Annotated in this window: 51 protein-coding genes (2 of these 51 only partly in view); 36 read left to right on the forward strand and 15 right to left on the reverse strand. The window is 61.0% G+C overall.

The genetic code is table 11. From position 1 onward, the window contains the following. The 3 genes from ACZ9XP_RS04490 to ACZ9XP_RS04500 all read left to right on the forward strand — a co-directional run. Positions 1-468, forward strand: the 3' end of a protein-coding gene (locus ACZ9XP_RS04490) for an aldehyde dehydrogenase family protein (RefSeq protein ID WP_147684918.1). It extends 960 nt beyond the left edge of the window; only the last 468 of its 1,428 coding nucleotides appear in the window; its start codon lies off the left edge, out of view; the stop codon is at positions 466-468. A 173-nt stretch (positions 469-641) separates the two neighbouring features. Beyond that, on the forward strand, positions 642-1,349 hold the full coding sequence (locus ACZ9XP_RS04495; RefSeq protein ID WP_147684921.1) for a GntR family transcriptional regulator: 708 nt from the start codon (positions 642-644) through the stop codon (positions 1,347-1,349). A gap of 122 nt (positions 1,350-1,471) precedes the next feature. After that, positions 1,472-2,716, forward strand: coding sequence for a sensor domain-containing diguanylate cyclase (locus ACZ9XP_RS04500; RefSeq protein ID WP_147684924.1), 1,245 nt, complete (start codon positions 1,472-1,474; stop codon positions 2,714-2,716). A 237-nt stretch (positions 2,717-2,953) separates the two neighbouring features. Here ACZ9XP_RS04500 and ACZ9XP_RS04505 read toward each other — a convergent pair whose 3' ends face one another. The 3 genes from ACZ9XP_RS04505 to fliW form a co-directional block, all read right to left on the reverse strand. Beyond that, positions 2,954-3,382 carry a BLUF domain-containing protein gene (locus tag ACZ9XP_RS04505; protein ID WP_147684928.1) on the reverse strand — a complete coding sequence of 143 codons (429 nt, stop codon included), beginning with the start codon at positions 3,380-3,382 and terminating at the stop codon, positions 2,954-2,956. 8 nt (positions 3,383-3,390) lie between these two features. Continuing rightward, positions 3,391-4,107: a GTP cyclohydrolase I gene (folE, locus tag ACZ9XP_RS04510; protein ID WP_147684931.1), complete on the reverse strand. Its 717-nt coding sequence runs from the start codon at positions 4,105-4,107 to the stop codon at positions 3,391-3,393. A gap of 191 nt (positions 4,108-4,298) precedes the next feature. Beyond that, positions 4,299-4,739: a flagellar assembly protein FliW gene (fliW, locus tag ACZ9XP_RS04515; protein WP_147684934.1), complete on the reverse strand. Its 441-nt coding sequence runs from the start codon at positions 4,737-4,739 to the stop codon at positions 4,299-4,301. Between the two features lie 108 nt (positions 4,740-4,847). On the opposite strand from fliW, the gene ACZ9XP_RS04520 reads away from it, so the two are divergent. The 6 genes from ACZ9XP_RS04520 to argS all read left to right on the forward strand — a co-directional run bounded on the left by ACZ9XP_RS04520 (position 4,848) and on the right by argS (position 11,172). Further along, positions 4,848-5,699 carry a ferritin-like domain-containing protein gene (locus ACZ9XP_RS04520; RefSeq protein ID WP_147684938.1) on the forward strand — a complete coding sequence of 284 codons (852 nt, stop codon included), beginning with the start codon at positions 4,848-4,850 and terminating at the stop codon, positions 5,697-5,699. After that, positions 5,683-5,895, forward strand: coding sequence for a hypothetical protein (locus tag ACZ9XP_RS04525; RefSeq protein ID WP_147684942.1), 213 nt, complete (start codon positions 5,683-5,685; stop codon positions 5,893-5,895). The genes ACZ9XP_RS04520 and ACZ9XP_RS04525 overlap by 17 nt, the downstream gene beginning before the upstream one ends. Positions 5,896-6,051: 156 nt before the next feature. Continuing rightward, the gene (locus ACZ9XP_RS04530) at positions 6,052-6,471 is read left to right on the forward strand and encodes a hypothetical protein (RefSeq protein ID WP_147684945.1); all 420 of its coding nucleotides are present in this window, start codon (positions 6,052-6,054) and stop codon (positions 6,469-6,471) included. Between the two features lie 15 nt (positions 6,472-6,486). After that, positions 6,487-7,836: a prephenate-dependent tRNA uridine(34) hydroxylase TrhP gene (trhP, locus tag ACZ9XP_RS04535; protein ID WP_147684948.1), complete on the forward strand. Its 1,350-nt coding sequence runs from the start codon at positions 6,487-6,489 to the stop codon at positions 7,834-7,836. 461 nt (positions 7,837-8,297) lie between these two features. Further along, positions 8,298-9,338 (forward strand): MBL fold metallo-hydrolase, encoded by a 1,041-nt coding sequence (locus tag ACZ9XP_RS04540; protein WP_147684951.1) that lies wholly within the window; start codon positions 8,298-8,300, stop codon positions 9,336-9,338. Between the two features lie 115 nt (positions 9,339-9,453). Next, entirely contained in the window at positions 9,454-11,172 is a 1,719-nt protein-coding gene (gene argS, locus ACZ9XP_RS04545; protein ID WP_147684954.1) for an arginine--tRNA ligase, read from the forward strand. 44 nt (positions 11,173-11,216) lie between these two features. On the opposite strand, the gene ACZ9XP_RS04550 is transcribed toward argS, so the two are convergent. From ACZ9XP_RS04550 to ACZ9XP_RS04575, 6 genes are all read right to left on the reverse strand, one after another. Next, the gene (locus ACZ9XP_RS04550) at positions 11,217-12,059 is read right to left on the reverse strand and encodes a transporter substrate-binding domain-containing protein (protein WP_170253643.1); all 843 of its coding nucleotides are present in this window, start codon (positions 12,057-12,059) and stop codon (positions 11,217-11,219) included. Between the two features lie 57 nt (positions 12,060-12,116). Next, complete coding sequence (locus tag ACZ9XP_RS04555; RefSeq protein WP_147684960.1) at positions 12,117-12,884, reverse strand: transporter substrate-binding domain-containing protein; 768 nt, start codon at positions 12,882-12,884, stop codon at positions 12,117-12,119. Positions 12,885-13,190: 306 nt separating this feature from the next. Then, positions 13,191-14,984: an aminopeptidase P family protein gene (locus tag ACZ9XP_RS04560; protein WP_147684963.1), complete on the reverse strand. Its 1,794-nt coding sequence runs from the start codon at positions 14,982-14,984 to the stop codon at positions 13,191-13,193. Between the two features lie 206 nt (positions 14,985-15,190). Then, positions 15,191-16,372 carry an acetyl-CoA C-acetyltransferase gene (locus ACZ9XP_RS04565; RefSeq protein WP_147684965.1) on the reverse strand — a complete coding sequence of 394 codons (1,182 nt, stop codon included), beginning with the start codon at positions 16,370-16,372 and terminating at the stop codon, positions 15,191-15,193. A gap of 73 nt (positions 16,373-16,445) precedes the next feature. Beyond that, positions 16,446-18,221 (reverse strand): class I poly(R)-hydroxyalkanoic acid synthase, encoded by a 1,776-nt coding sequence (locus ACZ9XP_RS04570; protein WP_147684969.1) that lies wholly within the window; start codon positions 18,219-18,221, stop codon positions 16,446-16,448. A gap of 302 nt (positions 18,222-18,523) precedes the next feature. After that, on the reverse strand, positions 18,524-20,134 hold the full coding sequence (locus tag ACZ9XP_RS04575) for a HAMP domain-containing methyl-accepting chemotaxis protein (RefSeq protein WP_147684972.1): 1,611 nt from the start codon (positions 20,132-20,134) through the stop codon (positions 18,524-18,526). 115 nt (positions 20,135-20,249) lie between these two features. Here ACZ9XP_RS04575 and ACZ9XP_RS04580 point away from each other — a divergent pair, with 115 nt between their 5' ends. From ACZ9XP_RS04580 to ACZ9XP_RS04595, 4 genes are all read left to right on the forward strand, one after another. Then, on the forward strand, positions 20,250-20,894 hold the full coding sequence (locus tag ACZ9XP_RS04580) for a fumarylacetoacetate hydrolase family protein (protein WP_147684975.1): 645 nt from the start codon (positions 20,250-20,252) through the stop codon (positions 20,892-20,894). Continuing rightward, a complete protein-coding gene (locus ACZ9XP_RS04585; protein ID WP_017509238.1) occupies positions 20,891-21,298 on the forward strand; it encodes an RNA-binding S4 domain-containing protein in 408 nt (135 codons plus the stop codon). Before ACZ9XP_RS04580 ends, ACZ9XP_RS04585 begins: the two co-directional genes overlap by 4 nt. Positions 21,299-21,446: 148 nt before the next feature. Beyond that, the gene (locus ACZ9XP_RS04590) at positions 21,447-22,595 is read left to right on the forward strand and encodes an MFS transporter (RefSeq protein ID WP_465188072.1); all 1,149 of its coding nucleotides are present in this window, start codon (positions 21,447-21,449) and stop codon (positions 22,593-22,595) included. A 57-nt stretch (positions 22,596-22,652) separates the two neighbouring features. After that, entirely contained in the window at positions 22,653-23,027 is a 375-nt protein-coding gene (locus tag ACZ9XP_RS04595; RefSeq protein ID WP_465188073.1) for a YybH family protein, read from the forward strand. 7 nt (positions 23,028-23,034) lie between these two features. Here the strand turns inward: ACZ9XP_RS04595 and ACZ9XP_RS04600 are convergent, their stop codons facing one another. After that, the gene (locus ACZ9XP_RS04600) at positions 23,035-23,808 is read right to left on the reverse strand and encodes a helix-turn-helix transcriptional regulator (RefSeq protein ID WP_465188074.1); all 774 of its coding nucleotides are present in this window, start codon (positions 23,806-23,808) and stop codon (positions 23,035-23,037) included. Positions 23,809-23,995: 187 nt separating this feature from the next. Between ACZ9XP_RS04600 and leuC the strand changes: the two genes are divergently transcribed. From leuC to ACZ9XP_RS04685, 17 genes are all read left to right on the forward strand, one after another. Next, a complete protein-coding gene (gene leuC / locus ACZ9XP_RS04605; RefSeq protein WP_465188075.1) occupies positions 23,996-25,402 on the forward strand; it encodes a 3-isopropylmalate dehydratase large subunit in 1,407 nt (468 codons plus the stop codon). Positions 25,403-25,416: 14 nt separating this feature from the next. Then, positions 25,417-25,539, forward strand: coding sequence for an entericidin A/B family lipoprotein (locus ACZ9XP_RS04610; RefSeq protein ID WP_147684992.1), 123 nt, complete (start codon positions 25,417-25,419; stop codon positions 25,537-25,539). Further along, positions 25,536-26,174, forward strand: a complete 639-nt coding sequence (gene leuD / locus ACZ9XP_RS04615; RefSeq protein ID WP_147684994.1) for a 3-isopropylmalate dehydratase small subunit — start codon at positions 25,536-25,538, stop codon at positions 26,172-26,174. The genes ACZ9XP_RS04610 and leuD overlap by 4 nt, the downstream gene beginning before the upstream one ends. A gap of 60 nt (positions 26,175-26,234) precedes the next feature. Then, entirely contained in the window at positions 26,235-27,299 is a 1,065-nt protein-coding gene (gene leuB, locus ACZ9XP_RS04620; protein WP_147693623.1) for a 3-isopropylmalate dehydrogenase, read from the forward strand. A 151-nt stretch (positions 27,300-27,450) separates the two neighbouring features. Continuing rightward, positions 27,451-28,557 (forward strand): aspartate-semialdehyde dehydrogenase, encoded by a 1,107-nt coding sequence (asd, locus tag ACZ9XP_RS04625; protein ID WP_206211236.1) that lies wholly within the window; start codon positions 27,451-27,453, stop codon positions 28,555-28,557. Between the two features lie 249 nt (positions 28,558-28,806). Then, on the forward strand, positions 28,807-29,820 hold the full coding sequence (locus ACZ9XP_RS04630; protein ID WP_147685004.1) for an aspartate-semialdehyde dehydrogenase: 1,014 nt from the start codon (positions 28,807-28,809) through the stop codon (positions 29,818-29,820). 172 nt (positions 29,821-29,992) lie between these two features. After that, positions 29,993-32,212 carry a FimV/HubP family polar landmark protein gene (locus ACZ9XP_RS04635; protein WP_240803407.1) on the forward strand — a complete coding sequence of 740 codons (2,220 nt, stop codon included), beginning with the start codon at positions 29,993-29,995 and terminating at the stop codon, positions 32,210-32,212. 100 nt (positions 32,213-32,312) lie between these two features. Then, positions 32,313-34,307, forward strand: coding sequence for a type IV pilus assembly protein FimV (locus tag ACZ9XP_RS04640; protein WP_465188076.1), 1,995 nt, complete (start codon positions 32,313-32,315; stop codon positions 34,305-34,307). Further along, positions 34,304-34,936 (forward strand): hypothetical protein, encoded by a 633-nt coding sequence (locus ACZ9XP_RS04645; RefSeq protein WP_147685012.1) that lies wholly within the window; start codon positions 34,304-34,306, stop codon positions 34,934-34,936. Before ACZ9XP_RS04640 ends, ACZ9XP_RS04645 begins: the two co-directional genes overlap by 4 nt. Next, positions 34,933-35,721 carry a tRNA pseudouridine(38-40) synthase TruA gene (gene truA / locus ACZ9XP_RS04650; protein ID WP_147685015.1) on the forward strand — a complete coding sequence of 263 codons (789 nt, stop codon included), beginning with the start codon at positions 34,933-34,935 and terminating at the stop codon, positions 35,719-35,721. Before ACZ9XP_RS04645 ends, truA begins: the two co-directional genes overlap by 4 nt. A gap of 1 nt (position 35,722) precedes the next feature. Then, positions 35,723-36,376: a phosphoribosylanthranilate isomerase gene (locus tag ACZ9XP_RS04655; RefSeq protein WP_465188077.1), complete on the forward strand. Its 654-nt coding sequence runs from the start codon at positions 35,723-35,725 to the stop codon at positions 36,374-36,376. A 23-nt stretch (positions 36,377-36,399) separates the two neighbouring features. Then, on the forward strand, positions 36,400-37,599 hold the full coding sequence (gene trpB, locus ACZ9XP_RS04660) for a tryptophan synthase subunit beta (RefSeq protein WP_147685020.1): 1,200 nt from the start codon (positions 36,400-36,402) through the stop codon (positions 37,597-37,599). Further along, positions 37,596-37,925 (forward strand): antibiotic biosynthesis monooxygenase family protein, encoded by a 330-nt coding sequence (locus ACZ9XP_RS04665; RefSeq protein ID WP_147685022.1) that lies wholly within the window; start codon positions 37,596-37,598, stop codon positions 37,923-37,925. Before trpB ends, ACZ9XP_RS04665 begins: the two co-directional genes overlap by 4 nt. Next, on the forward strand, positions 37,922-38,716 hold the full coding sequence (gene trpA, locus ACZ9XP_RS04670; protein WP_147685024.1) for a tryptophan synthase subunit alpha: 795 nt from the start codon (positions 37,922-37,924) through the stop codon (positions 38,714-38,716). Before ACZ9XP_RS04665 ends, trpA begins: the two co-directional genes overlap by 4 nt. A gap of 77 nt (positions 38,717-38,793) precedes the next feature. Continuing rightward, positions 38,794-39,666, forward strand: coding sequence for an acetyl-CoA carboxylase, carboxyltransferase subunit beta (gene accD, locus ACZ9XP_RS04675; protein ID WP_147685027.1), 873 nt, complete (start codon positions 38,794-38,796; stop codon positions 39,664-39,666). A gap of 351 nt (positions 39,667-40,017) precedes the next feature. Continuing rightward, positions 40,018-40,644 carry a methylamine utilization protein gene (locus ACZ9XP_RS04680; protein ID WP_465188078.1) on the forward strand — a complete coding sequence of 209 codons (627 nt, stop codon included), beginning with the start codon at positions 40,018-40,020 and terminating at the stop codon, positions 40,642-40,644. 37 nt (positions 40,645-40,681) lie between these two features. Next, complete coding sequence (locus ACZ9XP_RS04685) at positions 40,682-42,970, forward strand: EAL domain-containing protein (RefSeq protein ID WP_147685033.1); 2,289 nt, start codon at positions 40,682-40,684, stop codon at positions 42,968-42,970. A gap of 125 nt (positions 42,971-43,095) precedes the next feature. On the opposite strand, the gene astE is transcribed toward ACZ9XP_RS04685, so the two are convergent. From astE to ACZ9XP_RS04700, 3 genes are all read right to left on the reverse strand, one after another. After that, a complete protein-coding gene (gene astE, locus ACZ9XP_RS04690) occupies positions 43,096-44,103 on the reverse strand; it encodes a succinylglutamate desuccinylase (RefSeq protein ID WP_465188079.1) in 1,008 nt (335 codons plus the stop codon). Between the two features lie 96 nt (positions 44,104-44,199). Further along, positions 44,200-44,988, reverse strand: coding sequence for an enoyl-CoA hydratase-related protein (locus ACZ9XP_RS04695; protein ID WP_147685039.1), 789 nt, complete (start codon positions 44,986-44,988; stop codon positions 44,200-44,202). 12 nt (positions 44,989-45,000) lie between these two features. Then, entirely contained in the window at positions 45,001-45,789 is a 789-nt protein-coding gene (locus ACZ9XP_RS04700; protein WP_465188080.1) for an alpha/beta fold hydrolase, read from the reverse strand. 145 nt (positions 45,790-45,934) lie between these two features. On the opposite strand from ACZ9XP_RS04700, the gene ACZ9XP_RS04705 reads away from it, so the two are divergent. The 6 genes from ACZ9XP_RS04705 (at position 45,935) to speA (ending at position 54,751) form a co-directional block, all read left to right on the forward strand. Beyond that, positions 45,935-47,722, forward strand: a complete 1,788-nt coding sequence (locus tag ACZ9XP_RS04705) for a GGDEF domain-containing protein (protein ID WP_206211238.1) — start codon at positions 45,935-45,937, stop codon at positions 47,720-47,722. A gap of 489 nt (positions 47,723-48,211) precedes the next feature. Further along, positions 48,212-49,345 (forward strand): polyamine ABC transporter ATP-binding protein, encoded by a 1,134-nt coding sequence (locus ACZ9XP_RS04710; protein ID WP_147685046.1) that lies wholly within the window; start codon positions 48,212-48,214, stop codon positions 49,343-49,345. 11 nt (positions 49,346-49,356) lie between these two features. Continuing rightward, the gene (locus ACZ9XP_RS04715; RefSeq protein ID WP_147685049.1) at positions 49,357-50,274 is read left to right on the forward strand and encodes an ABC transporter permease subunit; all 918 of its coding nucleotides are present in this window, start codon (positions 49,357-49,359) and stop codon (positions 50,272-50,274) included. After that, a complete protein-coding gene (locus ACZ9XP_RS04720) occupies positions 50,267-51,118 on the forward strand; it encodes an ABC transporter permease subunit (protein WP_147685052.1) in 852 nt (283 codons plus the stop codon). The genes ACZ9XP_RS04715 and ACZ9XP_RS04720 overlap by 8 nt, the downstream gene beginning before the upstream one ends. Positions 51,119-51,225: 107 nt before the next feature. Further along, the gene (locus ACZ9XP_RS04725; RefSeq protein ID WP_147685054.1) at positions 51,226-52,515 is read left to right on the forward strand and encodes an NAD(P)/FAD-dependent oxidoreductase; all 1,290 of its coding nucleotides are present in this window, start codon (positions 51,226-51,228) and stop codon (positions 52,513-52,515) included. Positions 52,516-52,870: 355 nt separating this feature from the next. After that, on the forward strand, positions 52,871-54,751 hold the full coding sequence (gene speA, locus ACZ9XP_RS04730) for an arginine decarboxylase (RefSeq protein ID WP_147685057.1): 1,881 nt from the start codon (positions 52,871-52,873) through the stop codon (positions 54,749-54,751). An 88-nt stretch (positions 54,752-54,839) separates the two neighbouring features. On the opposite strand, the gene ACZ9XP_RS04735 is transcribed toward speA, so the two are convergent. Continuing rightward, on the reverse strand, positions 54,840-56,315 hold the full coding sequence (locus ACZ9XP_RS04735; protein WP_147685060.1) for a methyl-accepting chemotaxis protein: 1,476 nt from the start codon (positions 56,313-56,315) through the stop codon (positions 54,840-54,842). Between the two features lie 209 nt (positions 56,316-56,524). Next, on the reverse strand, positions 56,525-56,535 hold the final stretch of the coding sequence (gene pta, locus ACZ9XP_RS04740; RefSeq protein ID WP_147685062.1) for a phosphate acetyltransferase. The gene runs 2,080 nt beyond the window's last position; the window shows 11 of its 2,091 coding nt (coding positions 2,081-2,091); its start codon lies beyond the right edge, outside the window; it ends in the stop codon at positions 56,525-56,527.

Here is a 56,535-nt window from a genome sequence, read left to right on the forward strand (position 1 = left end):
GCCAGCGAGGTACAGCTGGCGGCCAACCTGCGCTACGTGGCGCAGGGGCAGGCCGAGGGCGCCACGCTGCTGTGCGGTGGCGACGCCTTGCAGTTAGCCACACCCGGCTACTATCAGCAGCCGGCGCTGTTTGCTGACTGCACGGCGCAGATGGCCATCAGCCGCGAGGAAATCTTCGGTCCGGTAGCGGCCGTGCTGCGTGCCGACAGCTACGAGCACGCGCTGGCACTGGCCAACGACACGCCGTATGGCCTGGCTGCGGGTATCTGTACGCAGTCGCTGGCGCTGGCGACACATTTTCGCCGCCACGCCCAGGCGGGCATGGTGATGGTGAACCTGCCCACCGCCGGGGTGGACTATCACGTGCCGTTTGGTGGCTGCAAAGGCTCCAGCCAGGGGCCGCGCGAGCAGGGGCGCTACGCTGTGCAGTTTTACACCACGGTTAAAACCGCTTATCTCGGCCTGTAGGCACGCTGACACACTGTTGATTTGCTGTCGAACGTGCCTTGCCGGTAGCGCAGCCCCCCGCTGCGCTACCGGCAACAGGGTTTGCTCTGCCTTGTGCAGCTTGCCGCCCCCGTATGGGGGCGTTTTTTTTGCTGCTGTGTTAGGGTTGGGCCATCTTTTACAGGTGATGCTTTATGAGTACACAGCAGGAGACAGGCAGCCAAAGCCTGGTGCAAGTGGCCACCGAGGCGATCCGCCAGCGCATTCTGGCCGGTGAATGGGCCGATGGCGGCCAACTACGGCAAGAGGCGCTGTCGCGCCAGCTGGGCATGAGCCGGGTGCCGATCCGCGAGGCGTTACGCCAGCTGGAGGCGGAAGGCCTGGTCACCATCAATGAAAACCGTGGCGCGGTAGTGGCGCAGCTATCGTTGCCCGAGATTGTCGAGCTGCTGCGCGTACGTGTGCTGCTGGAGTGCGATGTGCTGCTGGAGGCCATCCCGCGCCAGACCAGCGCGGATATCGCCGAAGCCGAGGCATTGCTGGGGCAGTTTGAAGTGGCGCTGCGTAACAAGGACATTGGCGCATGGGGTGTATTGAATGCCCAGTTCCACCTGGCGCTGTACCGTGCGGCCGGGCGCAGCCAGACGCAGGCCATCATCGAGCAGCTGCACAACCGTACCGACCGCTACACGCGCATGCAGATTCTGCTGACCGGCTTTAGCGACCGTGCCCATCACGAGCACAGCCAGCTGCTGGCGCTGTGCAAGCAAAAGGACGCGATTAGCGCGGCAGCCTTTTTGCGCCAGCACATCCTCCACGCCGAAGAGGCGCTGGAAGCGTGGTACCGTGCGCATGAAGTGGCACCCAAGCCGCGCCGCGGGCGCAAACCGGCGGCTGGCTGAGCTGTTTTGTGGGACAATTTGTTATTGGTGCGTTGCATCATCCGGTGGTTTCTTTTATTGAAACCAAAACGCTACGTCGCTAGTATCAAGCTACGATATACAAATGGATGCCACCGGGAATCATGCCCGTTTACGAAGCCCTGAATGCACTCAGCACCCCGGTGTGGATTGTGTCGCCACTTACCGGAGAGGCGCTGTTTGCCAACCATGTCGCTCAAGCGCTGGCCGATGGCAGCAGTGTGAGTGCGCTGCGCCACGGCAGCCTGTCGGCCTGGCCGATGGCGAGCCTGGCCGACTATACGCCAGCGGTGCTGGCGCGCGAACAAATCGTAGAAATCTGGACCTTCCAGCGCCATGGCCTGGCGGTGCCCTTGCCCTGTCGGTTGACCTTGTTAAGCCTGGGGGAGCACGCCGGGGCTATTCTGGTAGAGGCGCTGGCCTCGGGCGATGCCATGCTGCATGGCTGGCCCCCGGCCGATATGGGCTTGTCCAGCCAGGCGCAGGACAGTGAAGTGCGCGGTTTCTACGAGCTGCTGTTTCGTACCAACTCGGCCCCCATGCTGCTGATAGACCCGCAGGCTGATGGCCGCATCCTGGATGCCAACGAAGCTGCCACGCGCTTTTACGGCTACCCGCGTGAGGTATTTGCCGGCAAGCATACCTGGGAAATCAATGCGGCCGGCCGCAGCATCCTGCCGGTGATGCACGCCGTAGCACAGCTGCCCGGCGGGCACCGGCCCCTGAATTTTGTGCACCGTCTGGCCGACGGCAGCCTGCGAAATGTACAGACGTACGCCGGACCGATTGTGCTGGACGGCCGCCGGCTGATGCTGTGCGTGATTCACGACATCACCGAGCAAGAACAGCTAAAGCGCGAGCTGGAGCAAGCCGCCCTGCGTGACCCGCTCACCGGCCTGTGGAACCGCCGCCACATGATGGTACAGCTGGAGCAGGTGCTGCTTGGCAGGCGCGCGGACGATACGGCTTTTTGCCTGATATTGCTGGATGTCGACCATTTCAAGCTGGTCAACGACAGCTATGGCCACCAGGCGGGCGACCGCTTACTGGTGGCATTGGCGCAGACACTGGCCTCGCGCTTGCGCGAGCGTGACACCTTGTGCCGCTGGGGTGGTGAAGAGTTTTTGCTGCTGTTGCCGCTGACGCAGCAGGACAGTGCCCTGCAGCTGGCCAATACGCTTCGCCAGACGGTAGCGGCCATGCAGCATGAGGATTTGCCGGGCATCACTATCAGTCAGGGGCTTGTGCAGCACCAGCCGGGCGAGAGCCTGCATAACCTGGTGAGCCGCGTTGACACTGCGCTGTATCAAGCCAAACGCGCCGGGCGCAATGTTGTGGTGATGGGCTAGGGCAGACTGCCTGTCAGGGCGGCGGTTGAAAGCAAACTGACAGCTTGCCTCGTTACACTGCCAGCTGCTTCTCGGATTTGTTGCCTCTTTAGATTGTTTGGCTTGTTTGCCGTGCCCGCCCCTTGATGGGCGGGCTTTTTCTTGCCTGCTCACGCGGCAGCATACTGCATGCCAGGTGGCAGGTGGCAAATCGCCCGGGCAGCATGGCTGGCCGGGCGGGGTGGTGGCACTGGTTGATCAGTGGCTGCGGCCAACAATGGCGGCGGTAGCGATCAGCTCTTCCAGCAAGGCCAGCGAGCTGCTGCCGGTCAGGCGGAACGGGTCCAGCTGCGGTTTTTCCGAGTAGCGCAGCAGCAGGCTGGGGTTCACCTTGGCCAGATTGACCTGGCCCATGGTCCAGCCGGCAAAGCGGCGCTGGCTGATTTCTTCCAGCATCAGGATTTCCACATCGTGGTGGCGCGGGTCTTTGGCAATGCTGTTGTACAGCGCACTGACTTCGGCGCGGCTGCCTTCCAGTACCTGCATGAAAATGTCGCCGCTGTAGCACAGGATGCCGGTAATGCCGCGGGCCGGGTTGTGGGCATGGGACTGGGTCAGGATGGTTTCCAGCAGCGCCGCAGTGTGTGGCTGGCTGCTGCGGCTGGCGTAGAGCAGGCGAACAAGCATGGTTTTCCTCAGGCTTTCTTGTTGGGCAGCAGGGACAGGAACTCGCGGCGCAGGTCCGGGTTGGTCAGGAAGACACCCCGCATCACGCTGTTGATCATCTTGGAATCCATGTCCTTGACGCCACGCCAGTGCATGCAGAAGTGGTCGGCTTCCATCACGATGGCCAGGCCGTCCGGGTTCATTTTGTCCATCAGCAGGTTGGCCAGCTGGATCACGGCTTCTTCCTGGATTTGCGGGCGGCTCATGATCCATTCGGCCAGGCGGGCGTACTTGGACAGCCCGATCAGGTTGCTGTGTTCGTTGGGCATCACGCCGATCCATACCCGGCCCATGATGGGGCAGAAATGGTGCGAGCAGGCGCTGCGCACGGTAATCGGGCCCACGATCATCAGCTCGTTCAGGCGCTCGGCATTGGGGAATTCGGTGACCGCCGGCTGGCTGGTATAGCGGCCCTTGAACACTTCATTCAGGTACATCTTGGCCACGCGGCGGGCGGTGTCCTGCGTGTTGTGGTCGCTTTCGGTGTCGATTACCAGGCTGTCCAGCACGTCTTTCATGCGGGACTGCACCTCGTCCAGCAGCTCGTCCATTTCACCGGGCTGGATGAACTCGGCAATATTGTCATTGGCGTGAAAGCGGCGTTTTGCGCCGCGGATACGCTCGCGAATACGCGCGGATACCGGTACGTAGGTCGGGGCGGTGTGCTGGGTGCTGTCTTGGCTCACGCGGTTATGCTCCTCATCGTGCGGGTAGCACGCTTGGGTTTCTATAGGGTAGGGCGCTTGGAAGATAGCTGTGCAGGCGGCGAAAGGCAACACCTTGCCAAGTAGGGGTTTGTGTACGGCAGGTGCCGCGACGGGGTGATGCCAGCCAGCAGCGCACGGTCAGGGTGCGCCAGCGTGGCGTTACGGCGTGCTCAGGTATTGCGGAACACGATATCGCACGACAGGTTGAGCTTTTGCATGCCGCGCAGTGTGGCCAGGTTGATGATCAGTGGGCTGCGTACATTGGCGCGCAGCTGGGCCAGCAGAGGGTTGGTTTCCTGGCTGTCCACTTCGCGGTAAACGATCAGCAGTACCATGGCGTCTTCCGGGCGCGCCAGCGCCAGGGTGGCGACTTCGTCGTCGCTCAGCAGCACTTCGTAGCGTATGCCCAGGCGGCCGGGGTCGGTCACGCTGAACAGCACGTCCGGGTTGTCCAGCGATTGCAGCCAGAAGACACGCGGGCTATTGCGTTCTGCGTCGTGAAACAGCTTGAAACGGGTGCAGTTTTCAAATGCCGCCAGGCCATGCGCAAAAGTGATGATGGTGTTTTCGTCGACGTCTACTTCGCCCAGCAGGCTGGAATTGAACAGCATGGCGTGCTCCTTGTGTGGTCAGGCTTTCATTATGCACAAGGCGTGCGGCCCGGCCACTGACTTTTGTCAGCTTTCTGTCGGCGGGGGTGGCAGGTACAATGCCGCCCCATGACCGATGCCCTTTCCCTGTACCCGGCAATAGAAGCCGCGCTGATGTGCGACTGTATCGTGGCCAAGCCCGCGCAGGCGCAAACCTTGTACCGGCAGTGGCTGGCTGGCGGCTATGTGCGTGCCGGTGGCCCGCTGTACCCGGTGCCCGCGCCTGGCCGGCCGGCGCGTCCGCCGCTGGTGGCGGCTACCGAAGTGCCGCGGCGTGGCCTGGGTAATGCAGAGGGGCGGGCAGCACTGCTGCACGCCATTGCGCATATCGAGTTCAACGCTATCAACCTGGCGCTGGACGCGGCCTGGCGCTTTCGTGACATGCCGGATGCCTTCGTGGAAGACTGGCTGCGCGTGGCGGCAGAAGAGGCGCAGCACTTTTTGCTGCTACAGCAAAGGTTGGCCGCATTGGGCTATGTCTACGGTGATTTCCCAGCCCACAACACCCTGTGGGACATGGCGGTGCAAACCGGCCACGATGTGCTGACGCGCATGGCGCTGGTGCCCAGGGTGATGGAGGCGCGGGGGCTGGACGCCGTGCCGCCGATACAGCGCCGTCTGGCCATTATTGGTGACCACGACAGTGCAGCGGTACTGGCCACCATCCTGCACGACGAGGTAGGCCACGTGCGCATCGGCAACTACTGGTTTACCACGCTGTGCGACGCCCGCGGGCTGGACCCGCTGGAAACTTTTCGCAGCCTGCTGGGCCAGTACCATGTGGCGCTACTGCGCGGCGAGATGAACCGTCCGGCCCGGCTGGCGGCCGGTTTTACCGAATTCGAACTAAGCATGCTGGAAGACTTTAGCGTTACCCGGCAGCGTACTGGTACACGGAGCAAGCATGAACAAGCTGTTTGACACCCTGCGGCACAACCGCCGCCTGGCCATGGTGGTAACCCTGGCTGGCACCCTGCTGTTTACCCTGGCGTCTGCCGCGCGCGCCGCGGCGGGTGGCAATGGCTGGGAGGCCGCACTGGCTGCACTATTGATGCTGCTTGGCGTTGTGGGCCAGTTCATGGGCATACTGGCGCTGATGAAAAAACCCCGTCGCTAAAAGGGTGTTGAAAAACAGGGCTTTATGTCGCCATTGTGACCGTTTGCTACCTTGACGCTGGATAGGGGCACGCGCATAATCGCGCCGCAACAAACCCTTAACCAGACAAGGCTCCTATCCGGAGCCTTTTGTATTGTCTTGTACCCGGAGACACCCATGGATTTTCAGGCATTTTTGCGCGAGCTGGAAAGCCACGCGCTGCCTGCCGCCGAGTTTAACCACCGCGCGCACCTGCAGGCGGCGTGGGCTTACCGCAGCCGCTACCCGGCACGCGAAGCCGCCGCCCGCTGCGCGCATACGCTGTCGCGCTACGCCATGGCCCACGGCGCGGCAGAAAAGTACCATCACACGCTGACCATGGCCCTGCTGGCCATCATGTACAGCCGCCTGGACGCCGCGCCCGCCCAGCAGGCCAGCTGGGACGACTTTGTGGCGGCCAACCCCGACTTGCTCGGTGGTACCCGGGCGCTGGTAGCGCAGCATTATTCCGAACAAAAACTGCAGGAACATGATGCCCGCCGCGGTTTTGTCGCGCCAGATCGCGCGCCGCTGCCCATGTCCTGCCTGTTGCACTGAGACGCGAGAAGATCAATGAAATCACCCGAACTGCTCCTGCCCGCCGGTACGCTGGACAAAATGCGCGCCGCCTACGACTTTGGTGCCGACGCCGTGTACGCCGGCCAGCCGCGCTACAGCCTGCGCGCGCGCAATAACGACTTCAAGCTGGAAGAGCTGCGCATCGGCATAGAAGAAGCCCACGCCCGCGGCAAAAAGCTGTTTGTGGCCAGCAACATCCTGCCGCACAACAGCAAGATCAAGACCTATATGGCCGACATGGAGCCGGTGATCGAAATGAAGCCGGACGCGCTGATCATGGCCGACCCCGGCCTGATCATGATGGTGCGCGAACGTTGGCCGCATGTGCCCATCCACCTGTCTGTGCAGGCCAACACCACCAACTACATGGGCGTGAAGTTCTGGCAGAAGATGGGTGTGGAGCGCATTATCCTGTCGCGCGAGCTGAGCCTGGACGAAATCGCCGAAATCCGCCAGGAATGCCCGGACATGGAGCTGGAAGTGTTCGTGCACGGTGCGCTGTGCATTGCCTACTCCGGCCGCTGCCTGTTGTCCGGCTACTTCAACCACCGCGACCCGAACCAGGGCACCTGTACCAACGCCTGCCGCTGGGACTACAAGGTGCACGACACCCAGGGTGACGACGCCGGTGACGTGAAGCCGCAAAAGATCGACTTCGACTTTGGCAAAGCGCTGGAAGAAGCCAATCAGAGCTTCTCGTCCTGCGGCAGCCAGCAGCGCCACCCGCTGGCCGACAAGACCTACCTGATCGAAGAAGCCAATCGCCCCGGCGAGCTGATGCCCATCATCGAAGACGAGCACGGCACCTACATCATGAACTCCAAAGACCTGCGCGCCGTCGAGCAGGTGGAGAAGCTGGTGAAAATCGGCGTGGACTCGCTGAAGATCGAAGGCCGCACCAAGAGCCTGTACTACGTGGCGCGTACCGCCCAGACCTACCGCCGTGCCATCGACGACGCCGTGGCCGGCCGCCCGTTTGACTACAGCCTGCTGGCCGAGCTGGAAGGCCTGGCCAACCGTGGTTACACCCCGGGCTTCCTGGAGCGTCACCAGACGCAAGAGCACCAGAACTACCTGTCCGGTCATTCCATCGCCAAACAAAGCCAGTACGTGGGCGACGTGATGGAAGTAGACGCCGACGGCTGGGCGCTGATCGACGTGAAAAACCGCTTTGCCGTAGGCGACCGCGTGGAAATCATCCACCCGAGCGGCAACCGCACCGTAGAGCTCACCGAAATGACCCGCAACGGCGAAGCCACCAGCGTGGCACCGGGTAACGGCGTGAAGGTGAAGATTCCGGGCATGGCCGGTATGGAAAAAGCGCTGCTGGCACGCCTGCTGTAAGTTGCCACCGCGCTAGTTGTATCGAAAGGCCGGCCTTTGGGGTAATGCCAGTGAGTTAACGCTGACTGGCGTTTTTTTTGGTTAGGGGGTTGTTGCGCTGAAGTACGCTAGTGTGTCCGCTATGCGGACGATGATTAGATGCCGGTTCCGCCCGGCAGGCGGGAAAGGGGGCGGATTGCCGCCCCCTTTTCATTCCCCCGCAACCCGGGGCCGCTCGAAACCCCGGCCAAAATGGCACGCCCTAGGCGCCGCCGAACTCGCCCCTCGCTAACGGCTCGGGGCTCAAACAAATCGGCGTCTTAAAACCCGGGGCGCACCATTTTGACCGGCTCGCGCCAACGGGATGGGGCGCTTTACTCACGCCCTCCTACTTGAAGGCCAAGCATATTCGCTTAACTGACTGGCATTAGCCTTTTGCAGCGGCCTTTTGTCATAATGCATTTTTTGCGCAGGAAGCAGGCATGAAGCACGGTATCGTCGCGGCGCTGGCCGCCCTGATGTTGGCCGCATGCGGTGGCGATGCGCCGCCGCCAGGCAGCCCGCCCCACCATACTGCCGATGGTTACCGCAACCTGTACCCCTTCCACCAGCCGGGGCTGGGCGACATCCTGCGCTGGCGCTGGGAAGAGTGGACCGGCCCCGAGGTGGTGCAGCGCCCGGCGCGTATCCCGCGCGTACAGCCGGACCTGGCTTGGCTGGCGGCCAACCGCAGCACGCCCAGCTACACCTGGCTGGGCCACGCCAGCGGCCTGCTGCAGCTGGGCGGCCAGAACGTGCTGATTGACCCGATTTTTTCCGAGCGAGTGTCACCCGTGCAGTGGCTGGGCCCGCGCCGCTACCTGCCTGTGCCGGCCACGCTGGCGCAGCTGCCGCGTATCGATGTAGTGCTGATCTCGCACAACCACTTCGACCACCTCGACCGCGACAGCATCGACGCCTTGCTGACGCAGCCCGGCGGCCAGCCGCAGTTTGTGGTGCCGCTGGGTATCGACGCCTGGTTGCGCGAGCGTGGTGCCACCCGCATCACCGCGCTGGATTGGTGGCAAAGCGCCGACGTGGGCGGCCTGCAGTACACCGCCACGCCGGCGCAGCACTGGAGCAAGCGCAGCCTGACCGATACCAACGAAACCCTGTGGGCCGGCTGGGCGGTAAAGGGGCAGGGCAAGACGGTGTGGTACTCGGGCGATACCGGCTATGTGCAGCCGCTGTTTGCCGATATCGGCCGCCGTCTGGGTACCATCGACCTGGCGCTGTTGCCGGTGGGCGCCTACCTGCCGCGCTGGTTCATGGCCTCGCAGCACGTGGACCCGCTGCAGGCGGTGCAGCTATTCCGCGATGTGAAGGCGCGCCAAGCGGTAGGCATCCACTGGGGCGTGTTTGCCCTGGCCAGCGAGGCGGTGGACGCGCCGCTGGACGACCTGCCCGCCGCACGCCGCCAGCTGGGGGTGAGCGAGCAGGCCTTCCGCCTGTTGCCGCTGGGCGGTACGCTGCGCCTGCCATAAAGTGCGCGAGGCTTGCGGCAAAGGTTGGCCGCAGGGCGCTTTGGTCGTAAAATTGCTGCATTGCATTCGAGCCGGGCGCTTTGTCGCCCGGCCTTTGATTTTATAAAGGCCCATCATGACCATTCAGCAACTGATCAGCGACCGTGTTGCCGCTGCCCTGGCCGCCGCTGGCGCGCCCGACGCCCCAGCCGTTGTGCAACCTGCCTCCAAACCGGAATTCGGTGACTACCAGGCCAACGGCGTGATGGGTGCCGCCAAGGCGCTGAAGACCAACCCGCGCGCGCTGGCCGAGCAGGTCATTGCCCTGCTGGACTTGCAAGGCATCGCCAGCAAGGTGGAAATCGCCGGTCCTGGCTTCATCAACATCCACCTCGACCCGGCCTTTATTGCTGGCCGTGTGGAAAAAGCGCTGGCCGACGATAGCCTGGGCATTGCCAAGGCTGCACCGCGCCGCGTGATGGTGGAGTACTCGTCGGTGAACCTGGCCAAAGAGATGCATATTGGCCACTTGCGCGGCGGCATTATCGGCGACGCCCTGGTGCGCGTGAACAGCTTTATCGGCCACGACGTGATCCGCCAGAACCACGTGGGCGACTGGGGTACCCAGTTCGGCATGCTGGTGGCCTACATGGTGGAAACCCAGAAGGCGGGCGATGCGGCGGTCGAGCTGAAAGACCTGGACACTTTCTACAAACAGTCCAAAAAACGCTTTGACGAAGACGAAGCCTTTGCCGACCTGGCCCGCGACTACGTGGTGAAGCTGCAGTCCGGCGACGCCGAAGTGCTGGCGCTGTGGCAGCAGTTCGTCAAGCTGTCGCTGACCCACTGCAATGCCATTTACCAGAAGCTGGGCCTGCTGCTGGACGACGGCGACGTGCGTGGCGAAAGCTTCTACAACGCCGACCTGCCGGTGCTGGTAAGCGAGCTGCGCGAAAAAGGCCTGCTCACCGAAGACCAGGGCGCGCAAGTGGTGTTTCTGGACGAGTTCAAAAACAAGGAAGGCGAGCCGGCGGCCTTCATCGTGCAAAAACAGGGCGGCGGTTACCTGTACGCTACTACCGACCTGGGTGCCATCCGCTTCCGTATCGGCACGTTGAAGCTGGACCGCGCGCTGTACGTGGTGGATTCGCGTCAGAGCTTGCACTTCCAGCAGCTGTTTACCACCGCGCGCAAGGCCGGCTGGCTGCCGGCAGGGGCTGATTTCGAGCATATCGGCCACGGCACCATCATGGGCCCGGATGGCAAACCGCTGAAAACCCGCTCCGGCGAGAACATCAAGCTGGTCGAGCTGCTGGACGAAGCCATCGAGCGTGCCTACCAGCTGGTGAGCAGCAAGAACGCCGAGCTGCCGGAAGCCGAGCGCCGCAGCATTGCCCAGGCAGTCGGCATTGGCGCACTGAAGTACGCCGACCTGAGCAAGAGCCGCAACACCGACTACATCTTCGACTGGGACGCGATGCTGAGCTTCGAAGGCAATACCGCGCCTTATCTGCAATACGCCTATACCCGTGTACAGAGCGTGCTGCGCAAGGCGGAAGACTTCAATCCTGCGGCCAACATCGTGATTGCCGAAGCGGCCGAGAAGCAGCTGGCGGTGGCGCTGACGCAGTTCGAGGATGTGGTGTTTGCCGTGGCCGAAGGCAGCCAGCCGCACCACTTGTGCAGCTACCTGTACAACGTGGCCACGCTGTTCTCGCGCTTCTACGAAGCCTGCCCGATCCTGAAGAGCGAGGGCGCGGTGCGCCAGAGCCGCCTGCAGTTGGCCGCAGCTACCGCCAAAACGCTGAAAGCCGGCCTGGGCCTGTTGGGTATTGCCGTGCTGGAAACCATGTAAGCCAGCCTGCTACCAAAGCAAAACCCGCCGTGAGGCGGGTTTTTTCATGGCTTGGCGGCCAGTGTGCCGCTGGCGTCGTTTGGCGGCGCGATGGGTGTGGCGGCTGTTGGCACTAGCGCCGGGTCGTGGCTGTGCAGCGTGACCTGCTCGACAGGGGGCTCCAGCGGTAGCCAGCGCAGGTGGATGGCCAGGTAGCTGCCATCCTGCAACATGCTTTCCAGTGCTTGCTGCCAGCGGCGGATGGTGTCTGGCGCCGTGCCACGGGAAAAGCTCAGGTACAAGGGCAGGCTGCTGAGGGTGGCCACCGGGGCAATCGCCTGCGACGGCGTATTGGCAAAGCGCAGCTGGGTGGCCACCGCCGTGTTGGCCTCTACCCACAGACGCACACGGTTGGCCAGCAGCAGCCGCAGGCCTTGCTCGCTGTCCCGTGTGCGGGTGGGGCGAAAGCCGGCCTCCAGTGCGGCTGCCTCGGCGATGCTGTCTTGCGCGGCCACACTGGGTTCGCGCGCCAGCTGGGCGGTGGGCAAGCTGGCCAGCGCTGCGGCATTGCGTGGCAGGCTGTAGGCGGTAACGCTGGCCACCATGATGGGCCCGAGCTGGGTGAAATCACGGCGGTTGTCGTCGGTATCGCCCAGGGTAAACATCATGTGGTCTGGCTGGCTGCGCAGCAGTGCATGGGCTTGGTCCCAGGGTTTGAGCTGTATCGGCGTGCTATCGCCGGTGCGTTGCTGCAGCTGCTGCACGATGTCTATCGCCATGCCGGCTGGCTGTTCTACGGCGTTCAGATAGACAAAGGGTGGCCACTCTTCGGCCAGGATAGTCAGCGGCGCAGCCTGGCCAAGCGGGGGCAGCAATAAGGTAAGCAGGGAGAGGGCGCGCAGAAGCATTTTGGGTATGACGCATGGCTGGTTGGCCGTCATCATAACACCGATTGTCAGACAATATCAGCGCTGTATGCCCAGCCGCTCAACCTGTAGCGGCACCGGGTCTTGCGGGAACCAGTGCTGGTGGATGGCGGCAAAGCTGCCATCTTGCTTGATGTCTGCCAGGGCTTTTTCCCAGCGCAGGATGGTATCGCGCGGCACATTGGCTGAAAAAGCCAGGTACAGGCTCAGGCGGTCCAGCGTGGCGACACGCTCTACGGTAGCCAGCGGCAGGCCCTGTTCGCGTAATACATTGCCCACTACCACATTGCCCTCTACCCACAGTTTCACGCGCCCGGCGGCCAGCATGCGCGCCGAGTGTGCCGGGTCGGTCGTCGGGAAAACATTAAACCCCCGGCTGTGGGCGGTGCTTTCAAAAATGCTGCCACGGTAGGCGGCGGTAGACAGTTTCTGCATGGCAGCAGGGCTGAGCTTGCGGATTTCTGCTGCGTACTGGCGCAGCGCAAAGACATCGGTACTGGAGACCAGAATGGGGCCTAGCAGCGTCATCAGCCGTTCGCGCTCGGCACTGCGGCCAACGGTAAACAGCATCACGTCTTTTTCGTTCAGCAAGCTGTTGTAGGCGCGAGCCCAAGGCTGCACCTGGATGGGGGTGGTGTCCTTTAAGCGCTCTTGCAGTAACTTGACCACTTCCACGGCCATGCCATCGGGCTGACCTTTGCTGTTGGCAAAGCTCACGGGTGGCCAGTCTTCGGTCAGCAAGGATAGCGCGGCCGCGGGCAGGCTGGTGGCCAGCAGTGTTGCCAGCAGTATCAGGCGATATTTCATGGATTATCCACGTGCCAGAATATTGACTTTAATATGGCACAGTTACAAGTTGGCCGCACGGTACATTGTTACCGTGCGGCCAACTTGTAAGACAGAAGACCAAACCCGTTTGCAAAGCAAACGGGTTTGGTCTTGTAAACAATCAGGCTGCGGTTGCCATGGTGTGGCTGGCGCGGCCCGGCTGTGCCGGGTCCGGTATCCATGTGGCCGGCACTGTGTTTGCAGCCTGCCAAGTTGGCCGCATGGTACATGGTAACCGTGCGGCCAACTTGTTTTTGCCGCGACACGGGCGGCTTGGGCAGCGCCTTACAGTGTGCGGGTGGCGTGCTGTAGCCAGGCCAGCGCGTCGCCGCTGACCAGCGGGCTGATGCGGGCATAGACCTCGGCGTGGTAGGCGTTGAGCCAGGCTAGCTCGGCCGGGGTCAACAGCGCGGGCAGGATGCAGCGCGTGTCGATGGGGCACAGTGTCAGGGTTTCAAAGCGCAGGAAGTCACCAAATTCGCTGCTGCCGGCGTCCACGTTCAGCAGCAGGTTTTCGATGCGTACACCCCAGCGGCCCGGGCGGTAGATGCCCGGCTCATTGGAGGTAATCATGCCGGCTTCCATGGCCATGTGCGGCTCGGGGATAGCACGCGAAATGCTTTGTGGGCCTTCGTGCACGTTCAGGAAGTAGCCCACGCCATGGCCTACGCCGTGGCCAAAGTCGATGTTGGCCTGCCAGATTGGCGCGCGCGCCAGCGCGTCCAGCATGGGCGATAGCGTGCCCTGCGGGAAGTGCGCCAGGCTGAGCTGGATCATGCCTTTCAGTACCAGGGTGAAGTCGTGCTTCTGCGCTTCGCTGGGTGTGCCTACCGCTACCACGCGGGTGATGTCGGTGGTGCCGCCGTGGTACTGGCCGCCGCTGTCGATCAGCAGCAGGCCATCGCCGCTAATCTCGCTGTGGCTGTCTTCGGTGGCGCGGTAGTGTGGCAGCGCACCGTTGGCGTTGAAGCCGGCGATGGTGGCAAAGCTGGGGCAGACAAAGCCGGGGCGGCGGGCGCGGGCGGCGGTGATCTGCTCGTCGATGGTGAGCTCGGTAATGCGGCTGCGGCCAACGTTGGCCTCGAACCAGGCAAAAAACTCGGCCAGTGCCGCGCCGTCTTGCGCCATGGCCTCACGCACGAACGCCGCTTCTTCCGCCGTTTTGCGCGATTTCAGCAGGGTGGACGGGTTGATGGCTTCGACGACCTGTACGCCGTCGGCTACCGCCTGGCGCAGGCCCAGGGTGATGCGGCGCGGGTCCAGCAGCAGGCGGCTGCCGGCGGGCAGGGCGGCCAGGGCGGGCTTGGCAGCGTGGTAGTCGGCGACGGTGATGCCGTCGGCAGTCAGCGTGGCAGCCAGATCGCTGTCGATCTTGCCGGCGCCGACAAACAGCGTGGCGCCATCGTGGCGCAGTAGTGCGTGCGACACAAATACCGGGTTGTAATTCACGTCGGCACCGCGCAGGTTGAACAGCCAGGCAATGTCGTCCAGCGTAGAGATAAAGTGTGCGTCGGCGCCGTGCTGCTGCATGGCGGCGCGTACTGCGGCCAACTTGGCGTGGCGCGGGGTGCTGGCAAATGGCGGCAGGTGTGCGTAAACCGCTGCGGCGGGCAGGGTGGGGCGATCGGCCCAGATGGCTGCCAGTGGGTCGAAGTCGGTGCGCAGGGTGGCACCGGCCTTGTTCAGCGCGGCTTGCAGTGCGCGTGCGGCGGCCAGGCCCAGTACGTCGCCATCTACCGCCAGTACGTTGCCGCTCACGAGGTTGGCCGCCAGCCAGTCCAGGTGCAGCGGGCTGGCGACGGTCTGGATTTTCATCAGCTGGATCTCGCTGCCGGCTAGCTCGGCCTCGGCTTGAACCCAGTAGCGGCTGTCGGCCCACAGGCCGGCAAAATCACGGGTCACGATCAGTGTGCCGACCGAACCATGAAAACCCGACAGCCAGCGGCGGCCCTGCCAGTAGCCGGGCAGGTACTCGGACAGGTGCGGGTCGGACGACGGGATCAGACAGGCGGTAATGCCGTGCTGCTGCATGCTCTGGCGCAGGGCTGCCAGGCGGGCGGAAACTGGGGTGGCGCTCATGATGGTTCTCGCTGGAATATTGTATTCATTTTGCGGCGATAAGCAGGGGCTGGCAAGACGGCCAATGAGACAGGACGCAATGTTCTGTAAACAGTATGCCGGTCGGCAGCGCATTCGTGCCAAGCGGCTTGGGGGCGGCGCAGTCACCGTCGCACAATAAAAAAGCCCCGCCGTAGCGGGGCCTTGCTTGCCGATGGGGGTTGGGCTTACGGGCGCTCTACGGCCAGCGCTACACCCATGCCACCGCCGATGCACAGGGTGGCCAGGCCTTTTTTGGCGTCACGACGCTGCATTTCGTGCAGCAGGGTCACCAGAACACGGCAACCGGATGCACCGATAGGGTGGCCCAGGGCGATGGCGCCGCCGTTTACGTTGACCTTGTCGGCACTCCAGCCCAGCTCGCGGGCAACACCCAGTGCTTGGGCGGCGAAGGCTTCGTTGGCTTCTACCAGGTCCAGGTCTTCCACTTTCCAGCCCGCTTTGTCCAGCGCCTTGCGGGTGGCAGATACCGGGCCGATGCCCATGATTTCCGGCTCGCAGCCGGTCAGGGCGTAGGACTTGATCACGGCCAGTGGTTTCAGGCCCAGCTTGTCGGCACGCTCGGCGGTCATCAGCATCACGGCGGCAGCGCCATCGTTGATGCCGGAGGCGTTACCGGCAGTGACGCTGCCGTCTTTCTTGAAGGCCGGGCGCAGTTTGGCCAGGCTGTCGGCCGTGGTGCCGGCCTTGATGTATTCGTCTTTGGCAAAGGCTACCGGGTCGCCTTTACGCTGTGGTACCAGTACCGGCACGATTTCGGCGTCGAACTTGCCAGCGGCCTGGGCGGCTTCGGCGCGGTTTTGCGAGGCCAGGGCCAGCGCGTCTTGCTCTTCACGGCTAATGCCGTATTTGGCGGCCACGTTTTCGGCGGTGATGCCCATGTGGTATTGGTTGTAGGCGTCGGTCAGACCGTCGGCCACCATGGTGTCCACCAGCTGGGTGTTGCCCATGCGGAAACCGTCACGCGAGCCCGGCAGGATGTGCGGGGACAGCGACATGCTTTCCTGGCCGCCGGCAATCACGATTTCGGCATCGCCATTGGCAATGGCCTGGGCGGCCAGGTGCACAGCGCGCAGGCCGGAGCCGCATACCACGTTCAGGGTGGAGGCCGGGGTGCTGTTTGGCAGGCCGGCCTTGATCAGTGCCTGGCGGGCCGGGTTCTGGCCAGCGCCAGCGGTCAGTACCTGACCCAGGATGACTTCACTGACGTCTTCCGGCTTCACGCCGGTTTTTTCCAGCAGGCCCTTGATCACGGTAGCGCCCAGTTCCGGGGCCGGGATTTTGGCCAGGGAGCCGCCAAAGCTGCCAACGGCGGTACGCAGTGCTGCAACAATAACGATGTCTTGCATGGTTTTCTCCAGGTTGTTCTGTTCTGTGCCAGATTCGGTTGAAGCCGCAATCTAGCACAGAAGTTTTTGCAGATTATTGCAGGGTAGCCAGCTGAGCCGGCATGGCCTTGGCTTGCACGTATTCGCCCGGCGCGTCGCACAGGGCTGGCAGCTCTTTGCTGCCAAAGGTTTTCGGGGCGGCGACTTTTTCGCCGGACTGCGGTGCCAGCCAGCCGTCCCAGTCTTTCCACCAGCTGCCCGGGCGGCTTTCTGCACCGTCCAGCCAGGCGTCTGCGCTGGCGGCCAGGGTGTCGTTGACCCAGTAGTTGCGCTTGTCTTTGGTCACCGGGTTGATGGAGCCGGCAATGTGGCCGGACGCGCCCAGTACGTAACGGCGGGAAGGCGCACCGGTGAGGTATTTCACGCCGTCATAGGCAGACTGCCACGGTACGATGTGGTCTTCGCGTGCGGCAAAGATGTACAGCGGGATGTCGATCTGCGATACGTCGATTTTCACGCCACACAGCTCGATGCTGCCTGGCTTGGTCAGCGCGTTGTTGATGTAGAACTCTTTCAGGAAGAAAGTGTGCATCGGCAGGGGCAGGTCTACCGCGTCGTTGTTCCAGTACAGCAGGTCGAACGGTGGCGGGGTTTTGCCCAGCAGGTAGTTGTTTACCACGTAGTTCCACACCAGGTCGTTGGCGCGCAGGCTGGCAAAGGTACGGCCCAGCTCCTTGCCGCTGACGATGCCGCCGCTACCGCTGGCCAGCTTGGCTTCGCGCGCCTGGATCAGCTTGTCGTCGATGAAGACCTTGATTTCGCCCGGCTCGGTGTGGTCCAGCAGCGAGGTCATGAAGGTGGCGCTGTCGATGTAGTTCAGCTTGCGGTGTTTCATCACGCACAGCGCGGTGTTGAGGATAACGCCGCCGATGCAGAAGCCCAGCGCGTTCATCGATGGCTGTTTGGTGATCTTGCGTACCGCTTCGGTGGCAGCGATCACGCCTTCCTCGATGTAGTTGTCCCACTTGTAGTGTTTCATGTCCGGGGTGGCCGAGCGCCAGCTCACCAGGAACACGCGATAACCCTGGGCCACGAAGTGGCGCACCATGGAGTTATCTTGTTGCAGGTCCATCAGGTAGTACTTGTTCACGCACGGTGGCACGATTAGCAGCGGCTTTTCGTATACCTGTTCGGTGGTGGGGGTGTACTGGATCAGCTCGATCAGCTTGTTGCGGAACACCACCTTGCCCGGGGTGCAGGCAATGTTCTTGCCGATCTCGAATTTGCTCTCGTCAGACATGGAGATATGACCCTTTTGCAGGTCTTCCACCATGTTTTTCATGCCTTCCACCAGGCTTTCGCCTTTGGTTTCCAGCGCGCGCTTGACCACTTCCGGGTTGGTCAGCATGAAGTTGGTCGGTGCCATGGCGTCGATGTACTGACGGGTGGCAAAGGCCAGGCGCTCTTTGTCTTCGCCTTCCAGCTGCGATTTGTCTACCAGCTCGGTCATCCATTTGCTGGTGAGCAGATAGCTTTGCTTCAGGAAGCTGTAAAACGGGTGCTCGTTCCACTCCGGGGCGGCAAAGCGGCGGTCGCTGGCGGCTGGCTGCGCGGCGGCCGCGCCACCGGCTGGCTGGCCCAGGAAAGACAGCCAGATATTCATCTGTTGCTGGTACAGATTGTTTTGCAGGGCAACAAACTGGTTGGCGTTGTCTACCATCTGCTGCCAGGCACCGGCCATGGGGTTGGCCGCATCTTGTGGCGACAGGCCGCTACCCAGCGAATTCACGAACTGCTGCATCCACTTCTGATTGGCTTCGGACAGATTGGCAAAAAAGCTGTCCAGTGATGTGGTGGTTTCCTGACTCATTGATATCTCCTTCAAATGGGGGAAGACAAACAGGCCGTGCTGCCTTGCGTGACAGGATGTTTTTCTTGTTGGGCGCAATCTGTTGAGTAAAGACTTTACCATTGGTTTATGACAAAACACAGCCAAGGCATGCTGCATTGCGATATAAACGCGGGTAATGGGTATGCAGGCAACAACAGGTGGCAGCCCGGGGTTGGGCTAGTGACGGGAGTATGGCAGATTTATTGCTATGGCATGTTGTTTTGCATCAATAACGTTAGCAGCCCGGGGCGACTGCTGTATCGCCCCGGCCGCTGCCATGTTTACACGCTAAAGTCTTTGACTTTGTTTTCCAGGTGATCGGCTTTGTCCTCCAGTTGGCTGGCGTAGCTATCCAGGCTGACTGCGCTGTTGGCATTGGTTTCCGATAGCTGGGCGATCTGCTCAACGCGGCGCGCCATCTCGTTGCTGGCGGTGCGTTGCTCGGCCAGTGCGTCGGCAATTTCGCTGGCAGACTGCGACACCTCGTGAATGGTGTGCTGGATGCGCCCGATGGCTTCCTGCATTTCTGCTGTCAGCGCCTCGCCTTTGCTGACACGGCTCACGCTTTGCTGCATGGCCAGGTTGGCTGCCTGGGCCGACTGGGTGATTTCGCGCACCATCTGGTCGATCTGCACGGTGGATTGCGCCGAGCGCTCGGCCAGCTTGCGTACCTCATCGGCCACCACCGCAAAACCACGCCCCATATCGCCGGCGCGGGCGGCTTCGATGGCGGCATTCAGCGCCAGCAGGTTGGTCTGGTCGGCCACGTCTCGAATCACATCCAGCACACTAACGATGGTTTGGCTTTGCTGGGTCAGCGCTGCCACCTGTTGTTCGCTATGCCGTATGGCAGTGCCGATAGCGGTGATCTCCTCCAGGGTGGCATCAATCACCCGCGAGCTGTCGCTGGAGGCCTTGCCGGCCTGGCTGGCACGCTGCTGGGCAACATCCGCGCTGTCGGCAATATGGGTGATGCTGACGGCAAATTGTTCTACCGTGCTGGCAATGGACGAGGTGGCTTCGCTTTGCTGGCGCGAGCTCGTGCTGATGGTGTCGGAGGTCTGGCCAATCTGGCGCGCCATCTGATTGATGTTATCGCTGCTGCTGCGTACGTCCTGGATAATGGTGCTCATATTGTCCAGCAGGCTGTTGAGCTGCCCGGCAATCACGGCCAGCTCGTCTTTGCCGCGTACCGGTATGCGCAGGCTCAGGTCATGCTTGTGGGTGATCGCCTGGCAGGTATCGGCCAGCTCGCGCACGCTGCTGTTCAGCCGGCTGGCCAGGCGCCAGGCCATGATGCTGCCCACAGCCAGGCTCAACAGCAAGGCTGTACTGGCAAATAGCAAGCTCTGGTGCAAGGTCTGTTCGCTGGTCTGGTAGTTTTTTTCCGCTTCGGCCAGCTGCAGGTCTATCAATTTGCTGATGTCGGTGCTGAGCGGGTCGATGGCCGGGTACAGCTGGCTATTGGCCAGTGTGTGCAGGGCTTCTCTCTGCCCGCTTTGCATCAGCTGGCTGGCTTGGCGGGCCACACCCAGTGCATTGCTTATCTTGCCTTTGGCGTGCTCTACCAGGGCGGCTTCTTCGGTGGTGAGGTGGGTGGCAGTATAGGCGGACCACTGTTTGTTGAATTCGGCCTCGGCCGTAGCAATGGCGGCGCTACCGTCTGCGGCTGACAGCGTGCCGGCATTGGTTTTATGGATGGTGTCCACCACGTTTACGGCAAACATGTCGGCAACAACCTTGAGCTGTTTTAGCGGGATGACGCGGTCTTGATAGGTGGTGGCAAAGGCGCTATTGCTTTTTTGCAGCAGGAAAACCATGCTGCCGCACAGCAAAATCATCAAGATAAGCAGGCTGCCTGCCAGCCAGAAAACGCGTGCCTTGATACTCATAGTGCCCCCTTTGCGTGCCGATTCAATATCATGCTCTTATCTGTTTTTAGTGTATTTTGCGTTTTGTTGTAGATTTCTGTGGTTAAAAACCGATTCATTTGATAGGTGTGGATTTATGAATGTTTGTCTGGCTGGGGTAGAGCAGCGTGCCAATACCCTGTTTTGTATTGGTCGCAACTACGCCGCCCACGCTGCCGAGCTGGGGAATGCCATGGAAGAAGAACCGGTGGTGTTCCTGAAACCGGCGGCCGCGTTGCTGCCCTGCGGCCAACCTTTGCAGTTGCCCGCTTTTTCGCAGGATGTGCATTACGAGTGCGAGCTGCTGGTGTTGATCGGCCGCGATGCCGACCATATTGCCGAAGCCGATGCCCTGCAGTACGTGGCCGGCTACGGTATCGGACTGGACCTGACCGCGCGTGATGTGCAAAGCCAGGTAAAAGCCAAAGGTCTGCCGTGGACCAAGGCCAAAGGTTTTCGGGGTGCCGCCTGCGTATCCGCTTTTGTGCCTGCCAGCGCGCTGGACCCGTTGGCCGCACGCTTCACGCTGCAGGTAAACGGCCAGCTGCGCCAGCAGGGCGACACCACCCTGATGCGCTTTTCGGTGCCATACATCGTGAGCTACCTGTCGCAGGTATACGGCCTGCGCGCGGGTGACGTCATCTTTACCGGCACGCCGGAAGGGGTAGGGCAGCTGCATGCGGGGGATGTGCTGCAGCTGGATCTGGGTGTGGTGCAAGCGCAGTGGCAGGTGGCGGCATGAGCAAAGCAAAGTTGGCCGCAGACGACGACAAAGTCCGGCTGGACAAATGGCTGTGGGCGGCGCGCTTTTTCAAAACGCGCCAGCTGGCGCACGAGGCGCTGGAGCTGGGCCGCGTGCTGGTGAACGGCGAGCGGGTCAAGGCCTCACGCGTGGCGCGCGAGGGCGAGCTACTGCAAATCCGCATCGACAAACTGGTGTACAACGTGACCGTGCTGGGCCTGGCCACGCAGCGCCGCCCAGCGGCCGAGGCGCGGTTGCTGTATAGCGAAAGCGAGGAGTCCATCGCCGCCCGCGAGCACCAGATCGGCTTGCAAAAAGCCGAGCACGCCAGCTTTCCGTATGGCGATGGGCGGCCCACCAAGAAAGCTCGCCGCGATATTGTGCGCTTCAAGGACAGCTGGTAAGCCTGCCACCCGCGGTGTGCACGGCTGCCGGTAGCACGAAACAGTCTGTTTTATGGCCAGGCGGGGCATGCGTGCTTCATGTGCCGGGGCTTTTGCGCTATATTGGCGCCCCGGTGCGCTGCACCCGCTTCCCCTTTCGTTCTGCATCATGTCTGCATCTGCCCCTCTGGCTGCCCTGGCGGCGTTCTATTTTTCCTACTTTGCCTTTCAGGGGCTGTTTGGCCCGTTCTGGTCGCTGTACCTCGAATCGCTGTCTTTTAATACGGTCCAGATCTCCATCCTGATGGCGCTGTCCACGCTGGCGCGCATTGTGGCGCCGATGTTCTGGGGTTGGCTGGCCGACCGTAGCGGGCAGCGCCGCGCCATCATGCTATGGACTTCGGTGGTATCCATGGCCAGCTTTGTCATGGTGGCCTGGCAGCACAGTTTCTGGGGCATGTTCATCTGGCTGGCGGTAAACCATTTCTTCTGGGCCGCTGCGCTGCCGCTGGGCGAGGCCTCTACCGCGCACCTCACGCGCAGCCAGCCTGGCCGTTACAGCCGCGTGCGGGTGTGGGGCTCTATCGGCTTTGTCTGCTTTGCCGCCAGCGGTGGCTACCTGCTGAACCTGGTCACCATGGCTAACTTGCCGTGGCTGATCGTTGGCCTGCTGGGGTTGATTGTGGTGGCCTGCTGGCGCGTGCCGGAGGTGGCTATCGAGCGCCATAAAGCCCGCCCGGAGCCGATCTGGGCCACGGTGCGCCAGCCGCACGTGGTGGCGCTGTTTGCCTGCTGCTTTTTGCTGTCGTTTGCCATGGGGCCGTACTACAACTTTTACTCCATCGGCCTGAAAGAAGCCGGCTATAGCGCCAGCACTACCGGCCTGCTATGGGCGGCAGGGGTGATGGCCGAGATTGTGGTGTTCTGGCAGATGCCACGCCTGATGGCACGCTTTACGCTGGAAAAGCTGATGCTGGCTTCGCTGCTGGTATCGGCACTGCGCTTTGCGCTGATGGCCACGCTATTGCCGGTGGCAGCGGTGGCTTTTGTAGCGCAGCTGGGCCACGCTTTTACCTTTGGCGTACACCACGCCGCTGCCGTGGGGCTGATTCACCGCAACTTTGCCGAGCAGCACCAGGCGCGGGGGCAGGGCCTGTACACCGTGGCGTCGTTCGGTATCGGCGGCAGCGTCGGCGGCCTGCTGGGCGGCGTGTTGTGGCAATACGGCGGTGTAGCGCTGACCTTTGGCGTGTCTACCTTGGCGCTGTTGCTGGGTGTGGTGGTGTGTGTGAAGTGGTTGCGGCCAACTGCTGCCTGATGAACCATGCGCAGCGCTTTTCCACCATTGGGTAAATCGAACTTTCAGGAGAGGCAGATGCAGCAGACACCCGAACAGGCCTTGCGTGCTTACGAAGCAGCCTTGGCCACGTATGACTGGGTGCGGATTGCACCTTTTATCCACCCGGATGCATGCTTCGTATTTTCCAGTGGCACGCATTGGGGGCGAGAGGCCATCGGTGAAGCCGTGCGCCGAGTTTTTACCATCATCCGTGACGAGCAGTACCGCATTAGCGAGTTGCAGTGGGTGATGCAGACCCAGGCGTTTGCTAGCTGCATCTACCGTTTTGATTGGTGTGGAGTCATAGACGGTCAGCCTGCGTCTGGTGCCGGGCGGGGTACTTGCGTACTGGTATGCGAGAATCAGCGCTGGCTGTTGCTGAACGAGCATCTGGGGCCGTTGCCGGAGTAACCCATTTTTACAACAGCATCACCAACTTCAATTCCGGCGCATGTGCCAGCCTTAGCGTGAGCTGCTGGTAGCTTAGCCGCCCTTGGTGGGCGTGGTTGAATACCCGCTCGCCGCCTTCTCTCCCCAGTACATCCTGTTGCCGCCACAGCTCGTCGAAGGTGGCGCTGGCTTCGCGCAGGCTGGCGATCAGCGCAGTGGCGGCCTCGTGCTGCAGCGCGCTGGTGTCGGCGCGGAACTCGGCCACCATGCGGCGCGCGCGCGTGGGCCAGTCGTCTACCAGTTGCATGGCCAGCGGGTGGCAGAACATGAACTGCAGCAGGTTCTTGCTGCCCGGTTCGTCCAGCCAGCCGGTAAACAGCGCGCCGGCTTCAGCGTTCCAGGCCGGTACCTGCCACAGCGCGTCCAGCACATAGGCTGGCCGGCTGATGTGGGCGGTGGCGGCGGCCAGCATCTGTTCGGCCTCAGGGTTGGCCGCAGCGCTGCTGTGCTGCGGGTTTTTCTGCCCGGCCAGGTTGAACAGGTAGTCGGTTTCGGCGCGCGACAGCTGCAGGGTGCTGGCTAGCGCCGCCAGCGTAGCGGCGGATACCGACTGCGTGCGGCCTTGTTCTATCCAGGTCAGCCAGGTGGGGCTGATGCCGCACAGTGCGGCCACCTCTTCGCGGCGCAGGCCTTTGGCGCGGCGGCGGCTGCCGGCGGGCAGGCCGGCGTGTTCCGGCTGCAGGCGCTCGCGGTGGCTGCGGATAAAGTCACCTAGCGGGCTGGGTTGGCTGGGCTTGCTCATGCTGGGGTCTGCACTGTGGCTGTTAGTGTTAGTACTAGTATAAAAGCTTATCTTGTACTAGGAAAACGCCTGCGTCATGATGGTGGCCAACGCAGGATTTGCGCCGGCGCAAAGCTGGGCCGTGCTACATGGCGCAGGCTGGCCGGCAGGCAAATCCCTTGTTTCCTCTTTACCTGAAGGCGCGACCATGACCGCACAAACCCTGTACGACAAGCTGTGGCACAGCCACGTGGTGCACGAAGAAGCCGACGGCACCGTTTTGCTTTATATCGACCGCCACCTGGTGCACGAAGTGACCAGCCCGCAGGCGTTTGAAGGCCTGAAGCTGGCCGGCCGCTCGCTGTGGCGCGTGGATTCGGTGGTGTCTACTGCCGACCACAACACCCCTACCAACGATTGGGACAAGGGCATTCAGGACCCGATCTCGCGCCAGCAGGTAGAAACGCTGGACGCCAACATCAAGGCCTTTGGCGCGCTGGCTTACTTTCCGTTCAAGGACAAAGGCCAGGGCATCGTGCACGTGATGGGGCCGGAGCAAGGTGCCACCCTGCCGGGCATGACCGTGGTCTGTGGTGACAGCCATACCTCCACCCACGGCGCTTTTGGCGCGCTGGCGCACGGTATCGGCACCTCGGAAGTGGAACACGTGATGGCCACCCAGACGCTGGTGGCCAAGAAATCCAAGAACATGCTGGTGCGCGTGGACGGCAAGCTGCCGGCCGGCATTACCGGCAAAGACGTAGCGCTGGCCATTATCGGCAAGATCGGCACCGCTGGCGGTACTGGTTACGCCATCGAATTTGGCGGTGAGGCCATTCGCGAGCTGTCGATGGAAGGCCGCATGAGTCTGTGCAATATGGCCATCGAAGGCGGTGCCCGCTCCGGCCTGGTGGCGGTAGACCAGAAAACCATCGACTATGTGAAAGGCCGCCCGTTTGCCCCGAAAGGCGAGCAGTGGGACGCCGCCGTGGCGTACTGGAATACGCTGCATTCCGACGAAGGCGCGCACTTCGACCAGGTGGTAGTGCTGGACGCGGCCGACATCCAGCCGCAAGTGACTTGGGGAACTTCGCCGGAAATGGTGACCGATATCAACGGCCGCGTGCCGGACCCGGCGCAAGAAACCGACCCGGTGAAAAAAGGCTCCATCGAACGTGCACTGGCCTACATGGGCCTGCAAGCCGGTACTCCGATGAGCGAGATTCCGGTGGATATCGTGTTTATCGGCTCCTGTACCAATAGCCGTATCGAAGACCTGCGCGACGCTGCTGCCGTGGCGCGTGGCCGCCAGAAAGCGGCCAACGTGAAGCAGGTGTTGGTGGTGCCGGGCTCTGGCCTGGTGAAGGCGCAGGCGGAACAAGAAGGCCTGGATAAGGTCTTTATCGAAGCAGGCTTTGAGTGGCGCGAGCCGGGCTGCTCGATGTGTCTGGCGATGAACGCGGACCGTCTGCAGCCGGGCGAGCGTTGTGCGTCTACCTCCAACCGCAACTTTGAAGGCCGTCAGGGCCAGGGTGGCCGTACCCACCTGGTGAGCCCGGCCATGGCGGCTGCGGCTGCGGTGGCCGGCCACTTTGTTGATATCCGCTCGCTGTAATAGAGGCAAACATCATGACTACCCGACTTTTTGTGCTGATCTGCGTCGCCCTGGCCACCACTGGCTGCAACACGGTTTCCGGCATCGGTAAAGATATCAAGAAGGCGGGTAGCGCCATTGAAAGGGCTGCACAATGAAAGCATTCACTACACTCAACGGCCTGGTCTGCCCGCTGGACCGCGCCAACGTTGATACCGACGCCATCATCCCCAAGCAATTCCTGAAATCGATCAAGCGTTCCGGCTTTGGCCCCAACCTGTTCGACGAATGGCGCTACCTGGACCACGGCGAGCCCGGCATGGACAACAGCCAGCGCCCGCTGAACCCGGATTTCGTGCTGAACTTCCCGCGTTACGCCGGTGCCCAGGTGCTGCTGGCGCGCGAAAACTTTGGCTGTGGCTCCAGCCGCGAGCATGCACCGTGGGCGCTGGAAGACCAGGGCTTCCGCGTGGTGATCGCGCCGAGCTTTGCCGATATTTTCTTCAACAACTGCTACAAGAACGGCCTGCTGCCCATCGTGCAGCCCGCCGAGGTGGTAGACCAGTTGTTCCGCGAATGTGAAGCGGCCGAGGGCTATGCACTGAACGTGGACCTGCCATCGCAGACCATCACCACGCCGTCGGGCCAGTCCTTTGCTTTCGACATCACCGAGCATCGCAAGCATTGCCTGCTGGGTGGTCTGGACGAAATCGGCCTGACCTTGCAACACGCTGACAAGATCAAAGCTTACGAGGCGCAACGCCGCGCTGCCCAGCCTTGGCTGTTTGCCTGATACACCCCAAGGTTGGCCGCATGCGGCCAACCTTCTGCCACATAGCACAGGATAGAGATCATGAAAATTGCAGTTCTGCCGGGTGACGGCATCGGTCCGGAAATCATCGCTCAAGCCAAACGCGTGCTGGACGTACTGCGCAGCGACGGCCTGCCTATCGAAATGGAAGAGGCGCCGCTGGGTGGCGCTGGCTACGACGCTTTCGGCCAACCTTATCCATCGTTTACGCAAAACCTGTGTCGCCAGGCCGATGCAGTACTGCTGGGTGCCGTTGGCGGCCCGCAATACGACAACCTGGATCGCCCGCTGCGCCCGGAGCGTGGCCTGCTGGCGATCCGTAAAGACCTGAACCTGTTTGCCAACCTGCGCCCGGCCATTCTGTATCCGGAGCTGGCGAATGCTTCCACGCTGAAGCCGGAAGTGGTGTCGGGTCTGGATATCATGATCGTGCGCGAGCTGACCGGTGATATCTATTTTGGCCAGCCACGCGGCATTGCCGTAAACGAGCTGGGCGAGCGCGAAGCCTACAACACCATGCGTTACAGCGAGAGCGAGATCCGCCGTATTGCCCACGTGGCGTTTGGCATTGCCATGAAGCGCAACAAGAAGCTGTGCTCGGTAGACAAGGCCAACGTGCTGGAAACCACCGAGTTCTGGAAAGAAATCATGATCGACGTGGCGCGTGAATACCCGCAGGTAGAGCTGAGCCATATGTACGTGGATAACGCCGCCATGCAGCTGGTGCGTAACCCCAAACAGTTCGACGTGATGGTGACCGGCAATATCTTTGGCGACATCCTGTCCGACGAAGCCTCCATGCTCACCGGCTCCATCGGCATGCTGCCGTCGGCGTCGCTGGACCAGAACAACAAAGGCCTGTACGAGCCTAGTCACGGTTCCGCCCCGGATATCGCCGGCAAAAACCTGGCTAACCCGCTGGCCACCATCCTGTCTGCCGCCATGATGTTGCGCTATACCTTCGGCCAGGAAGCTGCCGCCCAGCGCGTGGAAAACGCGGTGAAAGCTGTGCTGGCCAAAGGCTATCGCACTGCGGACATCTTTGAAGCAGGCTGCGAGAAAGTCAGCTGCAGCGGCATGGGCGATGCTGTAGTTGCTGCCATGTAAATGACTGTTTTAATGCTGTTCAAATAAAAAACATCTACCCCATTGTGCGTGCTGCTGTTGCCCTGCACAATGGGGTAGATCACTAGATAAGCCCCGGTTTTAACCGAGGGCAGCGGTTTCAAACACCCGACGACATTCAGGAGAAATTATCGTGCGAGTAGGTTTTGTAGGCTGGCGCGGCATGGTGGGTTCCGTGCTGATGCAGCGCATGCTGGAAGAGAATGATTTTGCCGTGATCAACGAGCCGGTGTTCTTTACCACCTCCAATGTAGGCGGTGCAGCACCAAACGTTGGCCGCGAGGTACCACCGCTGAAAGACGCGCGCAATATCGACGAGCTGAAGGCAATGGACGCCATCGTGACCTGTCAGGGTGGTGATTACACCGCCGAGGTATACGGCAAGCTGCGCGCGGCCGGCTGGACTGGCTACTGGATCGACGCGGCTTCCAGCCTGCGCATGGAAGACAATGCCGTGATCGTGCTGGACCCGGTAAACCGCAACGTGATCGATGCGGCGCTGGCCAAGGGCGTAAAAGACTACATCGGCGGCAACTGTACCAACTCCATCATGCTGATGGGTATGGGTGGCCTGTTCCGCGAAGGCTTGGTGGAGTGGGTGTCCTCCATGACTTACCAGGCAGCCTCCGGCGGCGGCGCCAACCACATGCGCGAGCTGCTCAAAGGCATGGGTGTGGTACACGCTGCCGTAGCAGACGAGCTGGCGACACCGTCGTCCGCCATTCTCGATATCGATCGCAAGGTGGCTGCGTCCATCCGCGAAGACGTACCGACCGAATTCTTCGGTGCGCCGCTGGCTGGCGGCCTGATCCCTTGGATCGACAAGCAGCTGGATAACGGCCAGTCCAAGGAAGAATGGAAAGGCCAGGCCGAGGTGAACAAGATTCTGGGCACCGACAGCACCATTCCGGTAGATGGCCTGTGCGTGCGCATTGGCGCCATGCGCTGCCACAGCCTGGCGCTGACCGTGAAGCTGAAGAAAGATCTGCCGCTGGAAGAAATCGAAGCCATCATCAAGTCGGGTAATGACTGGGTGAAATGGGTGCCGAACGACCGCGAAATCAGCGTAAAAGAGCTGACTCCGGCAGCCATCACCGGTGGCCTGCAAATTGGCGTGGGCCGCGTACGCAAGCTGAACATGGGTGGTGAATACCTGTCGGCTTTCGTCATTGGCGACCAGCTGCTGTGGGGCGCGGCCGAGCCGCTACGCCGCATGCTGCGCATCCTGATCGAGCGCTGAGCCTGCCAGCCGCCTGCTTTGCACGGCGGATAAACGGCCTGTCACCCTTGGGTGGCAGGCTTTTTTACTGTGCAGCCCGCTTCATTTGCAAGCTGGGTGCGCTAAAATGAGCACAATCCATTTTTCTGCAGGCCTGTTTTTTGTGGGCCACTCTCTTTTTCAAGAAAGTCTTGCTATCTGCCGTGCTGGCTAGTTGTGACTTTCTGGCAGTTTTCTGCCCTTGTCTGTATTGAAACTCAAGGTATTTACATGTCTGAAACGATTCGTCTTGCTGTTGTTGGTGCCACCAGCCTGGTTGGTGAAGCTGTGCTCGATCTGCTGGCCGAGCGCCACTTGCCGATTGGCCGTGTATTTGCACTGGATGTTGCCGATAAAGAAGGTGAAACCGTTTCGTTTGGTAACCTGGAGCTCGATGTTGCCCAGGTTGACGAGTTCGACTTTGCCAATGCGTCGCTGGCCATTTTTGTGGGTGGCGCCGAGCTTACCCGCCAGTACGTGCCGGAAGCGCGCCAGGCCGGCTGCGCGATTATCGATTTCAGCAGCGTTTACCGCTTGTCTGACGATGTGCCGCTGTATGTGCCTGGCGTCAACGACGCCGTGCTGGACGATCTGGGCGAAGGCCTGCTGGTGTCGGTGCCCAATTGCACGGTAACACCGCTGGCGCAGGCCTTGGCCGCATTGCGTGCATCGGGCCTGCAGCGCGTGACTGTGTCTACCTATCAGTCGGTATCCGGCTCTGGTCGTGCCGCGCTGGAAGAGCTGGCTAACCAGACCACCGCGCTGTTTGGTGCCCGCGACGTGGAGCTGGAGGTTTACCCCAAGCGTATTTCCTTCAACGTACTGCCGCTGATCGGTGGTGTGGACGAGCAGGGTGTCAGCGAGGAAGAGCGCTCGGTAGAGCAAGAGCTGCGTAAAGTGCTGGCCCTGCCAGGGCTGGACGTGGAGGCCACCTGCGTACGCGTGCCAGTGTTCTTTGGCCATGGCTGGGCGGTAACGGTGCAGACCGACGAGCCCATCACCGCCGACAAGGCCCGCGAGCTGTTCAAGGCCGCGCGCTTGCAGGTGATGGACGACCCCGCCGGCGAGATGCCTTATATCACCCCGCTGGAAGCCTCGGGTAACGAAGCCGTGTGGGTAAGCCGTGTACGCCAGACCGGCCGTAGCCTGTCGTTCTGGCTGGCCGCCGATAATGCGCGTACTGGTGCTGCTTTGCCATGTGTTGACGCCACAGCGGCACTCATGAAACGCGGGTATTTTGCCTGACTCGATAACTACTAGTAGTATTGCGGATAAACAAAGCTATGTAGTTTGATTGGATTTCCGGCCGCCTTGCCTTGTGGTACGGCCGCCATTACCTGGATGGCCGCACGCTGCGGGCCGGAATCAAGAATATTTCACCGAAAGGTAGCGCATTACGATGCTAGCCAATAAAAAGATGAGTTCGCTGTTGGTGGCCTTGCTGTTTTCTACGGCCGCCTGGGGCGGGCTGGGGGGGATAGCGGTACGCTCCAATCTGGGCGAAGTGCTGCGTGCCGATATCGACCTGACCGGCAGTGCCGAAGACGAAATCGTGCGTGTTGGCCTGGCCTCTCCCGATACCTTTCGTGATCTGCAAGTAGACTACAGCCCGGCGCTCACCAGCCTGCGCTTTGCCCTGGCGTATCGTTCCAACGGCAAGCCCTATATCCGGGTGCTGTCGGTTCAGCCTATCAGCGACCCCTACCTGCGCTTTGTGGTAGAGGCCAAAACCGCCAGTGGCCGCTCGATTCGCGAATACACCGTGCTGCTGGACCCGCTGGAATACCCGAACAAAGCGGATGCCATCGAGCGCTCTGCCAAAGCCATTGCTGCCGCCGAGCCGGCGCGCCTGAAACCCGCTACACCGTCTGCCGTGCGGATCCCGCTGCCAGCACCAGCTGCACCGGTGTCAGCGTTGCCACCGGATTTCATTGTGGTCAAGCGAGGTCAGACCCTGGCCCAGGTTGGCCGCATCGCGCGCGCAGAAGGCGCTACCCTGCGCCAGACCATGGCGGCATTGGTGCTGGCTAACCCGTCTGCTTTTGTAAACGGCGACCCTGCCACGCTGAAAACCGGTGCGCGGTTGCGCATACCATCGGCAGCCACAGCGCGGGCGCTGAAGTCGTCGCGCGTGGCTGAGGTGCTGGACGGCTTTGCCGCGGCACCGGCCAAAGCGGTGCAGAAGGCGGCCCAGCCGCTGATGCCTGCCCCGGCGGCACCGGCTAATACAGCACAGCCCGTGTTGAAGCTGGAACAACCCGAGCCCGCCTCGGCCCCAGCTGCTGCCCAGGATGCGCAGCTCAAGGCCGCGCAGCAGAAAATCCAGGAGCTGGAAGACAAACTGAAATCCCTGCAGATGGCTGCGTCTGCTGCATCTGCCATGGCTGCAATTCCGGCTGAGTCCGCTTCGGCACCGGTGCCGGCCCCTGCTGCATCGGCCCCCGCTCATCAGCCGGCAGCACCACAGCCTGCCAGCGCACCAGAAGAGGAAGGCCCTGGGCTGATGTCCCAGGTGATGGACTATCTGCCCCTGATCGCGGGGGGGAGTGCTGCAGTCTTGCTGGGCGTGGCGGCACTGCTATTCGTGCGCCGCCGCAAGCGCGGTACCAAGGCCGCCACTGAAGCGGCAGGTGCTTCCATTCTGGGGGCCGGCACGGTTGGCCGCGTAGCGGGTGTGGATGAAGCTGGTGGTAATACTTTCCTGGCAGACTTTACCCGCACCGGCATGAGTGGTGTGGATGCGGGCGAGGTCGACCCGATTGCCGAGGCCGAGGTGTACTTGGCTTATGGCCGCGACCAGCAGGCCGAAGATATCCTGAAAGATGCCTTGGCCAAAGACCCGACGCGCCACGAAGTCCGCCTGAAACTGATGGAAATTTATGCATCACGCCAAGATAAGGCAGCGCTGGAAGCCCAGGCGCGTGAGCTGCATGCTGCGGTAGATGGTAAAGGCGCACTGTGGTCGCGTGCGGCCGCCATGGGCCTGTCGGTGGATCCGACTAACCCGCTGTATGCGGGTGAAGCTAGCCCGGCCGCATCGGTAGCGGCAGCTGCGCCGGTAGCTGCGGCTGCCGCCATGAGTATCGATCTGGATTCCGAGCTGATGGGCGAGCCTGAACCGCTGCCGCAAGAAGCCTTTATCGAGCCGGAATCCATTGCAGTAGAAGATGACGACCCGCTGCGTAATGCGCTGTTTGGCGAGCCGGCAGTGGCCGAGCCTGCGCCCGCACCTGATCTGGACCTGGAAAGCCTGCTGGCTCAGCCTGCGCCCGAGCCGGAGCCGCCAGCAGAAGAGCCGCCAGAAGACAAGCACATGTTGGATTTCGACTTTAATCTGGACACCCCGGAGCCGCCACCCGCCGCCCCCACCGCCCAGCCGGAGTCTGTGGATGATGCATTTGATTTCGATATGTCCACGCTGGATAGCCTGGGCAGCCCGCCGGCTAGCGAGCCGGCAGCGCCATCGCTGGACGGTATGAGCCTGTCGGATGACCCGCTGTCCACCAAGCTGGATCTGGCCCGTGTTTATCTGGACATGGGTGACAAGGAAGGTGCACGCGAAGTGCTGGAAGAGTTGGCCGCAGAAGCGCAAGGCAGCCTGAAGTCGGAAGCGGAGGCTTTGCTGGCGTCGCTGTAAATGTTGATGCAGATCGTGTAAGAAGTTAATGTGCTTTGTGAGTACTGCAGCTTATGGGTACTATGCCTGAACATCAAAAAGAACTGAAAAAGGACATGGGGTGACATTGCGGCCATTAGTTGCGGGGCTGGCGATCGCATTTGCTGCTGCGTCGCCATGGGCACAGGCGGGTCTGGGGGGGATCCGCTTGCTTGCTGGCCCGGGTGAACCGTTTTATGCGGAGGTAGCGCTGGATCCGGAACAGGGGCTGGAAAACCCTTTTGTTGCCCTGGCATCCCGCGAGCGCTATTCCACCCTTGCGCCGTACTCTGACAAGGCCAGCCAGCTGCAGATCAAAACGGTTGAGGTGGCTCCGCAGCAGTATCTGGTGCGTATTACCGGCCCGGCACTGGCGCCGGGTGAGCCATTCAATTTTGCCCTCGAGCTGTCTTGGCCTTCCGGCAAGGTGGTGCGTGAGTATCGCGTGAGCGGGGGCGGGCCTGTACCGGGCCCGTCTGGCAAGAAAGAAGACAGTAGCGCTGCCTTGGCGGAGCGTCACCCGCTGATCGACGAGCCTGGTGGTCTTGCCTTTGGTGAGGGGCGCTTGCTGTCTGCGCGTGGTCTGCCGATGCGCGCTGAAATCGAACTGCTGGGGGAGTGGCCGGCATCCATTAGTGCCGCCACGTTTGCCGTACTTTCCGATGATAATGCCCTGGGCAAGCCCGTGCTGGCGCTGCATCAGCGCAAAGGCCGCCAGTGGTTGTCAGTCAGCTCAACTACGCCCCTGCAGCAGGCCCGTGTGGCGTTTAGCCTGGAGGCCCGCCACGACGGTGCCATCATTCAGCGTGGTTTCGTATTTGCCGTGCCCCAGCGTGGTGTTTCCCTGAGCAAGCCCCTTGTGCGCCCGGCCGCGCAGGCTATCGACATGCCAGGGCAGTACCGCGTGCAGCCTGGTGATACCTTGTCCGGTTTGGCGCGGCGCTTTGCCCAGGGCAAGACGGTTTCGCAGACAGAAAATGCACTGTACGCGGCCAACCCCACGGCTTTTGCCCATGGTGACAGAAACAAGCTTTTTGCCGGTGCGCTGATGAAAGTGCCGGCAGCGGCAGTCGAAGCGCCTGCCGCGACTAAGCCGGCAGCTGCACCAGAAAATGCCGCGAGGCCTGCTGTAGTAAAGCCGCTGGCATCTGCTGCAGCTGCGGCTGCGCCTGAGGCGTCTGCCCCCAAGGCAGAACAAGCTACCTCAGCGCCTGCGGTGTCTGCCGAAGAGCAGGAAAAACTGGCCCAGTTGAAAGCTGCCCAGCAGCGACTTGACTGGCTGGAGTCCGAGATCAACCGCTTGTCTGCCCAGCCGCCCAAAGCAACCATTGCGCATCGTCCGGAAGAACCCACTGTGCAGGATGAGGCGTTCCTGGATGAAAACCTGACGCAGTGGGTGCTGTACGGTGTGGGGGGCTTGTCTGTTGCCAGCTTGCTGGCATGGCTGCTGGTCAAGCGCCGTCGTGCCGCAGCCAAGTCGCCGCAGCTGGTGTCAAGGCAGCGTAATGCGATGGGGCCGGTGACTATCAGTGCCTCCCTTGGCCCGGATGAGCAGCCCCTGGCGCAGCCGATTGCCGACGATATCAACTTGCAGGCGATTGATGTGCTGGCAGAGGCTGATGTGCTGATGGCGTATGGCCGTTTTGACGCGGCCGAGCAGCTGCTGCGCGAAAGCCTGGCGAATGAGCCGGATCGCGAAGATCTGCGTATGAAACTGCTGGACCTGATTGCCCGCAAGGGTAACCGGCAGGAGTTCGAGTCGGTAGCGCTGGACTTGTTGGCCGTATTCGGCCCGACGAGTGGCCTGTGGAAGCGCGTGCTGCAGCTGGGGGGTACGCTGGACCCGGATAACCCGCTGTATCGCCCCGCACAGCAATCATCGGAGCATTTCGTGCTGGATGAGCCCCGTGCACCGGTAGATCTGGGCAATTTTGCGCCAGAGCCGGACGAAATGGTGCCGCTGGCTAGCCAGGTAGATAATGCCGAAGCAGCGCAGGATCTGGCACGGCTTTACCGCGAGATGGGCGATACAGAGACAGCCGATGCCCTGTTGCGCGAGGCCGGTATCAAAGCGTGATTGTGGCCTTATTTCACCCGACAGCCAGCCTCCTAGTCTGGCTGTTTTTCATTGTGGCCTTGTCCGGCTTGCATGGTGCGGGCTTGCTGTGGGCCACGGGGCTATGGCTGATGGTGCCGGGTGCCTGGCGTGCGTTGCTGCGCGCGGTATGGCCTATGCGCTTCTTGCTGCTGGCGGTGTGCCTGCTGTCTGGCTGGTTTGTGCCGGGCGTGCCGTGTTGGGCAGGGCAGGCGTGGTCGCCGTCGCGTGAGGGCCTGCAGCTGGGCGGCGAACAGGCGCTGCGCTTGCTGGTCATGTCTGCCAGCGTGCGCCTGCTGTGGCTGGCTTACGGGCAGGCCGGTTTTCTGGCTGGCTTGCATCTATTGCTTGCCCCGCTGGCCTGGCTTGGCTTGCCGGTAGGGCGCTTTAGCCTGCGGCTGGTGCTGACGCTGCAGCAGGCTGAGCAGCTGCTGGCTGCGCGCCCGCGCTTGTCGCTGGCCTGGCTGGCAGCCAGCCTGCAGGCAGATCAGGGGTCACAAACCCTGCCGGATAAGGTAGAGTTGGGTTTTTACTCTTGGCAGTATCGGGATGGGGCGCTGGTGTGTGTGGCCGGCCTGGTTCTGATCATCATCATGAAAGTAGTGCAATGAGAATCGCGCTGGGTCTGGAATACGACGGGCGCGCATTTGCCGGCTGGCAAACCCAGCCAAGTGGCAATACCGTACAAGACAAGCTGAATCAGGCGCTATCGGCGATTGCCGGTGAGCCTGTCAGCACCCTGGCAGCAGGGCGCACCGATGCCGGTGTGCATGCCTTGATGCAAGTGGTGCATTTTGACGCGCCGGTCAGTCGCCCGCTGAATGCCTGGGTGCGCGGCGTCAATGCGCATTTGCCACCTTCGGTGGCCGTGGTGTGGGCGCGTGAGGTGAGCGATGAGTTTCACGCCCGGTTTTCTGCGTTTTCCCGCTCTTACCGCTATTTCTTGCTGACGCACCCGGTGCGCCCGGCACTCACCGCAGGCCGCGTTGGCTGGTACCACCAGCCGCTGGATATCGATGCCATGCGCGCCTCAGCCGCCGTGTTGCTGGGGCAGCATGATTTTTCCAGTTTCCGTGCGGCGGAATGCCAGGCCAAGTCGCCGCTCAAGCATTTGCAGCAGCTGGATATCACAGAGAGCCAGGGTCTGATCCGTTTTGATCTGACCGCCGATGCGTTCTTGCACCACATGGTGCGCAATATGGTGGGCGCGCTGGTGTATGCCGGCAAAGGCAGCCTGGATGTGGCGGGCATGCAGGCCTTGTTGGCCGCATGCGATCGCACCAAGGCGCCGCCTACCTTCATGCCGGACGGGCTGTACCTGACCGGCGTGGGTTACCCGGCCGCTTTTGATCTGCCCACCCAGGCGCAGCCAGAGCGGCTAACACTGTGGAGATAGCATGACAGTGCGTACCAAGGTTTGTGGCTTTACTCGCCCACAGGATGCGGTGGCCGCCGCTGCGCTGGGCGTGGACGCTATCGGGCTGGTGTTTTATGCGCCCAGCCCGCGCCATGTCACCATTGCGCAGGCGCAGGCCATCATTGCCGCCTTGCCGCCCTTTGTCAGCGTGGTCGCGCTGTTTGTGAACCCGACAGTAGCCGACGTGCAGCAGGTATTGGCCGCGTGTGCCATCGATGTGCTGCAGTTCCACGGTGAAGAAACGCCGGCCTTTTGCCGTAGTTTCCAGCGCCCTTACTTGAAAGCCGTGCGCGTGCGCCCGGGCATGGACCTGGCAGCCTATGCGGCCAACTATCACGATGCACGCGGCTTGCTGACCGACGCCTTCGTGGAAGGTGCCCATGGCGGCACCGGCGCCGTGTTCGACTGGAAGCTTATCCCGCCATCCTTGCCCTTGCCGTTGATCTTGTCCGGCGGGCTGGATGCGGCCAACGTGGCCGATGCGGTGCGCCGTGTAAAACCCGCCGCGGTAGATGTGTCCAGCGGGGTAGAAGCGGGTAAAGGTATCAAGCACCCCGAGCGTGTGGCGGCGTTTCTGGCCGCGGTGCGGGAAGGGCAACATTCAATGGCACCAGGCATGGGTCTGGCGCCTTAAAACAAAACCATCAGGAGCATTCCATGAGCAGTTATGACTTCCCCGATGCACGTGGCCGTTTTGGCGCGTATGGCGGTGTCTATGTAGCGGAAACATTGATGGCAGCATTGGACGAGCTGAATGCCGAGTACGCCCGCGCCAAGGCTGACCCGGCATTCTGGCAAGAGTATCACCACGAGCTGAAGCACTTCGTGGGCCGCCCCAGCCCGATTTACCATGCCAAACGCTGGTCCGAGCAGCTGGGGGGGGCGCAGATCTATTTCAAGCGCGAAGACCTGAACCACACCGGTGCGCACAAGGTAAACAACACCATCGGTCAGGCCTTGCTGGCGCGCCGCATGGGCAAGAAGCGCGTAATCGCTGAAACCGGTGCCGGCCAGCACGGCGTGGCCTCGGCCACGGTGGCGGCCCGCTACGGTATGGAATGCGTGGTGTACATGGGTGCAGAGGATGTGAAGCGCCAGGCGCCTAACGTGTTCCGCATGAAGCTGCTGGGTGCCACCGTGGTGCCGGTAGAAAGCGGCTCCAAAACCCTGAAAGACGCGCTGAACGAAGCGATGCGCGACTGGGTAACCAATATCGACAGCACGTTTTACATTCTGGGTACCGCCGCCGGCCCGCACCCTTACCCCATGCTGGTGCGTGACTTCCAGCGCATTATCGGTATCGAAGCCAAAGAGCAGATGCAGGACATGTTGGGCCGTCAGCCGGACATGGTGGTGGCCTGCGTAGGTGGTGGCTCCAACGCTATCGGTATCTTCCACCCTTATGTGGATGTGGATGGCGTACGTCTGGTGGGTGTAGAGGCGGGTGGTGACGGTGTAGACACCGGTCGCCACGCTGCACCGCTGTCAGCCGGCAAACCTGGCGTGCTGCACGGCTTCCGTAGCTACCTGATGCAGGACGAGGACGGCCAGATCATCGAGACCCATTCGGTATCTGCCGGCCTGGATTACCCGGGCGTGGGTCCTGAGCACAGCCTGCTGAAAGACATTGGCCGTGCCGAGTACGTGGCCATCAACGATGACGAAGCGCTGAAGGCATTCGAGGACTGCTGCCACCTGGAAGGCATCATTCCGGCGCTGGAGTCCAGCCACGCGCTGGCGCATGCTGCCAAAGTGGCCCCCACCATGGGCAAAGACCAGATCATTCTGGTGAACCTGTCCGGCCGTGGCGATAAAGACATCAACACCGTAGCCGGTCTGATGGGTATCACGCTGTGATCGTCGCGCCGGTGCTGGAGGCAGCCTATCTGCAGGTGAGGGCAGGGCAAGAGCGGGCATTTGAACAGGCTTTTAAGCAGGCCTCGCCTCTGATTGCCGCCACTGCCGGCTACGCCGGCCATACCCTGCAGCGCTGCCTGGAAGTGCCGGGGCGCTATCTGCTGCTGGTGCAGTGGCAAACGCTGGAGGCCCACACAGTGGGCTTTCGGCAATCGCCGCAGTACCAGCAGTGGCGCGCGTTACTACATCATTTCTATGATCCGTTCCCGGTGGTCGAGCACTTCGAAACCGTATTGAACTCCCCATGCAAGGACCATACCGCATGAGCCGTGTAGCCGAAACCTTTGCACGTCTGCAAGCTGCAGGCGAAAAAGCCCTGATTCCTTTCATTACCGCTGGTGATCCGCACCCCGGGCTGACCGTGGGCCTGATGCACGGCCTGGTAGATGGCGGTGCCGACATTATCGAACTGGGCATTCCGTTCTCCGACCCCATGGCGGATGGCCCGGTGATCCAGCGTGCCAGCGAGCGCGCCCTGGCACACAAGGTTGGCCTGCGCCATGTGCTGGCCATGGTGAAAACCTTTCGCGAAACCAACCAGCACACCCCGGTGGTGCTGATGGGTTACCTGAACCCGGTGCATGTGCTGGGTTACGAGGCGTTTGCCCAAGCGGCAGCCGCAGCGGGTGTGGATGGTGTGCTGACGGTAGACTGCCCGCCAGAAGAGGCAGAAGACCTGACCGCCGCGTTGACCGCCGCGGGGCTAGACCCGGTGTTCCTGATTGCACCGACTACGCCGGCTGAGCGGGTGCGCGAAATTGCCCGCCTGGCGCGGGGTTACGTCTACTATGTGTCATTAAAAGGCGTTACCGGCGCGGGAAATCTGGACATTGACGACGTAGCGCGTAAAATTGCCGCCCTTAGAGAACACATTACTGTACCTATCGGTGTGGGCTTTGGTATTCGTGATGCCGAAACCGCCCGTGCTATCTCCGTGACGGCAGATGCTGTTGTGGTGGGTAGCCGCCTGGTACAGGAAGTCGAGGCGGCAACACCCGAAACTGCCGTAGAGCAGTTAACCCGTCTGGTAGCCACACTGAAGGCTGCCATCCGTTAGGACAATACTGGATACCCGTTCCAGTGATACTGCGGCCAGCACTACGTTGGCCGCAGCTTTAGATTCAAGGAGTCAGCATGAGCTGGTTGAACAAACTCCTGCCGCCGAAGATCAAGCGCGATACGCGCGTGAGCAAGTCGTCGGCGGTGCCGGAGGGGCTGTGGAGCAAGTGCCCGGCCTGCGAGGCGGTGCTTTACCATACCGACCTCCAAAGCAACCTGCAGGTCTGCCCCAAGTGTGGCCATCACCACCCGATTCACGCCCGTGAGCGCCTGGATGTCCTGCTGGACGCCGAAGGCCGCCGTGAAATAGGTGCCGAAGTCAAACCGGTAGACATTTTGAAGTTCAAGGACAGCAAACGCTATCCGGATCGTCTGGATGCCGCGCAGGAAGCCACTGGCGAAGACGACGCGCTGGTGGTGATGCAGGGCAGTATCCACAATCTGCCGGTGGTCGTGGCCGCGTTCGAGTTCCGCTTTATTGGCGGTTCCATGGGCTCTGTGGTGGGTGAGCGTTTCGTGCGTGGCGTACAAGCTGCGGTAGAAGCGCGTGCGCCGTTTATCTGCGTGGCTGCTTCTGGTGGGGCGCGCATGCAGGAGGGCCTGAATTCGCTGATGCAAATGGCCAAGACCTCGGCCGCATTGCAGCTGCTGTCTGATCACCAGCTGCCGTTCATTTCCATTCTCACCGACCCCACCATGGGTGGTGTGTCGGCCTCGTTTGCGTTCCTGGGCGATGTGGTTATCGGTGAGCCGGGCGCGTTGATCGGCTTTGCCGGCCCGCGTGTGATCGAGCAAACCGTGCGTGAAACACTGCCGGAAGGCTTCCAGCGCTCGGAGTTCCTGGTGGAAAAAGGTGCCATCGACATGATTGTCGATCGCCGTGAGCTGAAGCTGCGCGTCGCTACCCTGCTGGCCATGCTGCAAAAAGAGCCGACGGTCGCAGCTTGATCGCTCATCCGGCTGGTCTTTGCCTGTGATGCTGGCCTTTGTGTCCGCCGTCATGGAAAAAGTGGCTTGGTGATTGAACAGATAGTGCGCCAGACAAAAAGGACCCCCCTGCTTGCCAAGCAAGCAGGGGGTTCCTTTTTGTCGGTAGCCCAGCGGCGGGCGGATTTTTTGCGTTTTATAAGGTGCGCTATCGCAGCATGGTGGAAGCTATGGGGGTGATTTGGCGTTTTTAAATTAAAATATATCAAAATACAAAGTATGATTTGAGTTCTATTAATTTGCATGCCACTTCAAGTGTGCCAGCTTGCTGCTTTGTTGGATAATGACGGGATACAAGCATGGGGCGGCCAGATGAAATATGACAAAATTGCGGCAAGCGTGAGGGTGGCTGTGCTGACAAGCTTGGTGTCCCTTGCTGCGCAGGGTGCTGACGTGACGGTGAGCATTAGTGATGGTCAGGGTTTGGCTGTGGCAGATGCCGCTGTTTATTTTCAGCCACTGCAGGGCAGGGCCCCGAAGGGTGGGCAAAAGGGGTCTATCGAACAGATAGACAAGACGTTTGTGCCCTATGTATCCATCGTTCAGACAGGCACGGCGGTCTCTTTTCCTAACAAGGACACGGTGCGCCATCATGTCTATTCGTTTTCGGCACCCAAGGTCTTTGACCTGAAACTGTACTCGGGTACGCCCAGCCAGCCGGTGGTGTTTGACAAGCCGGGTCTGGTAGCGCTGGGCTGCAATATTCACGACTGGATGCTGGCGTATGTGCTGGTGGTGGATACACCCTGGTTTGCAGTGAGCAAAGACCGCGGTAGCGCCGTAGTAGAAAATGTTCCGGCGGGTGATTACTACATGGTGATATGGCACCCCCGCATGAAAGAAGAAATGATGCAGCAAATCAAAGTAGGGGGCAGCGCGCAGGCTGTGCGGGCCAAGGTGATATTGAGCAAGCCAGACTTGCGCCGGCAAGGGGGTTAGGGTGCGCTTGGCCAAAACGTTGCGTTTCAGGGTGACCTTGCTATTTACCACTTTGCTGGCAGTAGTACTGGGCCTGTCTTTTTTTATGGTCAGTGCGGCCAACCTGGGTATTTTTGAAGAGCAGGCCGAGCAAGAGCTGGAAACCGGGCAGCGGGTGTTCAACCGGCTGCTAGAGCAAAACAGCAAGCTGTTGATTCAGGCAACGCAGGTGCTGGTGGGTGACTTTGCTTTCCGCGAGGCGCTGGCGACGGCGGATGGACCGACCATGCTGTCGGCACTGCAAAATCATGCGCATCGCTTGGGCGCCGAGCTGGTGTTGCTCAGTGACCTGCAGGGCAGTGTGCCGGCAGATAACCTGGGTGTGGCACGAGATGGCGTCTACCCGTTTCCCGACCTGATGCAGGCAGCACGCAAAGATGGCGTGGCCAGCGGTATCAAGGTGGTGAAGGGCGAGGCTTACGAGCTGGTCGTGGTGCCGGTAAAAGCGCCTGTCGTCATCGGCTGGATTACATTGGGTGTGAAGCTGACCGAGAAGGTAGCAAAAGATCTGAAGGAAATGTCTGACCTGGAGGTGACTTTCATCACCATGGGCAACAGCGGCCGCTGGCGTAGCTTTGCGTCTACCCTGCCGCAGGATCAGCTGAAAGACCTGCTGGCCAACCCTACGCATGAAAAACGGCTGGAGTTGGCTGGGGCGCCGCACCAGTCACGCTTTTTGCCCATAGCCAGCGGGAGTGGTGACAAGGTTTATGCGGTGCTGCAGCGCCCGTTGCAGGAGATTCTTGCGCCGTTTTATGCTCTGCAAAAAGCCTTGCTGGCGTTGGCGATTGCCAGCTTGCTGTTGTGTATTCTGGCCAGTTTCAAAGTGGCAGGGATTGTGACCAAGCCATTGCACCGTCTGGTGGCAGTGGCCAAAAAGATCCGTGATGGCAGCTATGCCGAAAAAGTAGAGCGGCCGGAGACCAGTGAGCTGGCCGAGTTGGCGGATAGCCTGGATCGCATGCAGACCGCCATTTCCGAGCGTGAGCAGGAAATCCTGGCCTTGGCTTATCGTGACACGCTGACTGGCCTGGTAAACCGTGCCGGCTTCCTGAGCGAGCTGGGCCGCAGGCTGGAGGATGCTGGGCAGAGTCAGACCGTCATGCTGCTGGATCTGGACCGTTTCCAGCAGTTGAATGACACCCTGGGCCATGTGGCGGGTGACCGCGTGATCATGCGTATCGGTTTCTGGTTGCACGCCGAGGTGTCCCGCTTTGGCGGCGTACTTGCCCGTCTTGGTGGTGACGAGTTTGCTTTTGTCGTGTCCGGTACCGACTATCAGGAGGTGCTGCAGGCGGTGCTGCAAGGCTTTGAGCGGCAGCTGGCGGTAGATGAGAAAAAGCTGGATGTGCGAGCCAGTATCGGTATTGCGTGCTATCCGGAACACGCGGCTACCGCGCAGGACCTGCTGCGCTGTGCTGATGAGGCCATGTATGTGTCCAAGCGCAAGAAGTGCACTGTGTCGGTATACGATGCGGCCAAGCGCCAGTTCCGCGAAGAGCACCTTTCCTTGCTGGGTGACCTGAAAGAAGCCCTGAATCAGGAGCAGCTTACCCTGCATTACCAGCCCAAAGTGGCACTGGATGGCACGCTGCATTGCGAAGCGGAAGCGCTGGTGCGCTGGGAGCACCCGGTGCGCGGTTTTGTGCCGCCGTTCGAGTTTATCCCGTTTGCCGAGCAAACCGGTTATATCCGCGAGATTACCCATTGGGTGATTGCACGTGCCTGTATTGATGGCGCCGAGCTGTTGGCCGCAGGCTCGCCGGTGCGCATTTCGGTCAACCTGTCCACGCGGGATTTGCTGGATGCGGCACTGCCGGCGTTCGTCGACAGTTGCCTGCGTGTGGCAGGTCTGCCCAAAGAGTACCTGTGCCTCGAAATCACGGAAAGCGGGGTGATGGAAGACCCCGATCGCGCATTGGAGACGCTGCACGCTTTGCGCAATATGGGCATGGCCTTGGCTATTGATGACTATGGTACCGGTTACTCGTCGCTGGCTTACGTCAAGCAGCTGCCAGTTTCGGAGCTGAAGATAGACCGTGCCTTTGTCAAAGAAGTGGTCGAGAGTGAGGCCGATGCCATGATTGTGCGCTCCACCACCGAGCTGGCGCATTCGCTGGGCTTTAGCGTGGTGGCCGAGGGGGTGGAAACACGCGAGATCAGCGACAAACTGCGCGAGCTGGGTTGCGATTTTGGCCAAGGCTATTTCTACTCCCGGCCTTTGCCGCTGGCCGCCTTTGCCAGCTGGTTGCGTAACTATCAGAGCGGGGAGCGGGCAGCCCCTTAGTTTCTGCTGGGTGTGCGTATTGCCTGAAAAATATGCGGCACAGCCAAGTGGCTGATGCCGCATATTTTTTTTGTGGTTTTCACAGCTTGTCCACAGCTTTTTCCCGATTTGCTGTGGATATCTGTCTAGTCGAGCGTGCTCGGGGCGATGACGATGCCGGCGCGCAGGCCGATGCTGACGCGCGGGTTGGGGAACAGAATGCGTTCGTGGCCACCTTTGGCCAGATGGCGGATAGCGCCGTCTTCGGCAATCAGCATGCCGTCAGGCAGCGCGGTGAAGTTTTCCACATCGTCGGCCAGGTGCAGGACAAAGTCGCCACTGTGCTTGATCAGGTCGTAGCTGGCACGAAACAGTTGTACCTTGCTGGCATCGTAGGCGGGGGTGGCAGGCTGTTGGCCGCTGACCAGCTGGCGCAGTGCCTGGTCTATGCCGGAAAAGCGGCTCAGGTCGTTCTGGCCGAACGGGCGTGCCTTGCCCAGCTCCAGCGTAAAGGCATCTGCCTGGCAGTGCTGGCTGGTGAAGTAGCTGAAGGTGGCCGCGGGCTTGCTGTGTAGCAGCACGGTGCCGATATCGGCCTGGGCCAGCCACATCAGCTGTTCCCGGTTGTGCGGACGCTCGTGCAGGTAGGGGTAGATGGCAAAGCGTTCGAACACCGAGCCGCGGATAGCAGTGTGCAGGTCGTAATGCCGCTTGGCGGCGGTGGCCTGGTGAAAGAACGCCACGGCCAGTTGTTCCAGCTCGGCGGCGCGGGTTGCCTCGGCGGCGGCTGGCTGGCTACAGTGCTGCCCGTTGAACAGGCGGTTCATGTCGTAGTCGATAAAGCGCTTGCCTTGGCGCATGGCCGGCAGGTTGCCCAGCACGATCAGCAAGTGGGCTTGCAGTGGCAGGCTACCCGCCAGCAGATCGTTCACTATGCCAGTCAGCACTTCAATGGGGGCCGTTTCGTTACCGTGTATGCCTGCGGACAGGAGCAGGTGCGGCAGGCTGGCGTCTGGCTGGCTGGGGGAGAGTTGTAACAGTCCATGCCCGTGCCAACGCGCATCAATGCCGTGCTGTTGCCATGTGGCTTGTTGTGGCTGCAGGCCTTGCAGGCTAAGGGAGAGAAAATCCGGGGCGGGTTCAAATGGGCGCATGCTGTTTCCTTATCGGTTTGGCCCATTCTAAACAAAGACCCATGCTGCCATACGCTGGCGGCACGGGTCTGAACGTTGATGGCGCAATCGTGCAAATCAGGGCATCCAGTTGGGTGCCCTTTTTTGCAGATAGGCATAAATGCCTTCGCGGCCCTCTTCGCTGGTGCGTACGCTGGTGATGCGCTCGATGCTGATATCCAGTGCCGCCTGGCTGGTGCCCAGCTGGCTGATGTCGTTTACCAGCTGTTTGGCGGCCACCATGGCTTGTGGGCCGTTGTGCAGCAGGTGGCGCAGAGTCATCTCGAGGCTGGCATCCAGCTCTTCGGCCTCGACTACCTGGTGTACCAGGCCCAGGCGTTTGGCCTTGCCTGCGTTAAAGCGCTCCGCCGTGATGAAGTAGCGCCGCGCCGCTCGCGCGCCGATGGCACGAATGATGTACGGCGCAATGGATGAGGGGATGCTGCCCAGCTTGACCTCCGAAAAGCCGAACAGGCTGTCGGTGCAGGAAATGGCTACGTCGCAGCACGCCACCAGGCCTACGCCAATGCCGAATGCCGAGCCGTGCACCTTGGCAATGGTGGGCTTAGGCAAGGTATCCAGTACCACCATCAGCTCGGCCAGCAGGCGTGCTTGTTGTTGCAATGTGGCATCGTCGGCGGTGTTGAGCCTTTCCAGCCATTGCATGTCGTGCCCGGTAGAGAAGTTCATGCCGCTGCCGGTCAGGACGATGGCGCGAATGGACGGGTCGCGGCCCAGCTCTTTCAGCTCGCGGGTGAGGCGCAGTGCCAGGGTGTCATCGACGGCGTTATGCAGCTCAGGCCGGTTGAGTGACAGCGTGGCAATGTTTCGATCGTCTACAGACAGCAGGATGCAGTCCTGGGCCATGAGAAACCTCCTTTACTGGGTAGCAAACTGGAAAATGTGTTGGCAAAACAGTTGCGGTGCTTCCAGGTGTAGTGCATGGCCGGCGCCGGGCAGTACGCTAAGGCTGGCGCCGGGTATGCCTTGTTGCAGTAGCCTGGCCTGGTAGAGCGGGGTCAAGCGGTCTTCGTCCCCTACGATAATGTGTGTGGGGACAGCAAGGTCACCTAGCCAGCTGCGCGCATCATGCGCCATGACGCCGGCAATGATGCGCTCGATGGCCGCCCACTCTACCGTGGCGGCAATGCGCTTCAGGTCGGGCAGCATGGCTTGGCCTGCCTGCAGGAAGCGGCTGGAAAACAGCCACGGCAAGCTGATGTCAAAGCGTAAGTCAGCACCGCCGGCGGCTTCTGCCTGGGACCAGCTTAACGCAATCTGGGTATTAATGGCATCCGACCACGCTAACGTGGCCGCTAGTAATAAGCGGCCAACCCGCTGCGGGTGGCGGCGGGCAAAATGCTGCGCCACCATGCCGCCATAAGACAGCCCCGCTAGGTAAACCTGATCCAGGCCCAGGTGGTCCAGTAGTGCGGCGGCATCGTCTGCCTGGCGTGTCAGCGCGTAGGCGGGCTGCTCGGTGCGTTCGCTCTGGCCTTGCCCCTGAAAGTCCAGGCGAATCAGCTGGAAGCGCTGCTCCAGCATGGGAGCCATCAGCGTCCATGCCGCCGTGCTCATGGTCAGGCCATTAAACAGCATCAGTGGCTGGCTGCCGTGGCCGCTGACTTCGTAATACAGCTGGCGCTGGTCGATTTGCATGAATGGCATGGTGCGCTCCCTATGCTGTTGTTTTCTCCATTCTAGGCAATTTCATCTGGCCTGCCCGTGCAATGCAGCTTGGGCGCTGGGCCAGGCTGCATTATCTGTCACAAATACCTACTAAAGTGCCGTTGTACTCGATAGCAGGTTCACCATGAATACATGTCTTGATGATGTGACGCTCGCCATGCCACAGCCCGCCCCTAGCCGTGTGCTGCTGGAGAAAATTATCCGCGAAGGCCTGGTGCAGGTTGTGTTTCAGCCCATTGTCTATCTGGCTTCTGGCGAGCTGGTGGGCTACGAGGCGCTCGTGCGTGGGCCATCCGATTCCATTCTGCATTCCCCGGTGGCCTTGTTTGCCTATGCGGCCGAGGCCGGTTTGTCTGCCGTGCTGGATCAGGTGTGCATGGCCGTGGTATTGCGCGAGTTTGCCCGGCAGCAGTTGCCCGGCCAGCTGTTCATGAACGTGATGCCGGACACGCTGCTGTGCGAAGACCTGACGGTAGACGGGCTGCTGGGCATGCTGGCGGTGAGCGGCGTGCCTCCGGAACGGGTGGTGCTGGAGCTGACCGAAACACGGCCCAATGCGGGCTACCCCGTGCTGCGTAAAGTGGTCGATGCCCTGCGCGCCAGTGGCTTGCGGCTGGCGCTGGATGATCTGGGTGAGGGGTATTCGAATTTGCGCTTGTGGAGCGAGTTAAGCCCGGAGCTGGTCAAGCTCGATAAGTATTTTGTTCAAAATATTCACCAGGACCCGATAAAGCTGCAATTTGTCCGCTCACTGGTGGACATGGCACGTGCCGCGGGCTCTACCCTGGTGGCCGAGGGCGTAGAACAGGCCGAAGAGCTGGCCGTGCTACGCGACCTGGGTGTGCTGATGGGGCAGGGCTATCTGATGTCACGCCCGGTGGCCAAGCCGGGCAAAACCACGCGCTACACGCTGCCAGGCTATGCCCCAGTAAGGGTTGGCCGCACGCTGCCACAAGCGCGCAGCCTGCTGCTGCCGGTGCAGGCGCTGCCGGATAGCGCCAATTGCGAGCAGGCCTACAGGCTGTTTGCGGATCAGCCGGATCTGTTTGCCGTGCCGGTGTTGCGGGGCAGCCGGCCAGTGGGACTGTTGTCGCGTCATCACGTGCTGGAGTCATTTGCCAAGCCGTTCAGCCGCGAATTACTGGCCAAGAAGTCCTGCATGACTTTGGCTGATGGCGCACCACTGGTGGTGCCGGCGGATCTGGATATCCAGGCGCTTTCCCATCGTGTGGTGGCGGCGGATCGACGCTACTTGCTGGACGGTTTCATCATTGTGGAGGAAGGCCACTATCTAGGCATGGGTACAGGGCACGACCTGATGCGGGTGATCAGCGAGCAGCAGCTGTTGGCCGCACGCTACGCCAATCCGCTTACCGGTTTGCCCGGTAATGTGCCGATCAGTGACGAAGTGGCCCGCTTGCTGGACGAGGGGCGCAGTTTTGCTGTGGCCTATGTCGACCTGGATCACTTCAAGCCTTTTAACGATCAGTACGGTTATGGTGCAGGCGACGACATGATTCGCCTGTTAGGCACCATTCTGGAATCGGCAGTGGACAGCGCGCGTGATTTTGTCGGCCATGTGGGTGGGGATGATTTTGTGTTGTTGTTGCAAAGCTGCAACTGGGAGCTGCGGTTGCAGCGTGTGTTGCAGCAGTTTGATCAGAGCGTGCTGGCGCTGTTTTCCGAGGGCGACCGCCTGGCTGGCGGGTTTTGCGTGGCGGATCGTCAGGGGCAGGTACGGTTTTTCCCGCTAACCAGCGTGTCTATCGGGGTTTTGCAGGTCAGGCCGGGTTTTTTTGCCTCGCACTATGCGGTGGCATCGGCGGCGACACAGGCCAAAAAAATGGCGAAGAAACAAGATGGTAGCGCTATTTATATCGAAAATGACGTGATGTTCGCGGTAATGCACTAACGGTAGCGAGCTGTTGGAAGGATTAAACGCAGAGGTGGGCAAGCTACCTTTGCTGCGGTGCCCATCCGCTAAAATCGGGTATCTTGCTGTGGTGTTGGCATTTTCATGCTGCGCCGCGGCATTTTTTTTGCTTCGCATGCTGTGCTGGCCCGACTTTTGCATGTGTGTTGTCAATTTTATTAAACATCGGCTAATCTGGTCTGGCTGTCAGGCAAGCGGGCATCATTCTGGTGCGCACGGTGTGTGATGTTTACCCCGCTGAAGGCTTGGTCATGATGTGTCGGTGGTACGGGCCGTGCCGTTTTCCACTAAGGCCCGGCCATGCGGCCAAGGTAAAAATGGACTATCCCGTACCACTCGGTTGCAGTACTTGCCCCCTTGGGCATATTGCTTGGCGGGTTGGCTGCAGGGTAGGGTAGGGTTTGGCCGTTTTGAAACGGCAGAAGTGAACATTACAGGGGGTGATCAACACCCTCGCGAGGATAAATCATGGTGGAAACTGTCAAACAGGCTGCGGCATCCGCACAGGGCGCGCCGTATCTGCGTATTGCCAATGTGGTGAAGAAGTTCGGGGATACCACGGCAGTCGATGGGGTGGATCTGGATATCCGCAAAAACGAGATTTTTGCCCTGCTGGGTAGCTCCGGGTGTGGCAAATCTACCCTGCTGCGCATGCTGGCAGGCATGGAGCGGCCAACCTCCGGCAAGATCATTCTGGATGGCGAAGACATTACGGCACTGGCGCCCTACGATCGTCCCATCAACATGATGTTCCAGAGCTATGCCCTGTTTCCGCACATGAGCGTGGCTGACAACATCGCTTTTGGCCTGAAGCAAGACAAGATGCCCAAGGGCGAGATCGATGCCCGTGTGGCCGAAATGCTGGACTTGGTACAGATGCGCAAGTACGCCAACCGCAAGCCCTACCAGCTGTCCGGTGGCCAGCAGCAGCGTGTGGCGCTGGCACGCAGCCTGGCCAAGCGGCCAAAACTGCTGTTGCTGGACGAACCACTGGGTGCTCTGGATAAAAAGCTGCGCCAGCAAACGCAGCTGGAGCTGGTGAATACGCTGGAGCAGGTGGGGGTGACCTGCATCATGGTGACGCATGATCAGGAAGAGGCCATGACCATGGCCACGCGCATCGGCATCATGAGTGAAGGCCAGCTGCTGCAGATTGGCAGCCCTGCCGAAATCTACGACTACCCCAACTGTCGTTTCACTGCCGAATTTATCGGCGATACCAATATGTTTGCCGGCCCGGTGGTGGTGGACGAGCCCGATAGTGTGGAAATCGACTCGCCCGAGCTGGGTAGCCGTATCCATATCGACCACGGTATTACCGGCCCCAAAGGCATGCAGGTATGGGCGAGTATCCGCCCGGAAGACGTGCACCTGGATGTGGTGCCGCAGCCGGCCGGCCCGAACGTGGCGCGTGGCGAAGTACACGATATCGCTTACCTGGGCAGCTTCTCGGTGTACCACGTGAAGCTGGCGAGCGGCAAAGTGGTGAAATCCATGGTAGCGGCCAACCATTGGCACGAGAACAGTATTACGCCGCCTACCTGGGGTGATACCGTTTATGTGAGCTGGCGCCCAGACATGCCCGTTGTGCTGACCCGGTAAGGAGTAGCGTGATGAATATGTCGCGACTGTTACGCAAGCTGAAGCCAGGCAAAGGGGCGGTCATTGCCGTGCCGTACTTCTGGCTACTGCTGTTCTTCCTGGTGCCGTTCTTCATTGTGTTGAAGATCAGCTTTGCCGAGCAGGATCTGGCCATTCCGCCGTTTACCAGCCTGTTGCAGGTAGAAGACGGCGTCTTGCAAAGCCTTACCCTGTACTTTGGCAACTTCCACTTCATCTTTACCGATGGCCTGTATGCGGCGACCTATCTGTCGTCGCTGAAGGTGGCATTCTTCACCACGGTGATGTGCCTGTTGCTGGGCTACCCCATTGCCTACGCCATTGCGCGCGCTGATCCTGCACGCCGCAATGTGCTGCTGATGCTGGTGATGCTGCCTTTCTGGACATCGTTCCTGCTGCGTGTGTACGCCTGGATGGGGCTGCTCAATGAAACCGGCCTGATCAACAACTTCCTGATGTCGATCGGCCTGATCAGCGAGCCGCTGCACCTGTTCCACAATGACTTCTCGTTGTATCTGGTGATGGTGTATGCCTACTTGCCGTTCATGATCCTGCCGCTGTTCTCGCACCTGGTAAAAATGGACATGCGTCTGCTGGAGGCCGCGGCCGACCTGGGCGCAGGCCCGATCAAGGCTTTCCTGACCATTACCTTGCCGCTGTCCAAGAACGGCATCATTGCCGGCTCGATGATGGTGTTCATCCCGGCAGTCGGCGAGTTCGTGATCCCGGAACTGGTGGGTGGTACCGATACGCTGATGATCGGCAAGGTGCTGTGGAACGAGTTCTTTGACAACAACAACTGGCCGATGGCGTCTGCGGTGGCCATCATCATGGTGCTGATGCTGATCGTGCCGATCGCGCTGCTGCATCGCTACGAGACGCGCGAGCTGGAGGGTAAGGGCAATGCATAACAAACTGTCGCCATTCCTGAAGGGCGTTCTGGTGGTGGGGTTCCTGTTTCTGTATATCCCCATCGTCAGCCTGATCGTGTATTCGTTTAACGAGTCCAAGCTGGTTACCGTGTGGGGCGGCTTTTCCACCAAGTGGTATGTATCGTTGTTTAACAACGAGCAGATCATGTCGGCAGTGAAGCTGTCCATCGAGATCGCGCTGGCCAGCGCGCTGGCTGCCGTAGCGCTGGGCACCATTGCCGGTTTCGTACTGGCCCGGTTCAAGCGCTTTCCCGGTAGCACGCTGTTTGCCGGCATGATGACGGCGCCGATGGTGATGCCGGAGGTGATTACCGGCCTGTCCATGCTGTTGCTGTTCATTTCCATGCAGCAGCTGGTGGGGGTGCCTACCGAGCGCGGCTTCTTCACCATCTGGGTGGGCCATACCACGCTGTGCATGGCCTATGTGGCGGTGGTGGTGCGTTCGCGCCTGCTGGAAATCGACCAGAGCCTGGAAGATGCCGCCATGGACCTGGGTGCGCGGCCACTGAAGATCTTCTTCGTGATCACGCTGCCGCTGGTGTCGCAAGCGATTGCGTCGGGCTTCCTGCTGTCGATGACGCTGTCGCTGGACGATCTGGTGACCACCGCCTTCCTGTCCGGCCCGGGCTCTACCACGCTGCCGCAGGTTATCTTCTCCAAAGTGCGCCTGGGGCTGAACCCGGAGATCAATGCGCTGGCCAGCATTACCGTGCTGGTGGTGGGTGTGGTGGTGCTGCTGGCGAACTACCTGATGCTCAATGCGCAGCGTAACCGCGACAAAGCCATTGCTGCCGCCATGCGTGAAAGCGGCGCGCACAGCTAAGGTGTGATGTTGACCCGACGGCGGTACCTCACGGTGCCGCCGTTTTTCATGCCCGCCGCCTTGCCACGCAGGGTTGGCCGCATTCACTGTTTTGTATCGAGGTCCTTATGCTCTCGTTTGCCCATCAGCCACACGCGCCTTCCTACTATGCTGCCACCGCTACGCCGTGGGTGCCTGCGCCGGCTTTGCAGCGTGATGTGGAGTGTGATGTCTGCGTGGTAGGGGGTGGCCTAGCTGGGGTGTCTGCTGCGCTGAACCTGGCCGAGCAGGGCTTGCGCGTGGTACTGCTGGAAGGCTCGCACATCGGCTTTGGTGCCTCTGGTCGCAATGGCGGGCAGGTCATTGCAGGTTATGCCTGCGATATGGATACCATCAAAGGGCAGCTGGGCCAGGTGGCGGCGCAGCGCTTCTGGCAGATGTCGGTGGAGGCCATCGAGATTATCGAGCAGCGCGTGCGCCAGCACCAGATCGATTGCCAGTGGACACGCGGCTTTTGCAATGTGGCGGTCAAACCAGCTCATCTGGCGAGTTTGCAAGACTGGCAGCGCGAGCTGGCTGATAGCTACGACTACCCGCATTGCGAGCTGTGGAGCAGGGAAAGGTTGGCCGCAGTGCTGGGCTCCGGCCGCTATCAGGGCGGGCTGTTCGACCCCTTGTCCGGCCATATCCATCCCCTGAACTACCTGCTGGGGCTGGCCCGTGCGGCGCGCGAAGCAGGTGTGCAGATCCATGAGCAGACCCCGGTGCAAGCCTTCCGTGCCGGCGAGGCACCGCTGGTGCAATGCAAGCAGGGCACGGTGCGCTGCCGCCAGCTGGTACTGGCCTGCAATGCCTATCTGGGCAAGCTGGTGCCATCGCTGCAAAGCCGCATCATGCCGGTGGGTACCTATGTGATCGCTACCGAGCCGTTGGGCGAGGCGCGCGCGCGTAGTCTTATCGCCAACAATATGGCGGTATGCGACACCAATTTTGTGCTGGATTACTACCGCCTGTCTGCCGACCATCGCCTGCTGTTCGGTGGCAAGGTCAGCTATTCCGGCCGTGAGCCACGCCAGCTGGCGCAGGCCATGCGTGCCGACATGCTGCGCGTGTTTCCGCAGCTGGCCGATGTGGCAGTGGACTACGCCTGGGGTGGCTTCTGCGATATCACCCTTAACCGCGCACCGGATTTTGGCCGCCTGGCATCCAATATCTACTACGCCCAGGGTTTCTCTGGCCATGGTGTGGCCAACACCGGCCTGGCGGGCAAGGTCATCGCCGAGGCCATTGCCGGAGACGATAGCCGCCTGACCCTGTTCGAGCAGCTGCAGCACCGCCGCTTTCCCGGTGGGGCCTTGTTGCGTACCCCCGCATTGGTCCTGGGGATGGCGTGGTACCGTTTGCAAGACTATCTATAAAAATGTGGCGGGCTGGCCTTTCGGGCAAGCCCGTGCTGGCGGGTGTTGAATATCATGCACGTGGTGGAAGCCCGTTTTTCTAGGCTATGCGGGTGCATCAGTTAAAAAACATTCATGTGAAACCGTTATGCTGGGCAAGAGCGCGGCAAGCTGGCAGGCTGGGTGTTAATTAAAATCAACGCCCAAAAATTGTACTTGTCAAGCCGTGTGATGTTGCTAAAATCCGCGCTCGTTTTTGCGGCACCCGCCGCGCACTGCGCGCTCCGACATCCCAGGCCCACATGAAGCTTTCCAGCCCGAAAGCCGCGCACTAAGGAGCAGTTTCCATTTATTGCATAACTAGGGAAATCCTTTCATGGCTTGGACTGTGGCGGATAGCCGTAGCCTGTATGGCATACGGCACTGGGGCGCTGGCTACTTTAATGTCGGCGAAAATGGCTGCGTAAAAGTACGCCCGAATGTACATCAACAACGCGAAATCGACCTGTTCGAGCTGGCGCATACCCTGGGCGACCGTGGCCTGGATATGCCGCTGCTGGTGCGTTTCCCCGATATTCTGCAAGACCGCGTCACCCGCCTGTGTCACGCCTTCAATAACGCGATTGCCAGCCAGGACTATGGCAACCGCTACACCGCCATCTACCCGATCAAGGTGAACCAGCAAGAAGCCGTGGTGAAGAGCATCATCGCCACCCAAGACGTATCCATCGGCCTGGAAGCCGGCTCCAAGCCGGAGCTGATGGCGGTGCTGGCGCTGGCGCCCAAGGGCTGCACCATTGTGTGCAATGGCTACAAAGACCGCGACTTCATCCGCCTGGCACTGATGGGCCAGCGTTTGGGACACGAAGTGTTCGTGGTGATCGAAAAAGAATCCGAAGTGGATTTGCTGATCCAGGAAAGCGCCAAGCTGGGCGTGAAAGCCAACCTGGGTCTGCGCGTGCGCCTGTCTTCGCTGGCATCCAGCAAGTGGGCGGATACCGGTGGCGAGAAAGGCAAGTTCGGCCTGTCCGCTGCGCAGCTGATCTCGGCGGTAGACAAGCTGGTAGCGGCCGGCCACGGTGACAACGTGCGCCTGATGCACTTCCACATGGGCTCGCAGATTGCCAACATTGCCGACTACCGCGCCGGTTTCCGCGAGGCGATCCGTTACTTTGGCGAGCTGCGCGCACTGGGCCTGCCGGTAGACCACGTAGACGTGGGCGGTGGCCTGGGGGTGGACTACGACGGTACCCACTCGCGCAATGCCAGCTCCATCAACTACGACATGGACGAGTACGCCAGCGTGATCGTGTCCATGCTGTCCGAATTCTGCGACGAAAACGGCATTCCGCACCCGCGCATCCTGTCCGAGTCCGGCCGCGCCATGACCGCGCACCACGCCGTGCTGCTGGTCAACGTGACCGACGTGGAGCGCCTGCCCGACACCATGCCGCATATCGATGATTTGTCGGCCTTGTCGCGCCCGGTGCGCAAGCTGGTGGAACTGATGAACCTGACCGACGCAGAGATGGTCACCGAAACCTACTACCGCGCCAGCCACCTGGTGTCCGAAGCGTCCGATATGTACGCCGAAGGCCGCCTGACGCTGAAGGAAAAAGCCATCGCCGAGCAGGTGCATGCTGCACTGTGCCGCCGCCTGCAAGCGCAGCTTACCGCCAGCCAGCGCAGCCAGCGCCAGGTGTACGACGAGCTGACCGACAAGCTGGCCGACAAGTACTTCTGCAACTTCTCGGTATTCCAGAGCCTGCCGGATACCTGGGCCATCGACCAGGTGCTGCCCATTATGCCGATTCACCGTCTGGACGAGCAGCCTACCCGTCGTGCCGTGCTGCAAGACCTGACTTGCGATTCGGATGGCAAGGTGAAGCAGTATGTCGATCAGCAGAGCATCGAAAACAGCATGCCGGTGCACGAAGTAAAAGTAGGGGACGAGTACCTGATCGCCGTGTTCATGGTCGGGGCTTACCAGGAAATCCTGGGCGATATGCACAACCTGTTTGGCGATACCGATTCGGTGAACGTGTACGTGCGCGAAGGCGGCAAAGTGACTTTCGAGGGTGTGGAAGAGCACGACACCATCGAGGACATGCTGCGTTACGTGCACTTGTCGCCAGAAGAGATCCTGAACCGCTACGAGTCCAAGGCGCGGATGGCAGGGCTGAACCAGGAAGAGCGTTCCAGCTACTTTGCCGAGTTCTGCCGCGGTCTGAAGCAGTCGTCCTATCTGAGCGTGTAAGCCAAGGTTGGCCGCAGGCGGCCAACCTTGTCGTAAAAAGCAAAAAGCCACGGTGTTGCCACCGTGGCTTTTTGCTTGCTGCGTGTGGCTAGGCGGTGGTCTTGAACAGCTTTACGCTTTCGCCCAGCTCCGCCATCAGGCTATCCAGGCGCTCGGTGGCCTGGGCAATGGTTTCGGCTTCGCCGGACAGGCTGCGTGTGGCCTCGCCGACGGCGGTGATATTGCCAGTAAAGCGGCTAAAGCCCTGGTTTTGCGATTCTTCTGCTTGCGACACATCGCGCAGCAGTTGTATCAGGCGATGGGTATCCTGAATGATGCCGGCCAAGCGTTGCTGGGCATCTACCGTGTTTTCGCGCCCGCTGCGCATCTGGGCGTTGCCATCGCGAATGGCGTCGATAGCCTGGTTGGTGCCATCCACGATCAGGCGGATTTTGGACTCGATATCCAGTGTGGCGTGCTGGGTGCGTTCGGCCAGCTTGCGCACTTCGTCTGCCACCACGGCAAAGCCGCGGCCCATCTCGCCGGCGCGGGCGGCTTCGATGGCAGCATTCAGCGCCAGCAGGTTGGTCTGGTCGGCAATGTCACGGATCAGCTGCACAATGCCGCTGACTTCGGCACTGCGCTGCCCCAGGTCTTCCATGCGCTCGGCGGCGCGGGCAATCACCTCGCCCGCCTGGTTCAGCTGGCTTACTGCTTTGTCCATGGCTTGGCCGCCGCCATTGGCGGCTTCGCCGGCGTGTACCGCCATGCTGGTAGCGGCTTGCGACTGGCTGGCGTTTTGTGCGGTCACTGCGGCCATACTTTGGGCGGCGCCTACCATGTCGTCAGCACGTTTGCGCTGCTCGCTCATGGTGTGGGCAATCATTTGCGTACTGCTGGCGATCTCGCGGCTTTCGCTGCCGGCTGCCTGGAGCGAGCTGGTCACCTGGGCCATCATCTGCTTCATGGCGGCGGTGGCGTGCTCGGCTTCCTCGCGGGCGGCTTCCAGTTTTTCGAAGGTGCGTGTTTTGGCGCGATCGTAGGCCAGTGCCAGGGTCAGCACGACCAAGGACAAGCCGATCAGGGACTTGGCTTGCAGCTTGGGCAGTTCTTCATGCGGGATGGGGGTGGGGGGGATGTCGCCTGCACCTGACAGGCCGTATATCAGGCCTATCATCAGAAAAGTTACCAGTGTCCACACCACGCCTGCGGTGCGGCCACCGACAAAAATGGCGGCAAACGGTATACAGGCAAACCACATCACACTGGTAGACATGATGCCGCCGTTGACATACACCATCCAGGCCACCATGCAAAACATGGTCAGTATGGTGTACTGGGCCACGGTGCGCAGGGCACCAGTAAGCTTGAGCAGCAAGGGGCCCAGCAGCATCAGCACCCCGCCCAGCACAATGCCGTGCGCCATGGCATCGTGGTGTAGCTTGTAATAAGAAATGGCAAAGAGTGGCGCAATCATGCCGGCCAGCAGGCCGACGCTGACAACCGTGCGTGCGCGGATCAAGTTATCGGGGACTTGCCTGAGTTGATCGGAAATGAACCACTCGGTAAAGGTGTGTAGCGACATTTTCCATCCTCGTTGTGTCGTGCTGAGCTGCGCCAGCTTTAAAAAGTATAGTTATTTTTTTAAGGGTTTCCGTTTGATGCTAAAACAGTTGTTTTAATTGAACAAGCGCAAGCTTGGTTTGCTGGATTTATCGACAGTTTTTATGCGAAAGGCAATGAAAAAACCCGCAGCGGCAAAGCCGGTGCGGGTTGAATGCTAAAAGACTAGCGCTAGTGCTGGT

Source organism: Vogesella perlucida (genome assembly GCF_979366545.1).

What these genes read in the sequence shown, in the direction of transcription:
- ACZ9XP_RS04495 (WP_147684921.1), top strand. Translation starts at nt 642, where the DNA reads ATGAGTACACAGCAGGAGACAGGCAGCCAAAGCCTGGTGCAAGTGGCC.
- ACZ9XP_RS04500 (WP_147684924.1), top strand. Translation starts at nt 1,472, where the DNA reads ATGCCCGTTTACGAAGCCCTGAATGCACTCAGCACCCCGGTGTGGATT.
- ACZ9XP_RS04505 (WP_147684928.1), bottom strand. Translation starts at nt 3,382, where the DNA reads ATGCTTGTTCGCCTGCTCTACGCCAGCCGCAGCAGCCAGCCACACACT.
- fliW (WP_147684934.1), bottom strand. Translation starts at nt 4,739, where the DNA reads ATGCTGTTCAATTCCAGCCTGCTGGGCGAAGTAGACGTCGACGAAAAC.
- ACZ9XP_RS04520 (WP_147684938.1), top strand. Translation starts at nt 4,848, where the DNA reads ATGACCGATGCCCTTTCCCTGTACCCGGCAATAGAAGCCGCGCTGATG.
- ACZ9XP_RS04525 (WP_147684942.1), top strand. Translation starts at nt 5,683, where the DNA reads ATGAACAAGCTGTTTGACACCCTGCGGCACAACCGCCGCCTGGCCATG.
- ACZ9XP_RS04530 (WP_147684945.1), top strand. Translation starts at nt 6,052, where the DNA reads ATGGATTTTCAGGCATTTTTGCGCGAGCTGGAAAGCCACGCGCTGCCT.
- trhP (WP_147684948.1), top strand. Translation starts at nt 6,487, where the DNA reads ATGAAATCACCCGAACTGCTCCTGCCCGCCGGTACGCTGGACAAAATG.
- ACZ9XP_RS04540 (WP_147684951.1), top strand. Translation starts at nt 8,298, where the DNA reads ATGAAGCACGGTATCGTCGCGGCGCTGGCCGCCCTGATGTTGGCCGCA.
- argS (WP_147684954.1), top strand. Translation starts at nt 9,454, where the DNA reads ATGACCATTCAGCAACTGATCAGCGACCGTGTTGCCGCTGCCCTGGCC.
- ACZ9XP_RS04550 (WP_170253643.1), bottom strand. Translation starts at nt 12,059, where the DNA reads ATGCTTCTGCGCGCCCTCTCCCTGCTTACCTTATTGCTGCCCCCGCTT.
- ACZ9XP_RS04555 (WP_147684960.1), bottom strand. Translation starts at nt 12,884, where the DNA reads ATGAAATATCGCCTGATACTGCTGGCAACACTGCTGGCCACCAGCCTG.
- ACZ9XP_RS04560 (WP_147684963.1), bottom strand. Translation starts at nt 14,984, where the DNA reads ATGAGCGCCACCCCAGTTTCCGCCCGCCTGGCAGCCCTGCGCCAGAGC.
- ACZ9XP_RS04565 (WP_147684965.1), bottom strand. Translation starts at nt 16,372, where the DNA reads ATGCAAGACATCGTTATTGTTGCAGCACTGCGTACCGCCGTTGGCAGC.
- ACZ9XP_RS04570 (WP_147684969.1), bottom strand. Translation starts at nt 18,221, where the DNA reads ATGAGTCAGGAAACCACCACATCACTGGACAGCTTTTTTGCCAATCTG.
- ACZ9XP_RS04575 (WP_147684972.1), bottom strand. Translation starts at nt 20,134, where the DNA reads ATGAGTATCAAGGCACGCGTTTTCTGGCTGGCAGGCAGCCTGCTTATC.
- ACZ9XP_RS04580 (WP_147684975.1), top strand. Translation starts at nt 20,250, where the DNA reads ATGAATGTTTGTCTGGCTGGGGTAGAGCAGCGTGCCAATACCCTGTTT.
- ACZ9XP_RS04585 (WP_017509238.1), top strand. Translation starts at nt 20,891, where the DNA reads ATGAGCAAAGCAAAGTTGGCCGCAGACGACGACAAAGTCCGGCTGGAC.
- ACZ9XP_RS04590 (WP_465188072.1), top strand. Translation starts at nt 21,447, where the DNA reads ATGTCTGCATCTGCCCCTCTGGCTGCCCTGGCGGCGTTCTATTTTTCC.
- ACZ9XP_RS04595 (WP_465188073.1), top strand. Translation starts at nt 22,653, where the DNA reads ATGCAGCAGACACCCGAACAGGCCTTGCGTGCTTACGAAGCAGCCTTG.
- ACZ9XP_RS04600 (WP_465188074.1), bottom strand. Translation starts at nt 23,808, where the DNA reads ATGAGCAAGCCCAGCCAACCCAGCCCGCTAGGTGACTTTATCCGCAGC.
- leuC (WP_465188075.1), top strand. Translation starts at nt 23,996, where the DNA reads ATGACCGCACAAACCCTGTACGACAAGCTGTGGCACAGCCACGTGGTG.
- ACZ9XP_RS04610 (WP_147684992.1), top strand. Translation starts at nt 25,417, where the DNA reads ATGACTACCCGACTTTTTGTGCTGATCTGCGTCGCCCTGGCCACCACT.
- leuD (WP_147684994.1), top strand. Translation starts at nt 25,536, where the DNA reads ATGAAAGCATTCACTACACTCAACGGCCTGGTCTGCCCGCTGGACCGC.
- leuB (WP_147693623.1), top strand. Translation starts at nt 26,235, where the DNA reads ATGAAAATTGCAGTTCTGCCGGGTGACGGCATCGGTCCGGAAATCATC.
- ACZ9XP_RS04630 (WP_147685004.1), top strand. Translation starts at nt 28,807, where the DNA reads ATGTCTGAAACGATTCGTCTTGCTGTTGTTGGTGCCACCAGCCTGGTT.
- ACZ9XP_RS04635 (WP_240803407.1), top strand. Translation starts at nt 29,993, where the DNA reads ATGAGTTCGCTGTTGGTGGCCTTGCTGTTTTCTACGGCCGCCTGGGGC.
- truA (WP_147685015.1), top strand. Translation starts at nt 34,933, where the DNA reads ATGAGAATCGCGCTGGGTCTGGAATACGACGGGCGCGCATTTGCCGGC.
- ACZ9XP_RS04655 (WP_465188077.1), top strand. Translation starts at nt 35,723, where the DNA reads ATGACAGTGCGTACCAAGGTTTGTGGCTTTACTCGCCCACAGGATGCG.
- trpB (WP_147685020.1), top strand. Translation starts at nt 36,400, where the DNA reads ATGAGCAGTTATGACTTCCCCGATGCACGTGGCCGTTTTGGCGCGTAT.
- trpA (WP_147685024.1), top strand. Translation starts at nt 37,922, where the DNA reads ATGAGCCGTGTAGCCGAAACCTTTGCACGTCTGCAAGCTGCAGGCGAA.
- accD (WP_147685027.1), top strand. Translation starts at nt 38,794, where the DNA reads ATGAGCTGGTTGAACAAACTCCTGCCGCCGAAGATCAAGCGCGATACG.
- ACZ9XP_RS04680 (WP_465188078.1), top strand. Translation starts at nt 40,018, where the DNA reads ATGAAATATGACAAAATTGCGGCAAGCGTGAGGGTGGCTGTGCTGACA.
- astE (WP_465188079.1), bottom strand. Translation starts at nt 44,103, where the DNA reads ATGCGCCCATTTGAACCCGCCCCGGATTTTCTCTCCCTTAGCCTGCAA.
- ACZ9XP_RS04695 (WP_147685039.1), bottom strand. Translation starts at nt 44,988, where the DNA reads ATGGCCCAGGACTGCATCCTGCTGTCTGTAGACGATCGAAACATTGCC.
- ACZ9XP_RS04700 (WP_465188080.1), bottom strand. Translation starts at nt 45,789, where the DNA reads ATGCCATTCATGCAAATCGACCAGCGCCAGCTGTATTACGAAGTCAGC.
- ACZ9XP_RS04705 (WP_206211238.1), top strand. Translation starts at nt 45,935, where the DNA reads ATGAATACATGTCTTGATGATGTGACGCTCGCCATGCCACAGCCCGCC.
- ACZ9XP_RS04710 (WP_147685046.1), top strand. Translation starts at nt 48,212, where the DNA reads ATGGTGGAAACTGTCAAACAGGCTGCGGCATCCGCACAGGGCGCGCCG.
- ACZ9XP_RS04715 (WP_147685049.1), top strand. Translation starts at nt 49,357, where the DNA reads ATGAATATGTCGCGACTGTTACGCAAGCTGAAGCCAGGCAAAGGGGCG.
- ACZ9XP_RS04720 (WP_147685052.1), top strand. Translation starts at nt 50,267, where the DNA reads ATGCATAACAAACTGTCGCCATTCCTGAAGGGCGTTCTGGTGGTGGGG.
- ACZ9XP_RS04725 (WP_147685054.1), top strand. Translation starts at nt 51,226, where the DNA reads ATGCTCTCGTTTGCCCATCAGCCACACGCGCCTTCCTACTATGCTGCC.
- speA (WP_147685057.1), top strand. Translation starts at nt 52,871, where the DNA reads ATGGCTTGGACTGTGGCGGATAGCCGTAGCCTGTATGGCATACGGCAC.
- ACZ9XP_RS04735 (WP_147685060.1), bottom strand. Translation starts at nt 56,315, where the DNA reads ATGTCGCTACACACCTTTACCGAGTGGTTCATTTCCGATCAACTCAGG.